Origin of the sequence: Mucilaginibacter dorajii (genome assembly GCF_024808255.1) — a bacterium.
GTDB classification, from domain to species: Bacteria; Bacteroidota; Bacteroidia; order Sphingobacteriales; family Sphingobacteriaceae; genus Mucilaginibacter; species Mucilaginibacter dorajii.
The window spans coordinates 57,672-115,342 of sequence record NZ_JANTYS010000005.1; the positions used below are offsets into that span (position 1 = coordinate 57,672).

The 57,671-nt window shown below is 40.6% G+C and carries 47 protein-coding genes and 1 other RNA gene (2 of these 48 cut by a window edge); 35 read left to right on the plus strand and 13 right to left on the minus strand.

What is annotated here, in order from left to right; translation table 11 throughout:
- Positions 1-1,078, plus strand: partial view of a pyridoxal phosphate-dependent aminotransferase gene (locus FHS10_RS08220; protein WP_259089227.1) — the 3' portion only. It extends 149 nt beyond the left edge of the window; 1,078 of the gene's 1,227 nt are visible here — the last part of the coding sequence; the start codon falls outside the window, past its left edge; it ends in the stop codon at positions 1,076-1,078.
- A 290-nt stretch (positions 1,079-1,368) separates the two neighbouring features.
- Here FHS10_RS08220 and FHS10_RS08225 read toward each other — a convergent pair whose 3' ends face one another.
- The gene (locus FHS10_RS08225; RefSeq protein ID WP_259089228.1) at positions 1,369-1,641 is read right to left on the minus strand and encodes a hypothetical protein; all 273 of its coding nucleotides are present in this window, start codon (positions 1,639-1,641) and stop codon (positions 1,369-1,371) included.
- A gap of 88 nt (positions 1,642-1,729) precedes the next feature.
- On the opposite strand from FHS10_RS08225, the gene FHS10_RS08230 reads away from it, so the two are divergent.
- From FHS10_RS08230 to FHS10_RS08250, 5 genes are all read left to right on the plus strand, one after another.
- Complete coding sequence (locus FHS10_RS08230; protein ID WP_259089229.1) at positions 1,730-2,464, plus strand: ImuA family protein; 735 nt, start codon at positions 1,730-1,732, stop codon at positions 2,462-2,464.
- Positions 2,465-2,474: 10 nt separating this feature from the next.
- Positions 2,475-3,980 (plus strand): Y-family DNA polymerase, encoded by a 1,506-nt coding sequence (locus FHS10_RS08235; protein WP_310504181.1) that lies wholly within the window; start codon positions 2,475-2,477, stop codon positions 3,978-3,980.
- A gap of 9 nt (positions 3,981-3,989) precedes the next feature.
- Complete coding sequence (locus FHS10_RS08240) at positions 3,990-7,205, plus strand: error-prone DNA polymerase (protein ID WP_259089230.1); 3,216 nt, start codon at positions 3,990-3,992, stop codon at positions 7,203-7,205.
- A gap of 578 nt (positions 7,206-7,783) precedes the next feature.
- Positions 7,784-7,933 carry a hypothetical protein gene (locus tag FHS10_RS08245; RefSeq protein WP_259089231.1) on the plus strand — a complete coding sequence of 50 codons (150 nt, stop codon included), beginning with the start codon at positions 7,784-7,786 and terminating at the stop codon, positions 7,931-7,933.
- Between the two features lie 931 nt (positions 7,934-8,864).
- Positions 8,865-9,155, plus strand: coding sequence for a hypothetical protein (locus tag FHS10_RS08250; protein WP_259089232.1), 291 nt, complete (start codon positions 8,865-8,867; stop codon positions 9,153-9,155).
- Here the strand turns inward: FHS10_RS08250 and FHS10_RS08255 are convergent.
- Positions 9,152-9,574 (minus strand): helix-turn-helix domain-containing protein, encoded by a 423-nt coding sequence (locus FHS10_RS08255; protein ID WP_259089233.1) that lies wholly within the window; start codon positions 9,572-9,574, stop codon positions 9,152-9,154. The genes FHS10_RS08250 and FHS10_RS08255 overlap by 4 nt on opposite strands.
- A gap of 89 nt (positions 9,575-9,663) precedes the next feature.
- Positions 9,664-10,191: a transcription termination/antitermination protein NusG gene (gene nusG / locus FHS10_RS08260; RefSeq protein WP_259089234.1), complete on the minus strand. Its 528-nt coding sequence runs from the start codon at positions 10,189-10,191 to the stop codon at positions 9,664-9,666.
- A gap of 607 nt (positions 10,192-10,798) precedes the next feature.
- Here nusG and FHS10_RS08265 point away from each other — a divergent pair.
- The 23 genes from FHS10_RS08265 (at position 10,799) to FHS10_RS08375 (ending at position 36,327) form a co-directional block, all read left to right on the plus strand.
- The gene (locus FHS10_RS08265; protein WP_259089235.1) at positions 10,799-11,545 is read left to right on the plus strand and encodes a polysaccharide biosynthesis/export family protein; all 747 of its coding nucleotides are present in this window, start codon (positions 10,799-10,801) and stop codon (positions 11,543-11,545) included.
- A gap of 4 nt (positions 11,546-11,549) precedes the next feature.
- Positions 11,550-13,880, plus strand: coding sequence for a GumC family protein (locus FHS10_RS08270; protein ID WP_259089236.1), 2,331 nt, complete (start codon positions 11,550-11,552; stop codon positions 13,878-13,880).
- 89 nt (positions 13,881-13,969) lie between these two features.
- Entirely contained in the window at positions 13,970-15,283 is a 1,314-nt protein-coding gene (locus FHS10_RS08275) for an MATE family efflux transporter (RefSeq protein WP_259089237.1), read from the plus strand.
- Entirely contained in the window at positions 15,267-16,256 is a 990-nt protein-coding gene (locus FHS10_RS08280; RefSeq protein ID WP_259089238.1) for a glycosyltransferase family 2 protein, read from the plus strand. The genes FHS10_RS08275 and FHS10_RS08280 overlap by 17 nt, the downstream gene beginning before the upstream one ends.
- A gap of 25 nt (positions 16,257-16,281) precedes the next feature.
- Positions 16,282-17,436: a glycosyltransferase gene (locus FHS10_RS08285; protein ID WP_259089239.1), complete on the plus strand. Its 1,155-nt coding sequence runs from the start codon at positions 16,282-16,284 to the stop codon at positions 17,434-17,436.
- Between the two features lie 46 nt (positions 17,437-17,482).
- The gene (locus FHS10_RS08290) at positions 17,483-18,598 is read left to right on the plus strand and encodes a glycosyltransferase (RefSeq protein ID WP_259089240.1); all 1,116 of its coding nucleotides are present in this window, start codon (positions 17,483-17,485) and stop codon (positions 18,596-18,598) included.
- The gene (locus tag FHS10_RS08295; RefSeq protein WP_259089241.1) at positions 18,595-19,530 is read left to right on the plus strand and encodes an NAD-dependent epimerase/dehydratase family protein; all 936 of its coding nucleotides are present in this window, start codon (positions 18,595-18,597) and stop codon (positions 19,528-19,530) included. Before FHS10_RS08290 ends, FHS10_RS08295 begins: the two co-directional genes overlap by 4 nt.
- Before the next feature lie 77 nt (positions 19,531-19,607).
- A complete protein-coding gene (locus FHS10_RS08300) occupies positions 19,608-20,756 on the plus strand; it encodes an acyltransferase family protein (protein ID WP_259089242.1) in 1,149 nt (382 codons plus the stop codon).
- 26 nt (positions 20,757-20,782) lie between these two features.
- Positions 20,783-21,889, plus strand: coding sequence for a hypothetical protein (locus FHS10_RS08305; RefSeq protein WP_259089243.1), 1,107 nt, complete (start codon positions 20,783-20,785; stop codon positions 21,887-21,889).
- Positions 21,890-21,935: 46 nt separating this feature from the next.
- Positions 21,936-23,180, plus strand: a complete 1,245-nt coding sequence (locus FHS10_RS08310; RefSeq protein WP_259089244.1) for a glycosyltransferase family 4 protein — start codon at positions 21,936-21,938, stop codon at positions 23,178-23,180.
- A gap of 25 nt (positions 23,181-23,205) precedes the next feature.
- Positions 23,206-24,597, plus strand: a complete 1,392-nt coding sequence (locus tag FHS10_RS08315) for a hypothetical protein (protein ID WP_259089245.1) — start codon at positions 23,206-23,208, stop codon at positions 24,595-24,597.
- Between the two features lie 52 nt (positions 24,598-24,649).
- Positions 24,650-25,261: a D-sedoheptulose-7-phosphate isomerase gene (locus FHS10_RS08320; protein WP_259089246.1), complete on the plus strand. Its 612-nt coding sequence runs from the start codon at positions 24,650-24,652 to the stop codon at positions 25,259-25,261.
- 2 nt (positions 25,262-25,263) lie between these two features.
- A complete protein-coding gene (locus tag FHS10_RS08325) occupies positions 25,264-26,271 on the plus strand; it encodes a bifunctional heptose 7-phosphate kinase/heptose 1-phosphate adenyltransferase (RefSeq protein ID WP_259089247.1) in 1,008 nt (335 codons plus the stop codon).
- Positions 26,272-26,297: 26 nt separating this feature from the next.
- Positions 26,298-27,410, plus strand: coding sequence for a glycosyltransferase family 9 protein (locus FHS10_RS08330; RefSeq protein ID WP_259089248.1), 1,113 nt, complete (start codon positions 26,298-26,300; stop codon positions 27,408-27,410).
- Positions 27,407-28,615: a glycosyltransferase gene (locus FHS10_RS08335; protein ID WP_259089249.1), complete on the plus strand. Its 1,209-nt coding sequence runs from the start codon at positions 27,407-27,409 to the stop codon at positions 28,613-28,615. Before FHS10_RS08330 ends, FHS10_RS08335 begins: the two co-directional genes overlap by 4 nt.
- A gap of 45 nt (positions 28,616-28,660) precedes the next feature.
- The gene (locus tag FHS10_RS08340; RefSeq protein ID WP_259089250.1) at positions 28,661-29,260 is read left to right on the plus strand and encodes an LbetaH domain-containing protein; all 600 of its coding nucleotides are present in this window, start codon (positions 28,661-28,663) and stop codon (positions 29,258-29,260) included.
- The gene (locus FHS10_RS08345; RefSeq protein ID WP_259089251.1) at positions 29,244-30,947 is read left to right on the plus strand and encodes a GMC family oxidoreductase; all 1,704 of its coding nucleotides are present in this window, start codon (positions 29,244-29,246) and stop codon (positions 30,945-30,947) included. Before FHS10_RS08340 ends, FHS10_RS08345 begins: the two co-directional genes overlap by 17 nt.
- Positions 30,948-30,949: 2 nt before the next feature.
- A complete protein-coding gene (locus FHS10_RS08350; protein WP_259089252.1) occupies positions 30,950-31,828 on the plus strand; it encodes a glycosyltransferase family 2 protein in 879 nt (292 codons plus the stop codon).
- A gap of 98 nt (positions 31,829-31,926) precedes the next feature.
- Positions 31,927-32,808, plus strand: a complete 882-nt coding sequence (locus tag FHS10_RS08355) for a class I SAM-dependent methyltransferase (RefSeq protein ID WP_259089253.1) — start codon at positions 31,927-31,929, stop codon at positions 32,806-32,808.
- 69 nt (positions 32,809-32,877) lie between these two features.
- Complete coding sequence (locus FHS10_RS08360) at positions 32,878-34,170, plus strand: WcaI family glycosyltransferase (protein ID WP_259089254.1); 1,293 nt, start codon at positions 32,878-32,880, stop codon at positions 34,168-34,170.
- 151 nt (positions 34,171-34,321) lie between these two features.
- Complete coding sequence (locus FHS10_RS08365; protein WP_259089255.1) at positions 34,322-34,540, plus strand: hypothetical protein; 219 nt, start codon at positions 34,322-34,324, stop codon at positions 34,538-34,540.
- 218 nt (positions 34,541-34,758) lie between these two features.
- The gene (gene gmd, locus FHS10_RS08370; protein WP_259089256.1) at positions 34,759-35,874 is read left to right on the plus strand and encodes a GDP-mannose 4,6-dehydratase; all 1,116 of its coding nucleotides are present in this window, start codon (positions 34,759-34,761) and stop codon (positions 35,872-35,874) included.
- A 36-nt stretch (positions 35,875-35,910) separates the two neighbouring features.
- Positions 35,911-36,327 carry a response regulator gene (locus FHS10_RS08375; RefSeq protein ID WP_259089257.1) on the plus strand — a complete coding sequence of 139 codons (417 nt, stop codon included), beginning with the start codon at positions 35,911-35,913 and terminating at the stop codon, positions 36,325-36,327.
- 263 nt (positions 36,328-36,590) lie between these two features.
- Here the strand turns inward: FHS10_RS08375 and FHS10_RS08380 are convergent, their stop codons facing one another.
- Positions 36,591-38,183, minus strand: coding sequence for a T9SS type B sorting domain-containing protein (locus FHS10_RS08380; RefSeq protein ID WP_259089258.1), 1,593 nt, complete (start codon positions 38,181-38,183; stop codon positions 36,591-36,593).
- Positions 38,184-38,887: 704 nt separating this feature from the next.
- Here FHS10_RS08380 and FHS10_RS08385 point away from each other — a divergent pair.
- Entirely contained in the window at positions 38,888-39,475 is a 588-nt protein-coding gene (locus FHS10_RS08385; RefSeq protein WP_344757812.1) for a Crp/Fnr family transcriptional regulator, read from the plus strand.
- Positions 39,476-39,550: 75 nt separating this feature from the next.
- Positions 39,551-40,879 carry a cytochrome P450 gene (locus FHS10_RS08390; protein ID WP_259089260.1) on the plus strand — a complete coding sequence of 443 codons (1,329 nt, stop codon included), beginning with the start codon at positions 39,551-39,553 and terminating at the stop codon, positions 40,877-40,879.
- 474 nt (positions 40,880-41,353) lie between these two features.
- On the opposite strand, the gene FHS10_RS08395 is transcribed toward FHS10_RS08390, so the two are convergent.
- The 6 genes from FHS10_RS08395 to ssrA form a co-directional block, all read right to left on the minus strand.
- Positions 41,354-41,824, minus strand: a complete 471-nt coding sequence (locus tag FHS10_RS08395; RefSeq protein ID WP_259089261.1) for a hypothetical protein — start codon at positions 41,822-41,824, stop codon at positions 41,354-41,356.
- Positions 41,825-41,899: 75 nt separating this feature from the next.
- Positions 41,900-42,034 (minus strand): hypothetical protein, encoded by a 135-nt coding sequence (locus tag FHS10_RS08400; RefSeq protein ID WP_259089262.1) that lies wholly within the window; start codon positions 42,032-42,034, stop codon positions 41,900-41,902.
- 611 nt (positions 42,035-42,645) lie between these two features.
- Positions 42,646-43,557, minus strand: coding sequence for a hypothetical protein (locus tag FHS10_RS08405; protein ID WP_259089263.1), 912 nt, complete (start codon positions 43,555-43,557; stop codon positions 42,646-42,648).
- A 30-nt stretch (positions 43,558-43,587) separates the two neighbouring features.
- Entirely contained in the window at positions 43,588-44,364 is a 777-nt protein-coding gene (locus tag FHS10_RS08410) for a DUF2971 domain-containing protein (protein WP_259089264.1), read from the minus strand.
- A gap of 828 nt (positions 44,365-45,192) precedes the next feature.
- The gene (locus tag FHS10_RS08415) at positions 45,193-45,873 is read right to left on the minus strand and encodes a hypothetical protein (protein ID WP_259089265.1); all 681 of its coding nucleotides are present in this window, start codon (positions 45,871-45,873) and stop codon (positions 45,193-45,195) included.
- A 233-nt stretch (positions 45,874-46,106) separates the two neighbouring features.
- Positions 46,107-46,475: a transfer-messenger RNA gene (gene ssrA / locus FHS10_RS08420) on the minus strand.
- 154 nt (positions 46,476-46,629) lie between these two features.
- Here ssrA and xth point away from each other — a divergent pair.
- A complete protein-coding gene (gene xth, locus FHS10_RS08425; protein WP_259089266.1) occupies positions 46,630-47,406 on the plus strand; it encodes an exodeoxyribonuclease III in 777 nt (258 codons plus the stop codon).
- A gap of 34 nt (positions 47,407-47,440) precedes the next feature.
- Here xth and FHS10_RS08430 read toward each other — a convergent pair whose 3' ends face one another.
- The 3 genes from FHS10_RS08430 to FHS10_RS08440 all read right to left on the minus strand — a co-directional run bounded on the left by FHS10_RS08430 (position 47,441) and on the right by FHS10_RS08440 (position 54,200).
- A complete protein-coding gene (locus FHS10_RS08430; protein ID WP_259089267.1) occupies positions 47,441-50,176 on the minus strand; it encodes a bifunctional YncE family protein/alkaline phosphatase family protein in 2,736 nt (911 codons plus the stop codon).
- Between the two features lie 78 nt (positions 50,177-50,254).
- Positions 50,255-51,460, minus strand: a complete 1,206-nt coding sequence (locus FHS10_RS08435) for a right-handed parallel beta-helix repeat-containing protein (protein WP_259089268.1) — start codon at positions 51,458-51,460, stop codon at positions 50,255-50,257.
- Between the two features lie 16 nt (positions 51,461-51,476).
- The gene (locus FHS10_RS08440; RefSeq protein WP_259089269.1) at positions 51,477-54,200 is read right to left on the minus strand and encodes a TonB-dependent receptor; all 2,724 of its coding nucleotides are present in this window, start codon (positions 54,198-54,200) and stop codon (positions 51,477-51,479) included.
- Between the two features lie 365 nt (positions 54,201-54,565).
- Here FHS10_RS08440 and FHS10_RS08445 point away from each other — a divergent pair, with 365 nt between their 5' ends.
- The 3 genes from FHS10_RS08445 to FHS10_RS08455 form a co-directional block, all read left to right on the plus strand.
- Positions 54,566-55,600, plus strand: a complete 1,035-nt coding sequence (locus FHS10_RS08445) for a sensor histidine kinase (RefSeq protein ID WP_259089270.1) — start codon at positions 54,566-54,568, stop codon at positions 55,598-55,600.
- Positions 55,597-56,301: a LytR/AlgR family response regulator transcription factor gene (locus FHS10_RS08450; RefSeq protein WP_259089271.1), complete on the plus strand. Its 705-nt coding sequence runs from the start codon at positions 55,597-55,599 to the stop codon at positions 56,299-56,301. Before FHS10_RS08445 ends, FHS10_RS08450 begins: the two co-directional genes overlap by 4 nt.
- Before the next feature lie 204 nt (positions 56,302-56,505).
- Positions 56,506-57,671, plus strand: the 5' end (the start) of a protein-coding gene (locus FHS10_RS08455; protein ID WP_259089272.1) for a TonB-dependent receptor. 1,639 nt of this gene lie beyond the right edge of the window; only the first 1,166 of its 2,805 coding nucleotides appear in the window; its start codon is at positions 56,506-56,508; its stop codon lies off the right edge, out of view.

Here is a 57,671-nt window from a genome sequence, read left to right on the forward strand (position 1 = left end):
GAATGCCATTAAAAATATTGATTTTAAAGTTTGGGCGTACACACCATCTGAAGGTACTTTAAGCTATCGCAAAAAACTTACAGAATATTATAACAAGCTGGGTTATAACATTACCCCCGATAATATTATTGTAACCACAGGCGGTTCAGAAGCTATCACCATAGCCATGATGGCAACGCTTGATGCCGGTGATGAAGTGATTATCCCCGAGCCTTTTTATGCCAATTATAACGGTTTTGCCAGCCAGAGCGATATTGTGGTAAAACCCATTTTATCTTATATAGATAACGGCTTTGCCCTGCCCCCTATCAGCGAGTTTGAAAAACTGATCACTGATAAAACCAAGGCTATTATCATTTGCAACCCCAATAACCCTACCGGGTACCTGTATTCGCAGGAAGAACTGGACGCGTTAAAAGTACTTGCTTTAAAATACGACCTATATATTTTCTCTGACGAGGCTTATCGTGAGTTTTGTTATGATGGCCGCACCTTTATTTCGCCAATGCATTTAAATGGATTGGATGATAATGTGGTAGTAATGGATACCGTAAGCAAACGCTACAGCGCTTGTGGCGCCCGTTTAGGCTGTATGATCACCAAAAACAAGCAATTGATCTCGGCTGCTTTAAAATTTGCCCAGGCCCGCTTAAGCGCTGGTATGGTTGAACAAATTGCCGGCGAAGCCGCGGTTGATACACCTGATGAATACTTTGAGGCTGTAAATAAGGAGTACACCAGTCGCCGGGATACCCTGGTAAGTGCGCTTAATAAAATAGACGGTGTTTATTGCCCTAATCCGGGTGGCGCTTTCTACGTAGTGGCCCAATTCCCGATTGATAATGCCGATAAGTTTTGCCAGTGGATGCTGGAAAGCTTTACATATAATAATCAAACCGTAATGATGGCCCCAGCAACCGGCTTTTACAGCACACCAGGCGCTGGCTTTAACGAGGTACGTATGGCTTATGTACTTAATAATGATGATCTGAAAGCGGCTATGATTTGCCTGGAAGAAGCATTAAAAGTTTACCCGGGCCGTACAGTTGGCACTGAGCAGCTTGCTGTTGGCAAATAAAACTTCAAATTTATATCAATTAAAAAGCCCTCAAATTAACAATTGAGGGCTTTTTAATTTTCAGGAACTATTTAATTAACAGGGAAATCGCTTTTAAAGATTTGCGTAGCAAAAGGTAGCTCCTATGGAGCAAAAAAGCATAAATTAATTGTTCTACAAATTGGTAGCCGCTATGCGGCATAGAATATTTAAATAAGACGAAAGAATGCCGCATAGCGGCTACCTATTGTGCCCATTGAAAGATGTTACCTTATGCGGAAATATTAAACGCGATTTCCCTGCTTTAATTATCAATACGTTTCAACATAATTGATAATAAACCGGGCCAACTGCTCCTGCTCGGCAATGCTTAACACCTCTCCGTCGTAAATCCAATAGCCTTTTGCATCAAATAAAATACGCCCCAGGTAATCCGGATCATTTTCATAAGCAATGTATAGCTCATAACTCACTACGGGGTCATTGGTCTTTAAATCGGGTATTATCCGCACAACTTCATCCGGACCGTTCTTTCGCTTGATCCAGGCCTTTGCCTCTTTGATCAGATACGTATTGTTAATCATGATAAAACAAAGGTGTAAATTATTTTGTAAGTTTTTATATAAAATACTAAAAATATTAGCATAACTTTACATTTCGAAATCAGTGATCATGCACCAAAACAGGAATGATATTATCAGCCGGCTGCAAAAGGATATTTTGCTATGGCAGGGCTTTAGTCCGCCGGTGGCGGGCAAGGCTAAAGGTATCGGCCTTGGCCCCCTGGAAGCTGCTTTTCCAAACGGGGTTTTCCCAACCGGATCCATTCATGAAATGCTTTGCCCTGCACCTGAGCAGGCCGCCGCAACAGCGGGCTTAATGGCCGGCATTTTGGCCACTTTAATGCAACAGGGAGGCGCATGCCTTTGGATAAGTACCTCCAGAAAGCTTTTTCCCCCGGCCTTAATCACTTTTAACGTGCAACCACACCAGGTTATTTTTATAGATGTACAGCAAGAGAAAGATGCCCTTTGGGCGATGGAAGAAGGCTTGAAATGTGAGGGAGTGGCGGCAGTGATAGCCGAGATCAGGGAGATTAGCTTTGCACAATCGCGCCGCTTACAGTTGGCGGTTGAAAGCAGTAAAGTAACCGGGTTTCTGTTACGTAACGATCCGCGTAAGCTGGGTACCACCACCTGTGTGGCCCGCTGGCAGGTATCGCCTTTACCAAGTCAATTGGAGGATGGGTTACCCGGAGTTGGTTTTCCGCGCTGGCAGGTAGATTTGTTACGGGTGCGTAATGGTACCCCAGGCAGCTGGCAACTGGAATGGATTGATGACAGTTTTGTTCCCGTGGCGCAAGAAGAGGCAGAAATTATGTCAGAAAATAACCGAATGACAGGATAGTGAGGTATTGATGATGAATAAGCGCTTTATTTCTTTATGGTTTCGGCATTTACTTACCGATTGGCTAACACTACGGCGACCGGAGTTGAAGGGTGTGCCTTTTATTATTACTACTCCTGTACAAAACCGTGTAGTAGTAACGGCAACCAATTTATTGGTAGAGGCACAAGGTGTAACTGTTGGCATGCCGGCTGCAGATGCCAAAGCTATTGTACCCGATTTAGTAGTTATTGATGAAATACCCGGGCAGGCTGCAAAACTGATCAAGGCGCTTGGCGAGTGGTGTATCCGTTACTCACCGCTTGTTGCTGCCGATTTACCAGATGGCCTTATCCTGGATGTTTCTGGTTGCGCGCATTTATGGGGTGGCGAACGGGCTTACCTTAAAGAAATTGTAACCCGCTTAATAAGCAAAGGTTATGATGTACGTGGCGCCATGGCCGATACCGCGGGAACTGCCTGGGCTATAGCTCGCTTTGGAAAAATAAAGCCCATTATTGGGCCCGGCATGCAAACCGATGCCCTGCTTACCCTACCCCCTGCTGCCTTGCGTTTAGAGCCGGCTATTTTAGAGCGACTGCAAAAGTTAGGTTTTTACACCATTAAAAGTTTTATGGGCATAGGCCGGTCGGTATTACGCAGGCGGTTTGGGCAGGAGTTGTTGTTAAGGATTGACCAGGCCTTAGGAAATGAAAATGAACCCTTACAGCTTCTACACCCTGTTGAACCCTATACCGAACGGCTTCCCTGCCTGGAGCCTATCCGTACGGCCACGGCTATTGAAATTGCCATTAAAACATTACTGGAAAACCTTTGCCGGCGCTTACAAAGCGAAGGCATGGGGATGCGTACAGCTATATTAAAAGGCTACCGGGTAGATGGCCGCATTATACAGGCTGCCATTGGCACCAGTAAAGCCACACACCATACCGGGCATCTGTTTAAATTATTTGAATTAAAGATTGCTACGCTTGCCCCCGGGCTGGGTATTGAACTTTTTACACTGGAAGCACCCAAGGTAGAAGAAGTTGAACCGGAGCAGGAAGCACTATGGTCGCCAGAGGGTTGTAGTCTTGAGGATAGCAGTCTTACAGAATTGCTGGATAAGCTGGCCAATAAGATTGGTGCCGGCAATATTCACCGCTACCTGCCCCAGGAGCGTTACTGGCCCGAGCAATCCATTAAGCCGGCACTTTCGGTAAAAGATAAGCCTGCAACCACCTGGCGCACAGGCAGGCCCCGCCCGTCATTATTATTAAACCGACCAGAAAAGATTGAAGTTACCTTCAGGTTGCCGGATTACCCGCCTATGTTGTTCATTTATAAAGGCGAAGTGCATCACATCAACAAAGCTGATGGCCCCGAACGGATAGAACGGGAGTGGTGGGCAGATCAAGGGCTGCACCGCGATTATTATATGATTGAAGACAACGAAGGCAGGCGTTACTGGCTGTTCCGGTTAGGGCATTATACCGATGTGGAATCGGCCTGGTATCTACATGGTTATTTTGCTTAATTATTGATTATGTATTACGCAGAGTTACAGGTTACAAGCAATTTTACCTTTATGCGGGGCGGATCGCACCCCGATGAATTGGTTTTGCGGGCTGAAGAACTGGGCTATACCAAAATAGCTATTACCGACTGTAATAGCGTAGCCGGCGTAGTACGGGCACATATGGCGGCCCGTGATAAAAATATAACCATCATCCCCGCCTGCCGGCTCGACCTGGCGGATGGCCCCGGTTTATTGGCTTATCCTACAGATATAACCGCATGGGGGCGTTTATGCGCTTTACTATCCAAAGGGAACCTCCGTACAGAGAAAGGCAAGTGCGAACTATACAAACAGGACGTATTTGACCATCAGCAGGATATCAAATTTATTGCTATCCCCCCACCAGTTCTAAATAATCGTTTTGATTTTGAGAATGATTTTAAAATCGCTTTAAAAGAATACCATGCTGTTTTTGGAGCAAACCTTTACCTGGCTGCAACCCGCTCCTATACCGGCGATGATGCCAAAAGATTTTACCGGCTGCAGCAGTTAAATGTACCTATGGTAGCCACCAATGATGTGTATTACCATGAAGCCGGCAGAAGGGAACTGCAGGATGTACAAACCTGTGTACGCGAAAAATGCACCATTCACAATGCCGGTTTCCGGCTGCATGCCAATGCCGAAAGGTACCTGAAACCAATGAATGAGCTGGAGCGTTTGTTTAGGCCCTATCCGGGTGTACTTGAACGCACACAGGAGATTGCTGATGCCTGCCAATTTTCTTTAGATACTTTAAAATACCTTGAACCGGAATGGGTTAGCCCGGATGGGCGTACAGCTGATGAGCACCTGGCACAACATACCTGGGATGGTGCAAAAAAAAGATTTGGTGAAGTACCTGAAAAAGTAAGTGAACAGATAGACTTTGAATTGGCCTTTTTTAAACGGCGGAAATTGGCACCTTACTTTTTACGGATCTATGAATACACCCAAAAAGCCGAAGAACTGGGCATTTTACACCAGGGACGCGGATCGGCGGCAAATTGTACAGTTTGTTTTTGTTTGGGTATTACCCCTGTTGATCCTACTCAATCACGGTTGCTGTTTTCCCGTTTCATGTCTGACGCGCGAGACGAATGGCCCGATGTGGATGTTGACTTTGAGCATGAACGCCGGGAAGAGATCATCCAATGGATTTACGAAACCTATGGGCGTGAGCATGCGGCCATTGTGGCTACGGTAACCCAGGAGCGACATAAAGGCGCTATCCGAGATGTAGGTAAAGCGATGGGCTTATCAGAAGATACCATCAAACGGCTTTCGGGGGTAATATGGGATTTTACAGATGAAGCTTTTGACCGGGAACGCATTATAGCACAGGGTTTAAATCCAGACGATCCGCATCTGCATAAAACCCTGGAGTTAACCGACCAAATGATAGGTTTTCCACGGCAGTTAGGCCAGCATACAGGCGGCTTTGTGATCACACAATGCAAGCTTTCTGACCTGTGCCCGGTAATGAATGCCCGGATGGAAGATCGTACCCAACTGGAATGGAATAAGGACGACCTGGAAGATCTGGGTATTTTAAAAGTGGATGTATTGGCCCTGGGAATGCTTACCTGTATCCGTAAGGCATTTGACCTGATGAGGCAGCATCACAATTACGATTTGACACTGGCAACTGTACCTGCAGAAGACCCTGTTGTGTATGATATGATTTGCCGTGCCGATACATTGGGTGTTTTCCAGATAGAAAGCCGGGCCCAAATGTCAATGCTGCCGCGTTTAAAGCCAAGATGCTTTTATGACCTGGTAATTGAAGTAGCCATTGTTCGCCCGGGGCCAATACAGGGCGATATGGTGCATCCTTATTTACGTAGACGTGATGGAAAAGAAGATGAAGAATATCCGAATGAAGAATTAAGAGATATACTTACACGTACTAAAGGCGTTCCGTTATTCCAGGAACAAGCGATGGAGATATCCATTGTAGCTGCAGGGTTTTCACATGCCGAAGCCGATCAATTACGCCGCAGTATGGCTACTTTTAAGGCTAAGGGGATGGTAAGTGATTTCAGAGATAAGCTGGTTCATGGGATGACAAAAGATGGAAAATATACTGTGGATTTTGCCAACCGCATTTTTAAACAACTGGAAGGTTTTGGCAGTTATGGTTTCCCCGAAAGCCATGCTACATCGTTTGCGCACCTTGTTTACATATCTTCATGGCTTAAATGCCACTACCCTGATGTTTTTGCTGCTGCCTTGCTTAATAGCCAGCCTATGGGCTTTTATCAGCCTGCACAAATAGTGATAGATGCTGAGCGGCATGGTGTAAATGTACTGCCGGTAGATGTAAACCACTCCTGGTGGGATAATACGCTGGAAGAAAAAGTGGGCAAATATTGCGCCTTACGCCTCGGTTTTCGCCAGGTTAAGGGCCTTAATGAAGATGATATGCAGGTTTTGATAGCCCGGCGAGGCAAAGATTATAACAGCATTAGTGAGCTAAGCGATGCTGGTGTACCACAGGCCGCAATTGAAAAGCTCACCGATGCAGATGCTTTCCGCTCCATGAACCTCGACCGGCGTGAGGCTTTATGGGAAGTGCCCGCGCTTAATGATAAACCCATCGGTTTATTTACCGGTCAGCCATCAGAAAGCGCTATAGAAACACAGGTTAGTTTACCATTTATGACTGCTGCCGAGCATGTGATACAAGATTACGCGGCAACAGGACTGTCGCTTAAGGCACATCCGGTAAGTTTTGTGAGGCAACAGCTAAACATGCTCGGGGTAACCACCACGGCCAATTTATCTAACCTAAAGGATGGCGACCAGGTAAAGGTAGCGGGCCTGGTAACCGTGCGGCAAAGGCCAGGCACTGCCAAAGGCATTCTTTTTATTACCATTGAAGACGAAACCGGTTTTAGCAACCTGGTAGCCTGGGAAAAGATATTTGATAAGTACCGCAAAGAGATCGTACAATCCCGCCTGTTAATGGTTGAAGGAAAACTACAGATTGAAGGCCAGGTAATTCATGTTATTATAAAACGATGTTTCAACCTATCAAAATTACTGCATGGCCTTACCCCTGTTGGCAACGATGATCAGCCGGTGATGACATTATCACGCAGCGACGAAACAAGCAAGCCATATCCAAACGGATCAAACAAAGGGCAAGTACAGGAAAGCAAGCTCAAAGAGGTATTTCATAAAGGCAGAAATTTTAAATAGCATTAGTATCACTTTTTCATTTTACAAACAGTCGAACAAAAAAATAAAAAAATTTAAAATGTTTTCAATTCTGAATCGTCTTCAATATTAAGGACGATGAAATAACAGATAGTTTAACAACCCTGGGGCATCAACATAAATTAATAAAGCAACAACATGAACACTCAAATATTTACAACAATTTTATCAGCAGGTGGCATTCAATCCGGCACCTGGGAAGGGATGGATGATTAGGAATCTAACATACAGGAGATGGTTTGATAAACCACTATCTCTATTAATAAACCATTTAAGATAAAAGCTGCCATGACCAGGCAGCTTTTTTAGTTTCTGAATAAGGGGAATAGAGCTAAGACCTTACCCTTCATAAGCTACCTGCTTGCTGTATGATGTGAAATCATTATCCAGATTTTCACACATTGTATCAGATTTCTAATTTATCCCCTACCGAATATATTTTGACCTATTTTTATGACTATCATTTAGTTAGCACCCAAATTTACCCTAAGATTTGATGAAATGCAGACTATGACAATAAAGACCTAAGGATTGAAATTTAAACTTAATTACAAAATAAAATGAAATCATTAACTAAATCATTCAAAGCAGTTCTTTACGGTGATGCAGACCCTGTTCAGCTTAGAAACGTATCATTGGCCATCATCATTCCTGTATTAATTATTCTTTTCATTTTTGGGTCGCATATTAAGGGTATAAATAGCATTTAACTATCAATCCACACCTAATGATTACTTACATAATGTAAGGAAAAACTTCTAACTTATTTTCTGATTTGGTCTAAGCCTTAAATGTTAACCATGTGCCTTTTTTCTAAATCGATGATCAAATAGCCAGGTCATACCAAAAAACTTATCGAACAGATTCTCGTCTACACAAAACGTACTTCTTTATCATCCTTAATGCCTTGCAGGCGGTTTTATCCTCTGCAAGGTATGCCACCTGCCAGGTCAAAACTCTTTAAGAGGAAAAAAAATGGAATCCTCCACCCGCCTCTTCTCATATTATTATACTAAACTTTAAAAATTAATGCACATTTTGCAGCCATTCTTTCAATTTCCTTCTCAATTTTTTACTTTTTTATAAATATTTAATGGCACGAATTTAGCATTGTAACGTATACCCCAATCATACAACCAATTATTTCATTCCGATAATCAATAATATAAATGTAAATAGAAATAATTATTTTTTTTCGATTGGCATTTTCATACAATAGATACAAGATGGAAATACATGGAAAAAATATCGATAAATTAAAAATATTAAAAATAATAAATAACATACTTAGTGAAATAAAAAATAAGAATCGACAATTAAATATATTTTCGCCTCCCTATCTAACAAAAAAGTTACAAATTAGCTAAATTATGTTGATTTAATACCCCACAAAAACGAGTAAATTAATACCCATAACGAGTATTAATTTACCCAATACAATCACGCGCGAATTTCACTTGCAAAACAGCGCCTAAAAAAAGTAATGATAATCACCACATTACAACTTATACGACTATTGAAATAATAGATTAAAACATGAAACCTTTACTACTCAACTACGTAGAAGACTAATTAAAAGGCCCCTGTTTAAGCTAACGATCTAACCTTTATTTATAATATTATTACAACATAGAAGCTGAAATGATAGTTGAAAGAAAAAGATTTTCTAACGATAAAGAAAAGCACATTATTAATGTTAACGGAATAGATTTCGACATTAACGCGCATGAATTTGAAGAATTTTTAATGCACTGTTCTGCTTTTATGGATATTACAAAAGAAGGTTTTGACAACATGATCGGAATCATATCCGACTCTGTTATTGATAACGACAGTCAAAATCTAACAATAGAAGAAATACGTCCTCAGCTTAAATTTTTACGCGAGATTAGCTTATACCTAAAAAGTATTTACCACAACAAACAAGCTTAACTTCCAGATTTAAAGCCAGTTCCAGACAAACGATCGTCATTAACTATTTCTTTTCCAGAGATGTATTGTTCGGTTGTTTTAATCAAGAGTTGATTGTACTTTTCTAAAATATCCAGGTATTTGTCTTTCCAGTATTCGGCGTCTATATGCTCCTGTGTTGTACCCCTGGCCGCATTAAAACTACCCAATGTAGTCATTGGTTTAAAATCCTCGGGGGTAAATAAATGAGGGAACTCCACAGAAAAATCGTGTTTTATATGTACACCTATCTGGTAAATGAGTTCAGTTTTCAGGTACTGCTGGTTAAACCAATAATATACCGACCTTCTGTTAACTTTAGCAAGTCTGGCAAGTTCGCTAATGCTATATCCCTCACGCCTGATTACCATTTCGATGATTTGTCCATGATGAATATCCATATTTAGCTATAAATAAAGTAATTAAAAAACAGGACAGTTAAATCTGCAACAAGCCTTATTGAATAAAAAATAAAGGATCATAAATGCATTTAGCTGGCAACGCTTAAAGCTACTTGATTAGCTTTTACAACAACAGCGCAGCCAAGCTGTTCGATGATCATTAGTATTTTGGTACCCATTACTTTATTCACTATACCCTCTACATTAAAAAGGGCACCATCATTTATTTTAACTTTGTCACCAATACTTAAGCTTCCAATGCTAACTACCTGAGCATCTGAGTAATTACGGGTAATTAGTTTAATCTGCTCTATCTCCTGGTCGGTAATAACAACAGGCTTGCCATTGTTTGTTATCAAGTTAATTACGCCTGGTGAACTTCTCACTTTTGTTATATCAAACAGAGAAGCCTTTACAAAAAGATATGATGAAAAAAATGGCTTTTCAACGGTTTTGACCCGATCTGCCCATTGATTGCGGCAAGTTATTAATGGACAATATGATAGAATTCCCTGCTCTTTCAGGTTCTTATCAATGCGCTTTTCAAAGTTGGAACGTGTGTAGACGACTACCCATTGCGCTGTGTTTTTTGTGATTCCCAATATTTTATCTTTCACGGTTCGGTTTTTATATTGTATCCATATAAATTATCGTACCAAATAAATCGGTTTATCCATTAATTAATTTACAAGGGCGAGATTTCAGTGTTTAAACAACCATAATTCCCTGGGGTATTTAACTCTTTACTTAAGGCATATATTTTTATAAATAATATATACATTACAATAGATCCTCAACAGCGCTCCTAATTAGACAATGTGTTTCCCCAAACACAAGAAAAAATGTAAGCAGGCATCAAAATAACCTAATCTCCTCCCCGTCCCAGGCAATGCAATCTACCTTTCTCACTTCATTCACAATCATTTCACACTTTGTTATACAAATCTTCACGCTTTGTATCAAACTCACATAATATTGCGACGATAGCAATCTTAAGCCTATTTTTATGAAAATATTTCAGCAAAACACCATTGGTGTTAGCACTATTATGAATATTTTAATTAATTAATAAAACCCAGTCACTGTAAGTGAAGTGGCGAAGCTTTATAACAAGCCCTTTATTTATCCCCTTAGTAAACACCTTAAGTGTTTAAGCAACCTATCGAGTTCTAATAAACAATAGTTGCCGTCATTGCCTTACTCTCAAAAATTCTACTTAAACATATGAAAATAAATACCCACATTACCCGGTTATTAATTTTATCAACCATTGTTCTGTTAGCAGCTTCTTGTAATTCATACAAGAACATACCTTATTTTCAGAATGTAAACCGCTCTTCTTCGGTAAATGAAAAAATTGACAACTATTCGCCGTTAACAATTCAAAAAGAAGATATCCTGGGCATTACGGTAAGTAGCCTTAATCCAGATGCATGGAAAGATGAGAGCAATAAGCCTAACGGTTACCTTGTTGATATGGACGGTAATATACAATTGCCATTAATAGGTAGCATTAAAGCAGAAGGAATAACTACAAATGTTCTTAGACAGCGAATACAAACGAAGTTGACAACATATTTGAAAGAGCCATCTGTTAATGTAAGGATAACCAATTTTAAAATATCCGTGATTGGCGATGTTGCCCGTCCGAATATTTACCAGATACAAAATGAGCGTGTTACTGTTACCGAAGCTTTAGGGCTTGCAGGCGATTTAAATATAACAGGTATTAGAAATAATGTATTGCTAATCAGAGAAATTGACGGGAACAGACAATACATTAACATCGACCTTACATCTGCCGATCTATTTAAATCGCCTTATTATTACCTCAAAAACAATGATGTAATTTATGTGCAGCCAGATAAAACCAAATCCAACTCTGGCGATAGAAGTTACCGAACCTTAAGCTTAATCCTTTCTGCCTTATCCGTAGTTACAATTGTACTTACTACTGTACTAAAAAATTAATACTATGAAAAACGAACGCCTGTTTCTATCCTCTTCTTTTGACGACAGAGAAGAGGTTCCGCAAAAAGATATTCGCGGCCTTTTTACCAAATATTTGCATAGCTGGCCGTTTTTCCTGGTCAGCCTGCTTATTACAATCGGCATAGCGTACTTTTATATTAAAAGTGCTAAACCCGTGTACGACATAAAAGCAAAACTGGCTATCAAAGACGAAAAAAAGTCGCCCGATGCAAAAGAAGTACTTGCCGAAATTGATGTTGCTACACAGCCAAAAGATATTGAAAGTGAACTTGAATTGATAAAATCGAGGCCAATGATAAGGGAGGTTGTAAATGCGTTGCAACTATCAGTGAACTACAAAGATGCCAGCGATTACAGCCATAAAGACATCTACGCAAGCACTCCAGTAATGTTTAAACTTGTACAAAGTTCAGGAAACGCTACCGAGTTATCGCTCGCAATTTTCATTGAAGACGCCAACTCTTTTGTAATAAAGACCTCAAAAGGCGATTCGCCGGTGTACAGCTTCAATACAATATTAAAAAACGGATTGGGCTCATGGAAACTTGTAAAAACAAAAAATTTTGACTCATACATTGGTAAAACCATCAACATTAATATACAAAACCCCGAAGATGTAGTTACACAGTACCAAAACTCAATTTTAGTTTCATTGAATAAAGATGCACCTATTATCGAGATGGAGTTAGAAGATGAAGTTCCGGAAAGAGGGAAGCAAATTTTAACTCAATTGATAAAAGCGTACAAAATATCGAGCATTGAGGATAAAAATAAAGTAACTCAAAGTACTTTAAAGTTTATTGACGATAGGTTATCGTCACTTACCGGAGAACTAACCAATGTAGAAAAAGATGTAGAAGGATTTAAAAGCAGCATCGGTCTTACAGATATCTCATCAAAATCAAAGTTTTATTTAGATAATGTTCAGACTAATGACTCGCGTTTAAATGACGTAAATGTACAGCTTAACGTTATTGAAGGTATTGAAAGATATGCAAACTCAAGTACTTCGTCGGGCAATGTGCCTGCTACACTCGGCATTTCTGATCCCGGCTTGATAAGCCTGGTTGATCAGTTATCAAAACTACAATTACAACGAGATAGGTTATTGGCAACAACACCAGAACAGAATCCTATTTTTGAGCCGCTAAACAGGCAGATTAAAGCAACTAAAGTAGCTCTTAAAGAAACCATTACCGGCATTAAATCATCCTTACTATCCGTTCAAAATGAGCTTCAACATAACAACTCTGGCTTTGAAGCCTCCATCAAAAATATTCCGGGGCAGGAAAGGCAGTACATCAGTATAAAACGGCAGCAAAGCATAAAAGAAAACCTGTATATCTATCTGTTGCAGAAAAAAGAAGAGGTTTCACTAAGCTATGCATCTACCTTAACCGGTATCCGTACTGTTGAAGACCCCTATTATATTGCACCAAAGTCAAAAAAACAAGTCCCTTATGTACTGGCGCTATTGCTTGGATTCGGGATACCGGCATCGTTGATATACGGAAGGGACCTCCTAAAAAACAAGGTACTGAACCGGGCCGAAATAGAGAGAGCAACCGGAGCACCTGTTATTTGCGAATTAAACCAAAACAAAGGAAAAGAACAGATTGTGGTACTTGAAAAAAACGCCTTTGCCATAGCAGAACAATTCAGATCATTACGCACGAATTTGCATTTACTGTACCAAAACAAACCAAGTGGAAGGGTAACGATGTTTACTTCAAGCGTTGCCGGTGAGGGTAAAAGCTTTATTACCGGCAATATGGGGGCAGCTCTTGCAGCAACCAACCGTAGAGTAATTATACTGGAATTGGACATGCGCAGACCAAAGATATCAGACATATTAATGCTTAAGAAAGATCACTTAGGTTTAAGCGATCATCTTGCCGGCAACGCAACATTAACAGAAGTGGTTCAATCATCTGGCGTACATGAGCATTTGAAAGTGATTGGCTCTGGTCCAGTGCCAGAAAATCCGTCTGAACTGCTGGATAGCATAAAACTGGATGTACTCATCAATAAATTAAGAGACGAGTACGATGATATATTAATTGATACGCCGCCAATTCACCTGGTAACAGATGCGTTGCTTTTGGCAAGGGTCTGCGATGTTACCTTATACGTGGTTAAGCAAGGTTATACCGATAAATCTGAGCTTATTTTCATCAAACAAATGGTTAAGGATAACAAACTTCCTAACCTAAATATAGTTTTTAACGGCATCCAACGCACCAAATACGGCTACGGGTATAATTACGACAACAGCTATTACGCCAATCCTAAATTAAGAAAACAACACGCTTAATTTATTTTAAATCATTTAGCTACAGTAAAACATGGTACTGCTCAAGCTAATCTTTCCATCATAACACCCAACACACAGGGAACACCAGTATGAAAGTTGCCGTTCAAAATCTTCCACTTCCCTCAAAATATGCAAAAATCATTGAATGGGGAAAGCTCATTACCATAACCGGATCGGCACAGTTAATTATACAAGTAATTGGTTTTTTAAGTGCAATTATTGTAATAAGATTACTACCTACCAAAGAATACGCGTTATATACCCTTGCCAATACCATGCTGGGTACGATGATCTTATTGGCTGATGGAGGTGTATCAACCGGTGTGATGTCTCAAGGTGGCAAAATATGGATGGACCGCGAAAAACTGGGTCTCGTCATCGCTACAGGTTTAGATCTTAGAAAAAAATTAGCTATTGGCAGCCTTCTCGTTGCAGTGCCAATTTTATTGTATTTGTTGTTGCATCATGGAGCCAGTTGGCTAATGGCATCATTAATTACACTGTCGCTTATACCCGCATTTTTTATGTCGTTATCGGGCACCTTGCTTGAGGTAGCGCCAAAACTAAAACAAGATATAGCGCCACTTCAAAAAATACAGGTTGGTACCAATGTTTTAAGGTTAATACTTGTAGGGCTTACCATATTTTCGTTCCCGTGGGCATACATCGCAGTGTTGGCATCTGGTTTACCCCAAATTTGGGCAAACCTGCAATTAAGAAAATCCTCTTATAAATATGCGCGTTTTGATCAACCGGCCGATCCACTTATTACCAAAGAGATATTATCTTTCGTTAAAAAGATTTTGCCGGGAGCTATTTATTACTGTGCATCCGGGCAAATAACAATTTGGCTCATATCAATATTTGGCTCAACTACGGCAGTAGCCCAGGTTGGTGCGCTCGGCCGCCTGGTAATGGTACTTGGCTTATTTAATGTACTCTTTTCAACATTAATATCTCCCCGGTTTGCCCGACTGGCAAATGATAAAAGGATTTTATTAGGTAACTATATCAAAATACAAATTGTATTATTTGCACTGATGGCGTTAATTATAACCATTGTTTGGTTGTTTCCAGCACCCATTTTGTGGATCCTCGGTCCGGCTTATGCCAATCTGAAAAACGAAATGGTATTAAATATTGCCGGTAGCTGCGTTGCATTAATTGCAGGTTCGTCTTTTTCGTTATACACACACCGTGGCTGGGCTATAAAACCAATAATCCTGATACCGTTAAGCATAGCGGCAATAGCTGTATCCGCTTCATTGATTGACATCTCTACATTACATGGTATACTGCTGCTTAATATATACGTGGCAGGATTTGAAGCTATAATGCACGTACTATTTAGTTTAATAATGATTAACAAAATTAAAGTTAAAACACATGGCATTACTGAATGAACTACCATTGGTTAGTCAAAAACGTGGCTGGCCATGGAATGAGGAGGTAGAACAAGATGTCTATGAATCAAAAAAGCATTGGCCTAAAATTTCAATAATTACGCCGAGCTATAACCAGGGTAAATTTATCGAAGAAACCATCCGATCAATCCTGTTACAAAACTACCCCAACCTTGAATATATCGTTATAGATGGTGGTAGTACAGATGACACTGTTGATATTATCAGGAAATATGAAAAATGGATAACTTTTTGGGTTAGCGAGAAAGATAAGGGCCAGGCCAACGCTATAAATAAGGGAATTGACAAAAGCACCGGGGACATCTTTAACTGGATCAACAGCGATGATTACCTTGCACCAGACGCTTTAGTTACGATAGCAAACGCTTTTAAAAAAGGATACTCGGTTGCAGGCAACGTTTATAACTTTTATGACAGTGATCCGGGTTTTAAAGATATTATTCAGAATAAAGGTCTTTCAGGCCATCAATTTTTGTCGCTAAAAAGCACATTTCATCAGCCCGGCGTTTGGTGCGATTTAAACAACATTAAAGCGGCCGGCAAGTTCCCGGAACAATCCTCTTATTATTTTGACAGGATATTTTTCACCGCTTACTTCATTCAATTTAGCCAGGTAATATACAGTAATGAGATTCTGGTACACTTCAGATATCATGAAAACTCAAAAACATTGGTAATCCGTGATAGCAAAGCCGATGAACTTATTGACTATTACAATGAACTATTGAAAAACCCTTTGTTTGAAGACTTTAAAAAGGACTTGAAATTAGCCTTGAAATACCAATTACTGCCAGAAAAACATATTAGTGACTGGGAATATGAAAATGCTCATAAAAAGATAGGCAGCAGGTTATCCAGTTATTTGGGCTTAATGCTCAAGAAACCCGAATTAATACAATCACGACACTTTTTTACAAAATTAAAAAGAAGCGTTCTACAGAATCTAACCTGATTAGCTCAAATTCTGCACCTTACCAATGAGAATCACTTTTATCTGCGCGTCTTTACAACCGGGTTGCGACGGGGTTGGCGATTACGTGCGTCGCCTTGCCTGTGAAATTATCAAACAGGGACACCAGGCAGATGCTATAGCACTGAAAGATAGCTTTATACCCGATACAAAAGAAGCCACCCAGGAATTAGACGGAATTGAGCTGCAGGTGCTTCGGTTACCTGCATCTATGACTTCAATTGAACGATACCGTAGATTGGGTATACAAATGAAAACATTTAATCCGGATCTGGTCAGCCTTCAGTATGTTGGATTTGGGTATAACAAACGCGGACTACCTTTTGACATTTTAACAGGGTTGCGCAAAGCATTAGACGAAAGGAAACTTCACATTATGCTTCACGAGCTTTGGTGCGGCATGGCGGTAAATGCAGGCTTGAAAGAACAGGTACTCGGAAAATTGCAAAAGTTTTTCATAAAAAACATGATCGGTTTGTTAAAACCAGAAATTGTATTCACCAGTATTCGCCCTTATTGGCTGCATTTAAGGCAAGTTGGCATAGAATCGATCATTGTACCCATTTTTGGAAATATCCCAATTAATGATACTGGCAATCAACATGATTGGGAAATCCTGGTAACAAGATCGAATTTATCGACCTTGGTTTTAAACCAGGATTCATGGCTTATATTGGGCTTTTTTGGAACAACTTATAATAGCCCCGGATTAGATCAGCTACTCCTGATGGCTGCAACCGCTGCACGGTCTGAAGGGCTGAAACTTGGAATTTTATTCATTGGCCATAATAGAAGACAGGATATACTTGAATTGGTTAAATCCTATCCAGATGTTTCACATTGGCAAACAGGGGCGTTATCTGCCGGCATGATCAATCGTTGTATGCAACTTGTAAACATAGGTATTGTAACAAGCGCTGTGGATGGTATAGACAAAAGCGGATCGGCGCTGGCCTGGATGGAAAGAGGAATACCTGTACTTATTCCGCCCGATGATAAGACATATAAAGCCGAAGAAATGGAAAGTAAAGGTATTTATCAAGCCATTTCACCGCAGGTTGTGCTGCATGCCAGTCACATCCACAATCAGTTAGCCCCTCAAAGTAATTTAAAAAAGGCAGCAAGAGCGTACACCAGGTATAGCTATCAACCTGTGTGTTAATAAATAACTAAACTAAGCATCAATTAGGTAATCAAAGTAAATTAAAATGACCAACCCATCCCCCAAAAGAATTTTATTAATGGGCCATACAGATGGTTTAGGAGGTGCCCAAACAGCCTATAGGGAACTATTTGATTTTATTAAACAAGCAGGTTATGAAATCAAAATCATTAACATAACAGATAGGAAAAAAGAAGAACAACCTTTTGGGGGCTCTCATTTAATTGGACAAATTGAACACAAAGTTTCCGGTGCCCTACAAAAAATCAAAAAGTACAGCTCCCTTATTACTGCCGGTATTAGCGCGAAGATTTACAACCCTGATATTTTTGTAAGCATAGGCCTCTCTAATTCATCTAACTTTATTACCACCTTTCTTCCATCAAGCTGCTTCAAAATTGCCCAGGATTTTATTGCTAATAGATCGAAGGATGAAGACATCTGGAATAGCAGTCGCAAAAACTTTAATGGTATTGCGGTTCAGGCTCCTTCTATGCTTGAGTATTGGAAAGCAACACTTTCTAACCCGTGTGGTGTAAATTGGCTACCTTGTTTCCCACAACCACCTGTAGATGGGGTATTAAGATCAAAGCAAGATAAATCCAGGGAACAAATAAGAATGGCTTATTTCGGCAGGTTGGCTGGCAACAAGGGATTACCGCTATTGTTTAAATCACTTGCCGAACTAACAGATCAAGATAATTTGATGCTCGATTTATGGGGTGAGGGTGATGAAGAAAACAACCTAAAGCAGCTTGCAAAAGAGCTAAACATTCAAGATAAAATAAACTTCAATGGTGGTTATCCTGCAAGCCGTGAAGGTGCCGAATTGATGGCCTCTTATGATTGCCTTGTATTAACATCTACAGAAATGGAAGGCCTGCCACTAATTTTATTAGAATCGATGGCTTATGGATTACCATTTATGGCCACTAATATCGGCGCGATACGTGATTGCTGTAAAAACAACCCAGATACCATATTGGTTCAGCCAACTCAAGACAATATTACGATAGGGTTATCGGTGCTTATCCATAACGTAAAAAACAATCAGTTTGATCCCTTAAGACTGAGGCAATATTACGAACAAAATTTTTCGACAGCGGTAATGGCTGCACGCTGGAAAGAATGCTTTGATAACCCTAAACTCTTTTTTTCATGAACACTGCCCCTACTTTGTTAATCACCGGAGCCTCGGGTTTTTTGGGTACCTACCTTGCAGATGAAGCTGCAAAGCAGGGCTATCAGTTGGTAGGTATTGATTTGAGGGCCCCACTCAAGCCTCATTTGTGGAGCAGGTTTACTACCTCTTCTCTTGAAAATGCCGATCTTGATCAGTTACTTAAAGGCTTTAATCTGGCAGCAGTGTGTCACCTGGCCGGCGGCGCATCTGTAGCTTTATCTGTTAATGACCCATACGGCGATTTTTCAAGTTTGCTACCCGGAACTGCCCGAATAGCACTCTACCTGCTAAAAGTCCAGCCACAAGCCCAGATATTTTTCTTTTCAAGTGCCGCTGTTTACGGCAATCCGATAAAGCTACCAATTAGTGAACAAACACCGTTGCAACCTATCTCGCCATATGGCATACACAAGGCGCTTGCCGAATCATTGCTTGCCAACTATTCAAGAGCCATGGGGCTAAAAGCTACCATATTTCGGATATTTTCTGTTTATGGACCTGGGTTAAGGAAGCAGTTAATTTATGATGTTAGTTTACGTGCAATGAGAGCTGCCGCACTTGGCGAACGAAGTATACAGCTGTTTGGTACAGGGTTAGAAAGTCGGGATTTTATGTACGTCGAGGATCTTTGTAAGGCAGTACTAACAGTTTTGGAATCATCTGCCAAATCGGGTTTTGATGTATATAATTTAGGATCTGGCACCGAAAATACCGTGGCGAACGTTGCCAATTGTATAGTAAAGCACTTAGATATTGATATTGAGATTACCTTCGATGGTAAAGTGCCCAAAGGTGATCCATTAAACTGGCGGGCAGATATCAATAAACTATCCCAACTTGGCTTTAAAACCCAATACACAATAGATGACGGACTAAAGCAAGTTGCCTATTGGGCAAAAGCATTGGCTTAATAACTACTCCATTATATAAATATTGATTGTATTTATATAAAAATAAACGTTTACCCCTGCGTTAATTTTAATTAAATATGAAATACAATCCTCAACTGGATAGTATGCGTGCTTTAGCAGCACTTGCAATAATTGCATACCATTACCTGCTTTTCCCTGCCGGATGGATAGGAGTTCAGTTCTTTTTTGTTTTATCGGGGTTTCTCATCTCGGGTATAGTTATCAAGGGAAAAAATCAATACCAGGAACAAGGTATATTATCTTTTTTTAAAGATTTTTATAAACGCCGGATACTGCGTTTGTTCCCGCTTTACTTTGGTTACTTAGGAATCCTTGGCATTATTTATCTTTTTATACGTAAACCAGAGGCTTTAAATCACGAATGGTTGTGGTTAATTACCTATACACTTAATTTTAGGTGGTTATTTGACAACTACACTTTCCACATGGTATATGGGCACCTGTGGAGTCTATCACTTGAATGGCAGTTTTATCTGATCTGGCCATTTTTTTTGTGGTACTTACCAGGAAAATACTTCATAAAAATTATGCTTTGGTTAATTCCAACTGCAATGTTATTAAGAGTGATAGCATACTTTATTTGCAGCCATGTAACCTACCTGGTAGGTTTTGACGGAACACCGGCTGCTGAAGCACTTGCGCCTTATGTTTTACCGTTTTCACACCTCGACGCTTTTGTATTTGGCGCTTTGTTGTGCGATAGGAGATTCAGAAGGTTTCTTAGTAAACCATTTGTTGTTTATACATGTATGTTGGTTACCATTGCATCGGGTTTTATCCTTGTCATATCCATTCCATCTTACCCTTTAGCATCGTTGGGATGGCCAAGTAATTTACCTTTGGCTTATCAGTGGGTATGGGGCTATTCGTTATTGAATTTAACAAGTGCTACCATCATAGCCAATCTTATAAAAAGAAAAGATGCAAAATTATTTTCTTTTACCAAATTGAAATTCCTTCAACATATAGGTAAAATTTCATACGGTGTATATGTATATCACCCAATAATCATATTTGCGACGCTTGCCTTTAGCGCAAAGATGCATCCGTTTCCAGGCAGCAAGCTTTTGGAATTATTTATAGTAACCTCGTTAACAATTGTAGCAGCACATTTTTCCTATGAATTTTGGGAAAAAAGATTTCTCAAGAAGAAAATCTCTACCAGGCAAACTGTAAAACCCGAGTCTGAGGCCATTTATAATTAGCACTTTCAAGAATTTATCATTTTTTAATGAAAAGCATTAACAGGCAGTTAATAATCATTGCCCCTACTTGCCCTCCGGGCGTCTGTGGTGTAAGTGATCACGCTTATAAAACAGCAGTTGCGTTAAACAAATTTTACCGTTCCGTAAAAATAGGGGTTGAATATTTCCCTACGCTAATTCAGGACACGCCTTTAGCGGTTACTACTGTTTACTGGCAGAAACTATTAAAACAAAATGCTAAGAGCGATATTCCGACGGATTTACTTTTAAACTTTACACCAACAAGTTATTCAAGATCGGGGTTGCCACATAACTTGTTGAGTGCTTTAAAACAGTTTAAATCTGCTTCATCATCTAATCGCATCTATGTTTTTTTTCACGAAACCTGGGATGATAGTAAGGGTTTAAAACCTCATCACCAGCTTCGTAACTATCTGATAAAATATACTGTAAAAAAACTGAGCAAACTGGCGTCTGGTATTACCGTAGTTACGAATGAACAAAAGATAAAAATAGAGTCACTAACCAACAACAAAAAGATAAGGCTAAGCCTGGTAGGTGCTAATATATTGCCGGTTAATAAAGAGCATGGATTAAACAGCATTAGAAATCCGGGCGACTGGGTTATATTCGGATTAGCACACACCAGGTTGTGGACGCTTCAGCAACACCTTCCATTAATAACAGAGCTATTCAATAACGGTATCATAAAAAAGATTTACGCGATCGGCCCTATCGGCAATCAATTTGCCGAACAAGAATTATCTCTCGCTGCAAAAAACTTAGGTCCCAACGTATTGATACAAACAGGAGTTCTTGAGCCCGACGAAGTTTCTGATATGATGTTAATGGCCGAAGCAGCATTGGTAGGCCAAACCGCAGATAGTCTTCGAAAATCAGGCACATTTGCAGCCTTATCTGCACACGCGGTTCCTGTAGTATGCGAAGCCCCATTTTCGTTAGACGAACCTCCGGGCTACGCTATATTTCGCCCGCACGAATTACTGAATAACCAAAACATTGTGTCAACCACTGAAGGAGAAAAGCGCAGGTTGCTTTTGCACCAATGGTTTTGGTTAACAAGAAGCTGGGAAGCAATTGCTCTTGACATGCAAAGTTGGATAAACAGTTAAAAATAATATCCGTGTTTTTATACGATCACCAATACACAAAGGTTTCATGAAAATAACTTTATCTCATCCAACCGGCAACCGTAACGTTCGGGCTGTAATCACTGGCCTTGATAAAGCAGAAATGCTTTCGGGTTTTAATACAACCCTGGCAGCAAATCCTGATGCCTTATGGATAAAGCTATTGCCCCAAAAGATCCGTACCGAATGGCTTCGCAGATCATACGCATTGCCAAAAGCAAAAATTCATACCCGACCATTACTCGAACTTGCCAGGATGACCGTTCCTAAGCTGGGCTATACCGATTCCGTGAAACACGAAAAGGGTTGGGCAAGTATTGACGCTATTTACCGGGATCTTGACAAGAGTACAGCAAAACAACTTGTGACAAATAAGTTCAAGTTAGATGCAGTTTACGCCTATGAAGATGGTGCCTTAGAAACTTTTAAACAGGCAAAAAAACTTGGAATAAAATGTATTTATGATTTACCAATAGCCTATTGGAAAACGGTAAAACAATTAATGACCCAGGAGGCAGATCGTTTACCCACCTGGGCAGCCACCCTTGGTGGAGGCATAAATGATTCTGACGCCAAGCTGGAGCGGAAAACAGAAGAGTTTGAACTCGCCGACGTTGTGGTTGGCCCAGGTTCATTTGTAATGGATTCTTTGCCTTGGTATTCAAATAAAAAATTAATTGTATCTCCATTTGGCTCGCCGGAGTTTGATAAAACTTTAAATGGCAACCTTTATAATTTAAAACCCACTCATAAGCCGCTTCGTGTTTTATTTGCGGGTTCAATGGGCCAGCGTAAGGGACTGGCAGATCTTTTTGCTGCGATTAAAAAATTAAACAGTAAAAATGTAGAGTTGGTGGTGATGGGTTCATTACTTGCCCCTGCAGAGTTTTACCGCAGTGAATTGACGGATTTTACCTATGAGGCAGGCAGGCCACATCAGCAAGTGCTTGAACTAATGCGTACCTGCGATGTATTCTGCCTTCCGTCAATTGTTGAAGGCCGGGCGTTGGTAATGCAAGAGGCCATGAGCCAGGGCTTACCCTTAATTATAACACCAAACACAGGCGGGGCTGATTTAATTGATGAGGGCGAAACAGGCTTCCTTATACCAACCTGCTCACCCGAAATTATTGCCGAAAAAATATCCTGGTTTTTAGATAATCGCAATATTTTATCTGAAATGGGCCAAAAAGCCAAAGAAAAAGCGGCTTGCTATACCTGGGACGCTTACGGCGATAATATAGCACAGGGCCTCACTCAATATTTAAAGTAATTAAGCTTGAGTTTAACTATTTATCATGTCAACAAGCGAAAAACCTACCATTATTAACCTGAACGCGAACAACCCTGCAAATTTAACTTATGTTGCAGAACCGGTTAAGCGAAAAGACCCTAACCTCCTGCTAAAAAGAGGGATATGGGCTTATTTCCTGCTATTGATATTTGAGGGCGCGCTTCGTAAATGGGTATTACCGGGCTTGTCTACCCCCCTGCTTGTTGTACGCGATCCCTTAGCACTCTGGTTAGTTTTAGTGGCGTGGAAACGGAACCTGCTACCTTCAAACTTATATGTTACCGGGATGATAGCAATCGGCGCTATTGGTATAGTTACCGCGTTGGCTTTTGGGCATGGCAATTTTGCGGTTGCAATTTATGGAGCCCGTATCCTAATGTTTCATTTCCCGCTAATGTTTGTAATCGGGAAAGTTTTTGACCGCAATGATGTGATAAAATTGGGCAAAGCCACTATTTGGATAACCATACCGATGGCGGTATTAATAGCCATGCAATTTTATAGCCCTCAATCGGCTTTTGTAAACAGAGGTGTAGGTGGCGATATGAAAGGTGGCGGTTTTGACGGCGCGATGGGCTTTTTCAGGCCCCCTGCTACATTTTCGTTCACAAACGGTACAGCTTTATTCTTTGGATTTTCTGCTGCTTATGTGTTTTATTTTTGGCTTACACCCAAAAGTATAAACCGCCTGGTGCTAATTGGCGCAACACTTGGGGTGTTAATAGCCATCCCCCTATCCATCAGCCGCAGTTTATTATCGCTTGTACTGGCTTGTGTTTTGTTTTCCTTAATCGCAATATCACGTAATCCAAAATATCTTGGCAAAATGGTTGTTGCCATTGTTGTGCTTATCATAACTTTTGCGGCACTAAGTCAGCTAAGCGTTTTTGCTACACCTCTTGAAGTTTTCACACACAGATTTACCAGCGCTAATGAAACCGAGGGTGGCGTTTCCGGAGTATTTGTTGATCGTTTTTTGGGAGGTATGGTGGGTGCAATCATTGAGTCGACCCAAAAGCCCTTTTTTGGTTATGGAATAGGAATGGGCACCAGTGTTGGCAGTATGCTTATAGCCGGCGATCATACCGTTTACCTGATATCAGAGGGCGAATGGGGACGTTTAATTGGCGAAATGGGTATTATCATGGGCTTTTCGGTCATTTTCATCAGGATAGCCTTTGTTTTGAATTTAGCCATGGACAGCTTTAAGAAATTATCAATTGGCGATTTTTTACCCTGGATGATTTGCAGCATTGGTATCCTGGCAATTATGCAGGGACAATGGGCACAACCTACATCACTTGGCTTTGATGTTATACTCGGCGGTATTACTCTTGCCGCACTCCGTACCCCTAATCGCAAATTATGGGCTGTAAAGGCGATTGAAAGAGCTTAAGCATATCGACCATTTAATTAACAACCCCTATTAAACACATAATTATACCCCTATGATAGTAAATAATTTTAGTGTACCAGAAACTACAGCCTCCTCCTACGCTGTAACTATCGATGAGTTGATAGATGTATTATCAAAAAGCAAACAACTTGAAGAAAATATATTAGCAGCGGGAGCAGCAATAAAACAAGCCATTCTTAATGGCGGTAAGCTAATAACCTGCGGAAACGGTGGCAGCGCAGCGGACGCATTGCACCTTAGTGAAGAATTGGTTGGCCGTTATAAAGCAGAGCGGAGAAGCCTTCCGGCCATTTGCCTTAATGCCGATGTTACCGCAATCACCTGTATAGGCAACGACTATGGCTTCGACGCTATTTACTCCAGGCAATTACAAGGGCTTGGTAAGCCAGGAGATGTATTGGTAGGTTTTAGTACCAGCGGTAATAGTGCCAATATCATTGAGGTTTTTATCCAGGCTTATAAACAAAACATAACTACCATATTTTTAGGTGGCAAAAATGGCGGCGCATTAAAAGGTACCTGCGATCATGAAATTATAATCCCAAGCAATACCACTGCGCGCATCCAGGAGATGCATACGCTGATACTACACCAATGGCTTGAAGATTTAGACATTACTGACTGGAGCACCCTAAACTTTTAATTATGAACCTATCCTATTTACTAAAAGAGCTTAGCACGGTTAAAGTACTCGTTATTGGCGATTTAATGCTTGACCATTATATATGGGGTAATGTACACCGTATATCGCCAGAGGCACCGGTGCCGGTTGTACAGGTTAATAAAGATACCTACACAGCGGGTGGCGCGGCCAATGTGGCGCTAAATCTCTCAAATTTGGGTGCGAAAACTGCTGTAATGGGGCATTGTGGTACGGATGAAGCCGGCAAACGCCTTGTAGGAATACTTGCTAATAAGAATGTTAAATACATATTGCCCGAATTACTTTTTCAGGCACCTACAATTGTCAAAACACGGGTTATTGTTCATTCCCAACAACTCTGCCGTATTGACCGCGAGGACACCCGTGAGTGTTATAACATTGACTCGGCCCCTGGTTTCGAAAAAATGTTATTCCAGGCAATGTCTGAAGTTGATGCCGTAATCGTATCTGATTATGCTAAAGGGGTTATCTCACAATCGCTGCTTGATTCTGTTTTAACGGCAGCACGCAAACTACCCAACTTATTGGTAGCTGTTGACCCTAAGCCTGCACGCCGGCTTATATTTCGCGATGTAGGCTTACTTACCCCAAACCGTTCTGAAGCGCTGGCATTGGCAGAACTGCCTGAATTAGCACCAGATGAAAAATATCCCCTGGAAAAAATATGTGAGCGCATACACGATATCTATAGCCCCGAAATATTGATTGTAACACTTGGTGCCGAAGGGATGGCTATAAGCCAAAGCGGTAAAGTAGTTGAACTTTTACCAACAGTAGCCCGGCAGGTGTTTGACGTATCTGGCGCAGGAGATACCGTAATAGCCACTTTAACAGCCGCACTGGCAAGTGGTGCCCCTGCCGCGGAAGCAGCCAGGTTAGCCAACGCGGCCGCCGGCTGTGTGGTTGCTCATGTTGGTACTGCGCCGGTAACCTACAGTGAGCTTGAAGAATGGCTGTTGAAGGCCGATATGGATTATCAAAGCATTTAACAAACAATTATATCTCATCAGCATCCATGAATATTTCAAAAAACAACAAGGTACTTATTTACCGGTTAGGCAGTCTCGGCGATACAGTGATGGCCTTGCCTTGTTTTCATGAAATAAAAAACTCGTTTCCTGATGCCGATATTACGCTGCTTACCAATAAACCGGTAATGGCTAAGGCAGCAGCAATTGAAGCTATTTTAGGTACCGGATACTTTTTTAACCGCACTATAAACTATCCGGTAGGCACCCGTAACCCAGGACAGTTACTGGATATTATCAAACAAATTCGTGCACTTAAAATCGACACCGTTATTAATATCACAGCTATTCGGTCCAAAAAGGCACTATTAAGAGATAAGCTATTTTTTAAAGCCGCGGGCGTTAGCAATTTGATTGGCTTTGATGTTCAAAATCGAGATTTATCTATCAGCGTTGATCCTACAACTGGTGTTAACGAATGGGAGGCAAAAAGGCTGGCAAGACGTATAAACGTCTTGGGCGATGTCGACCTTGATGATGAGCGTAACTGGGATTTACACCTTAACAAACAAGAACTGGCAGTAGCCCAAAACTACGCGGATCAGCTGTCCACTCAAAAGCAAATTATAGCAATATCAACAGGTACAAAAAACCAGTCAAATGATTGGGGGATCAACAACTGGCAGTTGCTTTTAGCTCAATTATCAAATAAACTTCCTGGCTGGAAATTAATGGTAATTGGCGCTCCCGATGAGGCAGCCGTTGCTGAACAATGCATCCAATCCTGGGGAAAAGAGGCAGTTAACCTTTGCGGCAAAACAACGCCCAGGGAATCGGCCGCTATATTAAAGAATGCAACCGTATTTGTAGGGCACGACAGCGGCCCAATACACCTTGCAGCGGCCGTAGGCGTACCATGTGTAGGCATCTATTCTGCCCGTAACATGCCAGGGCAGTGGTTCCCAAAAGGCAAAAACAACCAGATCCTTTACAAACTTCCGGAATGCGCGGGCTGTGGTCTGGAGGTTTGTATAATCCAACAAAAAAAATGCATCCTGTCTATCTCTGTAGATGAGGTAATCAATGCTGTAAGTTTAGCCATCAATCAGCAAATAAAATCTTCAATAATAAACCACTCATTTACATACTTACAAATATGAGAGTACTTCACGTTATAAGTAGTATGGACCCAAAAACCGGGGGCGTTTGTGAAGCGGTAAGGATTTTTGCAAATGGGCTTGAAGATTTAGGTGTTACCAATGAAGTAGTTAGTGTAGATTCTGAGCACTTTACTAACCATGACAAATACATCAGTCATCTTTTAGGGCCGGCAAAGAACGCCTGGTTTTATAGTAAAAAATTATTGCCCTGGCTTATCGATAACGTTAACAGATTTGATACCGTTGTGGTTCACGGTTTATGGCTGTATCATGGATATGCAGTAAAACAAGCTTTTTCCATGTTAAAACAATGGAACAAAAGTGAGAAGCCGCCTAAGTTATTTGTTATGCCGCATGGCATGCTAGACCCCTATTTTCAGCGGGCAAAAGGTAGGAGGCTAAAAGCCGTCAGAAACATAATATACTGGGGATTAATTGAAAAAAAACTCATTCACCTGGCAGACGAAATTTTATTTACCTGCGAAACAGAACGAATACTTGCCCGAGAGCCTTTCTGGCCATATAAACCCAAAATGGAGACTATTGTTGGCCTGGGGGTAGTTACTCCCCCAGCCTACAATACAACGATGGGCGAACTTTTTAGAAATACAATACCAGACCTTTGTAACAGCCCCTATTTGCTGTTCTTAAGCAGAATACATGAAAAAAAAGGAACAGATATGCTGATAAGCGCTTATGAAAAACTGGTTGAAGAGTATGCGGGCAGAACAGAAAAAGGTAGCATAAACACTTTACCCAAACTAATCATAGCCGGGCCCGGGCTTGATAGCGTTTATGGCCTGCAAATGCAGCAAAAGGTGTTAAAATCTAAATTTTTAGATAAGATGGTCTATTTTCCGGGAATGCTCACAGGGGCGGCAAAATGGGGAGCGTTTTATGGCTGCGAGGCATTTGTACTTCCAAGCCACCAGGAAAATTTTGGAATAGCGGTTGTAGAAGCCTTAACATGCAATAAGCCTGTGTTAATATCCAATCAGGTAAACATTTGGCGGGAGATACATGATGGAGGGGCTGCGGTAGTTGCCGAGGACACCAATGACGGCACTTATTCAATGCTCTTTAACTGGAGTTGTTTATCGCCGGCCGATAAAAAAAAAATGGCGGAACAGGCATGGGTTTGCTACGAAAAGCATTTTGAAATCAATACCGTACTAAACCGGTTTCATCAAATTTTAACCAATTAAAACTATAGCAAAACAGCTGCTTGGTTTTTCAAAAAAAGAATTATAATGTTTTCATACCATAGCAAAGACAGTACTGATGGCTATCTACGTCCGGTTTTTTCACTCACCAATAAATTAAGGAGATTGGCCTGGAACATGGCATGGCTTTTTTTATGCAGGTGGACCCCTAAACCAATGCATAAATGGCGTGTATTGGTGGTAAGGGCCTTTGGTGGTAAAATTGGCAACCAAAATGTGATATATCCCAGCTGCATCATATGGGCACCATGGCTATTAGAAACAGAAGATATAGTTACCATTGGGCCCGGGGTGGAGATTTATAATCCAGGCGGAGTTTATTTAGGCCACCATGCCATCCTCTCGCAAAATTCATATCTATGCGGTGCTACTCATGATTACAATACCGCCGATTTTACCTACATCATGAAACAGATTATCATAGCTCCTTATGCCTGGATCTGTTCAAAAGCGATTGTATTACCAGGTGTTCGCTGTATGGAGGGAAGTGTTTTGGGGGCTGCATCGGTAACATCACGTGATTTGGAACCGTGGACGGTATACGGCGGGCATCCGGCAAAATCTTTGAAAAAACGGACTAATTTTTTGGATAACCTAAAACTTGAAAATAATGAAGCCAGGTATTGAATCATCAAATTTTGATTTATGTATTATAGGCAGCGGGCCTGCCGGAATTATTACCGCGCTTGAATACGCGCGTTTAAACCCGTTTGAAAATGTATTATTGGTTGAATATGGTTTGGGCAACCTGGCGGAAAACAGTTTAGATAATTCAATAAAGATAAATAATGATATAAATCATCACCCACCTGCGGAATGCACCAATAAAGGATTAGGAGGTACCTCTGCAACCTGGGGCGGACGCTGCGTGATGTATGATGAGATAGATTTTATTGATCGCCCTATTTTAAACGGCGGTTGTACCTGGGACGGCGCAATATTTAAAGACATCAAAACTTACATTCCTATTGCGGCAAGATATTTTGAATGTGGCAACCCCAATTTTAATATAACTTCTACGTCGCAATTGACAAAAAGAACTATAGCTGAAGGCTTTAAACAAGGTGTAGTAACCGACGATACACTGGAACGCTATAGCATGCCAACGCGCTTTGGCCAACGTTACCATGCAGATATTGAATCGCAAAAAAACCTGACATTACTACAGGGATATGAAGCGCGAAGCTTTTCAGAGCCGGATAAAGATGGGAAAATCAGTTTTTTAACAATAAGGCAAGTAGGCACTGGGCAGTTAGTAAAAATTTCGGCTTGTAAATTTGTACTAACGGCCGGCGCACAGGAAAGCACCCGTATACTGTTACGCAACACGCAAATATTTAACAAATTAAAGGCAACTCCCGGTACTTTGGGTAAATATTACCAGGGTCACTTATCGGGCAAAATAGCTACAGTAAAGTTTTACGGCGACCCAGATAAAACAGATTATTCTTTTGGCCGGGATTCAGACGGGACTTATTTCAGGCGTCGGTTTCAGTTTTCAACCAACTTTTTAAAAGATAACAATTTGTTGAATACAGCAATATGGCTGGATAATCCGCTGTATTTTGACCCCAAGCACCGCAGTGGGGCTATGTCATTCATGTATATGGCCATGATAACTCCAATATTGGGCAAAAGGCTCGCTCCTCCTGCTATAGCGCATTCTATTACAAAAGGTAAGGTTTATAAGGTAGCTACCCATCTTGGCAATATCCTAAAAGATCTGCCAGGATCGTTATTAAAACCGGCAGCCATCTTTTACAAAAGATATTGTGTTAGCAGGAAGCTACCCGGTATCTTCTTATTCAGCCCCCAAAACACTTACGCGTTACATTTTCATGCCGAACAAATACCCTTTGAAGGAAATTGTATGAAGCTGGATGCCGATGGGGAAACATTAGTTATAGATTACTCACTAACAGATGCGGATGTATCATCAGTGATAACACTTCACGATGTGCTTGATAAATGGTTAAGAAATTGTGGCTGCGGAGAACTTCAGTATTGGTTTGGTAAAGAGGAATTATCATCAGCTATAAAAAGCATGTCAAAAGATGGCCTGCATCAATCCGGTACAACAAGAATTGCAGATACCCCAGAGGATGGTGTGGTTGACAAAAACCTTAAAGTATGGGGAACCGAGAACATTTACGTGTGCAGCAGCTCTGTATTCCCTACTTCCGGCCAGGCCAACCCTACTTTTCTGCTGGGCACATTTGCTGCGCGACTGGCACGTCATTTAACCACCACCAAAGTAAATGAAAATGTACTTAACAATACAAAAACCTATTCGGCCGCTGCTTTAACTACATAGAAATGATATCTGTAATTATACTTACAAAAAACGAAGAAACCGACTTGCCGGTATGCCTGAGGTCACTATCGTGGACCGACGACGTTCACATTCTGGACTCACTTAGTACAGACAGAACTTGTGAAATAGCACTACAACATGATGCCCGGGTGTGGGTTAATCCTTTTCAAAGTTTTGGTACGCAGCGCAACTATGCCCTTAAAAACATCATTGTTAAATATGATTGGATCTTGTTTTTAGATGCTGATGAGGTTGCTACTCCCGAATTTGTCAATGAAATAAAACTGGCAACAACTACCGCAAGCCAGGATGTTGCCGGCTTTTACTGCTGCTGGAAAATGATGCTTGAAGGAAAATGGCTCAAAAAATGCGATAATTTCCCCAAATGGCAACTGCGCTTATTACGTAAAGGCAGGGTAACATATACCGATTTTGGACATGGGCAAAAAGAAGACAAGGTTATGGGCCAGGTACTATATATCAAAGCGCCCTATCTTCATTTTGGATTTTCAAAAGGCTGGGCACATTGGATAGAGCGACATAACAGGTATTCAACCTTAGAGGCAATAGCCCGCTTAGATACAGCGCCGCCCATCAGAAATATTTTCAACAAACATGGCAGTACCCGTAACCCGGCGTTAAAATCCTGGATGGCTAAAGTTCCCGGCTGGCCTTTGCTAAGGTTTTTACAAGCTTATATTTTTAATCTTGGTTTTACAGAGGGTTTGCCAGGGCTCACTTATTGCATCAACATCGCATTTTATGAACATATGATCGTCATAAAAAAAAGGGAGATCCTTCTAAAGCGAAAAACCAAAAGCAGTAAAGTGAAATCCGAAGTAATAATAAACAATAAAGTTCAAGTGGAGCTTAACTCTTAAGCAATGCCTGTAAAGCTCAATATTTCAAGAGGTTAAAGCAAAGTTCCCTCCATCAAAAATAAAGCAGTCGCTATAATTCCAACCTAAACCAACACTGTATGAAAGTAGCTCAGGCACAAGCAATAAGCCCGTATGTAAAACCGGGTGAACACTTCGAGTTTAACGGAACATATTTTAGATTCCCGATTAATAAACCTTCGGAAGCGATTAAATCCAATGCCTATTATTTTAATAATCCTGAATGGGCTGAAGAGTATCTTACTTATTGCCACAGGAGTGCATCATTTAAAAGCAGATGGCTTGCCGCAACCGGCAGTTGGGATGATAAAATTGTTGTTGATATAGGATGCGGGCCCGGTAATATTTACGCCACCCTAAGCGGAAAGCCCAGGCTATTAATAGGTATTGACGTTGCATCAAAATCTTTGGAATTTGCCAAAAACCTGGGATATACAAGTGTATTAGCCGATGCTACAAACTTGCCTTTTATATCGGGATTTGCAGATATCGTTGTGTTGAACGCAGCTCTTCATCATTGCGAAAACATGGAATATGTTTTAATAGAAGCCGCCCGGTTATTGAAGCCAGGCGGACTACTTATCACAGATCACGATCCTCAATTAAGCGCATGGGACTACAAAGGCGTTGCCATGTTATTGTGGAACAGCCGAAAATTAATTTACCGGGTAGCGGGGCGCGGGTTTCATAAAACTACAAGTCAGCAATATTGGGGCCTTGCTTGTGAAATACATCACAAACCTGGTCATGGCGTATCAACCGCGTTTTTTAAACAAACCCTTGAGCCATTAGGCTTTGATGTAAAAGTATATCCACATAATCACGAGCTTGGTGAAGAGGTTTTACAAGGTAAAAAAGGTAAACCGGAATTTAAATATCTGTTAGGCAACTTGCTTTCTGGCAGGAACCCTTATGCTGATAAGAGTGCCTTATCCTTAATGTGCCTCGCTCAAAAACAATAAAAAGAAATCCATAACCAGTTTTTCAAACCGGGTTACCTCTACAATAATATCTCTAATAGAAATATAAACATGTCAGGTTCAACAAAAAAAAGTGTCCTTATAATTGGCATCAACTTCTCGCCTGAATTAACAGGAATAGGTAAATACACAGGAGAAATGGTTGACTGGTTAACAGAAAATGACTTTAACTGTAATGTAGTTACTGCGTTCCCATATTACCCATACTGGAAAACCCAAAAGCCATATAAAAACATTTTTTATACCAGGGAAACCTTGAAGAACGGGCGTTTAAACATTTACCGTTGCCCAATGTTTGTGCCGCAAAATCCTACAGGGTTAAAAAGGCTTATACATGAAGCAAGTTTTTTCCTTTCGGCGCTCATTATGGTAACCTATTTACTTTTCAAGCCAAAAAAGGACTATATTTTCTGCATCGCCCCTCCTTTTCATCTTGGTTTTTTGGGGCTGATATATCGGTTTTTTAAGGGTGGCAAAATAATTTACCATATTCAGGATCTGCAAATTGAGGCTGCCCGCGATTTGCAAATCATCAAATCGGATGTAGCGTTTAAGACCCTGTTTTCTATGGAAGCCAACATCATGAAAAGGGTAAACCACGTAAGCACCATATCTACCGGTATGCTCAAAAAGATTGCTAAAAAAACAGAAAAAGATATTTTATTTTTCCCAAATTGGGTGGACACAACTACTTATTGTCCGCTTTATGATAGTGCCGAATTGAAAATATTATGGGGCTTTCATAAAAGTGATAAGATCGTACTTTACTCGGGAAGCATAGGTGAAAAACAAGGGTTAGAAGGTATTCTTACAGTTGCCAAAAAATTGGAAACATCGCCCTTTATTAAATTTGTAATTTGCGGTACAGGCCCGTATAAAGAGAAACTTATAGCCAAAGCAAAGGAGCAAAAGTTAAATAATGTGCATTTTTTACCGCTGCAGGAGCCCCAACAGTTTAACAACTTTCTTAATATGGCTGATGTACACCTTGTTCTTCAAAAAAAGAGCGCAAGCGATTTGGTGATGCCATCAAAGCTCACCACTATATTGGCGGTTGGCGGCCTGGCACTCATCACTGCCGAACCAGGCACAAACCTTTTCGAGATTGTAAATGACAACATGATGGGAGTTGTTATTCCGTCAGAAAATTTGGGTTTATTGGAAACCGCTATTCTATCCTGCTGTAGTCGTGATAATTTAACTGTAAAACTTAATGGGCGTAATTATGCAGAAAACCATCTTAATAAAAACAGCATCCTTAGCAGGGTTTTTAGCAAGTTAGAAAACAAGCCACCGGCCGTTAATGACGATCGTTCGCCACTTGAAATCCTTGAACTTAAATAAGAGTTTGTAAGCGACTTATTAACTACATTCAAAAACATCATATTCATCACAAAAATTTAATATTACCTATAACAATTTACAGAGCGCTACGTATACAAAGGAAAAAACTGTGAAAGCATATCCACAACTTTCCTCAATTCAAGATTCTGTAATGACTTTACCTTTATCTCGCAAAATTTATGCTACGGATACAGAGCGTAACTTAACATTTTTCGGTTCGGTAAAATCCATGGATGAGCATAACGGGATTATCAATATATGCCTGTTGGACGTAGCAGTTTACGAATACTCATCATCCAATTACCTTTACAACCAGGCGGAAGTAACATTTTCAAGACCTAAAAGCGTCATGTTTATAGAAGAAGCTTAGTTCTTCGTATCTAATTCTATCCTAAAATACCAAATTCACTTCCGGCCAAAACTATAGCCACACCCCTATTGTACAAAACATAGGCTCGTGTGTGATTTGGAATATCCATCATTTTCCCTGGCTAAAGTACAAACTGTTCAGGAACTACTGTACCCGGTGTTTCTAACGGTTACTATCTGAAATTTCCGTTCTAAAATAATAACAAAAAACACGTATTTATGAAAAAGAAAGCACTTATCACCGGTATTACCGGCCAGGATGGAGCATACCTTGCCGAACTATTATTATCAAAAAACTACGAGGTTCACGGAATAAAACGAAGAAGTTCGCTTTTCAACACAGAGCGCATTGACCATTTATACCAGGACCCACATGACGAAGACAGGAACTTTGTAATGCACTATGGCGATCTTTCAGATTCCACCAACCTCATCCGCATTATTCAACAGGTTCAGCCCGATGAAATATACAATCTGGGTGCAATGTCGCACGTTAAAGTAAGTTTTGATACGCCAGAATATACTGCCAACGCCGATGGTATAGGTACATTGAGGCTATTGGAAGCTATAAGAATATTACAACTCACAAAAAAGACCAAAATATACCAGGCTTCTACCTCCGAGCTTTATGGATTGGTACAAACCGTGCCGCAATCAGAAACTACGCCCTTCTACCCCAGGTCGCCTTATGCGGTGGCCAAGCTTTATGCCTATTGGATAACAGTCAATTACAGGGAGGCATACAACATGTTTGCCTGTAACGGCATACTTTTCAATCACGAAAGTCCATTAAGGGGCGAAACCTTTGTAACCCGCAAAATAACAAGAGCTGCTGTAAAAATAGCCATGGGGCTTCAAAGCAAATTGTACCTGGGCAATCTTGATTCACGCCGTGATTGGGGACATGCCAAAGACTATGTGGAGGCTATGTGGCTTATTTTACAACAGGATAAACCCGAAGATTATGTAATAGCAACCGGTGTAACAACAACAGTAAGAGATTTTGTAAAAATGGCTTTTGCCGAATTAGGTATAGAAATAACTTTTGAAGGCGTCGGCATTAATGAAAAAGGCTATGTGACTGCCTGCAGCAACATAGATTACCTGGTTGAAATTGGAAAAGAAGTTATTTCTGTTGACCCTGCGTATTTCCGGCCTACCGAAGTTGACTTGTTAATTGGTGATCCTACAAAAGCAATAGAAAAATTAGGATGGAAGATTAAGTACGATTTAAAAATGCTGGTTAATGATATGGTAACGTCCGATGTTACCGCATTCCAAAAAGAAAAAGTACTTAAGGAAATGGGATACGAGATTAAAAACCAATTTGAATAGCAGGTTCAGGTAAAATTAAATTTTAAAAACCGCAATGTGAATCTCATAATCATCGATGACGAGCCCCTTCAGCATTTCATTATGGAAAGGATGCTTAGTCTGTATTTATCTAACTCTGTTGATCATATTACTTACAGCAGTAATGCGATTGAAATTTTAAAATTCTTAGAAACCAACAGAAATAATGCAGATGAACTTCCCGACATGATATTCCTTGATCTGAATATGCCTGTAATGAACGGGTGGGATTTTCTTGATTCATATAAAAGGCTACAGCAGAAAGTAGCCAAATCAATTACGATCTATGTGGTTTCTTCCTCTATAGATCCAGGCGATATCTTGCGTTCAAAAAAATACCTGTCAGTTAAAGATTACATCATTAAGCCAATGACAAAGCTGGCATTGAAAAAAATATTTGACGGTGATTCGCCCAATGAGATGATGCCTAATTAATCTAAACGCCACCTTGTTATAGCAATCGGAATTTAAAAGTGATGACCGATGACCTTTTGTCGCAACGATGATTATGGCGAAGGTGCATCAGCGCAATTTATTATTGCCAATACACATTTGATCAAGTTAAATTAATACCTCATTTAATTAAAATGAAAGCCTGTAATCTTGCGATTTACAGGCTTTTATTTTATGCGATAATTTAAATTAAAGATTTGACTATACTTGCCTATTGTCCAGATGACGAACCTTTTTAAGTGCTTTTACCGCAAGATAGTCACCCATCCACTCTTAGCGCCGTGTACCTGATCCTTTAAGTTAATTAAATAATAATAAGTACCAGCCGGCAGCTCTTTGCCGTTGTAAATGCCGTTCCATGGCCGCACATAGCCGATGGAGTGGTATATACTTGCTCCATAGCGATTGTAGATATCTATTGTCGCTTTTGGAAAATCAGCCAGGTTAGTAATTTCCCAGGTATCATTAACGCCATCGCCATTAGGTGTGAAGGTGTTGGGGATCATGATATCCTTTAAAACCAGAACTCTTACAGGGGCAGTCGCCTGGCAGCCTGCAGCTGATACTACAGTTAAGGTATAATCTGTTGTAAATCGGGGGCTGGCTATAGGGTCCGGGATATTTGGGTTGCTTAAACCTTCGGCAGGCGTCCATAAATAGCTTGCAATGTTGCCGTTGACTACCGGATTTAACTGAACCGAAGACGAGCGGCCATCTATCACAAATCTTTGAGAAATAGTAATGGTTGGCGTTGCATTAACATCAGCAATTATGCTATTGCTGATCAGCCTGGCAGGTACAGCGCAGGGTATATGGCTGGCAAGTGCGCATTCAATTTTATCACCACTTGCCAGATCTGTTGCTGTATAAGTTTTGCCCGCCCCAACAGGCGTACCATTTTTTAACCAGCTAAGCTCTGGCGAGTCCCCTCCATTTGAAATTGATGCACTATATGTTACGGGAATGCCCGAACAAATTTGCCCGGATGGCGATGCTGTAATATTTATTACAGGGACTACAGGTTTATTTACGATAACATCTATCCAACGGGTTGCCTGGCATTGGTACATATCTGTAACTATTACCGTGTACCTGCCGCTGGCGCGAAAAGTATTGCTGGCACTGTTAGGCGTATTTCCTCCATTCCATTGATAACTCACAGCGTTATCAACAGAGGCTGTAGCCGTTACGCTCCCGCAGCCGGTCAAATTACCTTTAACCGTAACCGTGGGTGATACATGAACATCAATTTGTTTTGATACCGATACAGAACACCCATCTGCATTTTTAGCTGTTACAATATATTGACCGTTGGTATGAAAGGTATTGGTAGCACTGTATCGATTATCGCCACCGTTCCAGATATAGCTGGTACCGCCGCTGGCAGTTACCGTTGTACTACCGCAGGAGGATGCTGTTTCTGTAATATTTACCGGGAACGCAGGCAGACTTAAGCCCCAGGTAATATTGGTATAATCCTCCGGCGTTGTTGAAGTAATGACTACATTCTTTGAATTTCCGGGAAACATAATTATCGCATATCCTTCTTCACCTGTTATGGATGTGCTATTATCATAACTCATCGCGCCGCCATCGTACAAAACAACATAGGGTAATGAAAATCCCAGCGTAACACGTTGGCCGGTTTGCCCTAAGGATGCAATAAGTAAAACCGGGTTAGTTACCGGCTGTGAAAAAGTCATATTTGTTGATCCTCCGTTACCTGCAGACCAGGTTGTTTTAGGAACGGTTTCATTTGGGATAGGTGTCGGATAATAACTAAACAGCCAATAATTGTAAATAGTTGGTGTTGACGAAAAATCAAAATTTGATGACATGGATACGTCAACAGAATTCCCGTTACCATCCGCTATAGTTCCGGTTGCCTTTGATCCTGAAAACCGGGACCATGTTGCCCAGTGAATGATGTCACACGCTGTCGCATTGTTTTCAAGTCGCTTATTTTTCAGTCGCCCGGTAGGTGGTATGTTTTTTATGGTAGAAGATAAAAAATCCTTTCGTCCAAAGGCAGTGGATTTTTCTTTATAGGGCACAGTTAACCGATCTTGAGGCCGAAAAAAACAAAATATCAGGCTTAAAAAACTACAAAGTATGAGTAGCCCGGATGTTATTTTTTCAGATTTCATTAAAGCGACATTTTTAAAAAATAGAACAATCGAATTATTGGTATATCACGCTATAAACTCCGGTCACCTCGACGTTTTAAAATAATAACATGGTTTAGGTTTGTCGATTCATTTCAGGAGATCCCAAACCGGGCTCGGGCTGGTAATCAGCAGATGGATAATTAAAAAAGCTCCTGGTTGTAATTGCTTATTGATGCCAGACAGGATAATTTTCTAACTTGCCACCTTAATACTTCCCAGCATTCAGTGATCTCTTTAGCTGTATGGTTTACTATTGGTTATTTATGAACACAAATAACTATTCGGGGTATAAAAAATGATTAATAAAATATTAACGCTTTCAAATAAAATTATCCCCTTGATGTCAATTTAAATAGCGTAGCATATATTTGGCCATGCTTAGCCAGGAAGATATTCAATTTTATATTTCTATTTTAAAGGGAGTAAATGTTATTGATATATACCGGCTTTTTAAAACAGCAAAAACAAAAAAAATACGGGCCGGAGAAATTTATATTCACGAAGGAACTGCCTCCACAAAGATGGGGCACATAAAAAAGGGCCTGATGAGGGCATACCAGCTAAAACCCAATGGCGACGAAATAACTATATTACTACGCTGGGAAAGCCAATTTATTGGTTCGTATGATACCATCATGTGGCAAAAGCCCTCCCGTTTTATTTTCCAGGCCCTGGAAGATACTACGCTTACAGAAACGGATTACAACCTGGTGCAGGAAATGGCCGACCGAAACTCTTCTATAGGCGCATACAGATCTATCTTCCAGGTAGATATGCTAAAGGAAGCAACAGACAGAATCGAATCCTTTGTGCTGCTATCGCCTAAAGAAAGATACCTTAAACTAATACATGAAAAGCCGGATATAGTTAACCGCGTTCCTGATAAGTACTTATCCACCTATTTAGGAATCACACCGGTTTCGCTTAGCCGAATCCGGAAAAGGATCGCTTCGGAGCAATAGCATTAATTAGCTTTTGTTAATTTTTTTAACGTGGCTGACTTTTAGGTTTGCAGAGTACATAAAATGCAAATCACTATGAACAGTAAGTATTGTTTCCCTGATGGAAATACCACGTTTCAAAGTCTGGCTGGATCATTCAAAGCAATAAAAGATCCGCTAAGCTATGTCTCCGGAGAAATAAAAAAGTTCGGGGGTACTTACTCCGGGTTTATGCCAGGCAAAGGACGGGTAATAGTTACCCAGGATAGCAGTTTTGTAAATTATGTGCTTCGGGAAAATCATACCAATTATCAAAAGGCTAAGTTAGATACAGATGTAGTTGCGAAGCAATTAGGAACCAGCCTGCTTTTTGTAAACGGGGATGACTGGCGAAGACAAAGGCGGCTTATACAGCCTGCCTTTCACCATAACAGTATACAACAGCTGTATGAAACGGTGATGAATACCGTGAATGCATATATAGCCAATTTTCCGCAGGGGGCGCAGGTTGATGTTTATCCGTTAATGCGTGAGCTCTCTTTTTCGGTGTTGCTCAATTCGCTATTTAATATCGATATGTCCCGTGAGATGACCGATGAATTGTGCCGGGGCTTTATAAACCTGCAGGACTTTATGGCCAAAGATGTCCTTCAGCCTTTCAGGAGATTTTTATACCCGGTAACAGGGGCGGAGAAAAATCTGGTTAAGCAATGGGATGGCATCAGGGATATGCTAAGAGGTATTATTGCACAGCGGCGGGCAGACGAAACGACACATAATGACTTGTTAGCTATGTTGCTAAATTCCCGATATGAAGACACCGGACAAGGCATGTCTGAAGAGCAACTGATTAGCGAACTACTTATCCTGCTTTTTGCAGGGCATGAAACAACCGGCAGTACACTTTCATGGTTATTATATCTTATTGCTTCAAATCATCAGGTTTGTGAAAAATTGATATGCACGATAGAAAAAACTGACATGTTGGATAGCCCGCGCGATAGCTATATAAATGCCATAATTAATGAAGGTATGCGCCTGTACCCGGCAGTCTGGATAAACGAACGGGTGGCTATAAAAGACGATCAGTTTGGCGGCTTTTCGTTTCCTGCGGCCACCAGCATTTTAACTTATATTTATGGCATGCACCGATGTGAAGCTTATTGGGAGGATGCGTCAACATTTAACCCTGAACGTTTTTTGAAGTCCGAGGGATTAATTGATAAGAATGTTAAAAATTATCTCCCCTTCGGAGCAGGGCCAAGAATGTGTGTCGGGAATAATTTTGCCATGGCCGAGATGGCGTTTGTTCTTTATACCATTTTTAAAACGTTTCATATTAGCACCACCGGCGCACCCCCTGCAGCGTGGCCATTGCTCACATTACGGCCACGTGAGGTTATTCTCAATATAAAGAAGATATAATGGAAAAGACACTTCCGGTTAATACAATATCTTAAAAAAATCAATCTAATAATGCAAGGCTCCGTTAATCATTTGAACCACAATCATGGCATGTATTCAGTAATGTTTTCAATCAAAAGTTTATAATTTCCCAAAAAAAGCATGGCACTTTTGGCATACTTTTTAGTTTACGTTACCGATTAATATGCCTTCCCCCATTTTCAACGCTTAGGTACCAAAGGCGCAAGGCGGATGAGGTGTCGAGGCCGAAGCACCGCTAAAAAACAAATTAGAATGCTTCGCTTGTATGGTCTTTACGTTTCATTTGCCGGGCGGTAACTTTGCCGGGCGCAGTAAAATAAGGTTGTTTCTCTTGTAAGCGGAGGAGGCAGGCATTTAGCCGGAAAAGTGGTAATTTCTGAAGCAAAAAGAAGGGTGGAAATTTGATTCGGAAGTTAGCCTGCTGCTAAACAATATTACATTTAACGCACCATATTACACAGCCAGCAAGGGCACTTTACCGGCTTTATTAGTAATGATATTTTCTATCTGTTGTAATTGCGCTGCGGTTAAGCTTTTCAAATTTTCCTGGCTCAGGATGGTATTGTTTATCTGGATGTAGTTGTTTTGAGCGGTAATAACGGTAGCGGCGGGCTGTTTATTAGCGGCACCTACCATGTCAAAATAGAGTTTCGCGGCCCTCATATCGCCGTCGCTGGCGTGTTTAAATACGTTAGCCAATATCTTGTGGCCCATAAATTTAAATTGCTCCATTTGGGCGGCAAATTCCGGGTGCTCCTTATATTCTTTAATATGTTTGGCAACGGTTTGGCGGCTAATGCCGGTTTCCTGGGCTATATCGTTTTTAGAGGGCATAACGCCATGCTTGCGCATATGATTGGCAATAGCGTTGCTTATCTGCATATGGTTGCGTTCCCAAATATCGTTTTTTGTGTTTCCATGCATAATGGGGTCTATTTTTTCTAAAAAGCGGTCCCGTTCCACACCTGTTGATTGCTGCAAGATTTCGGAAAGCTTTATCTATAAAAGCCGTTGTTCCTGCTCGTTAAGGTCGCCTACATCCGTTACCATAATTTTTTCCTTGGCCAGGAGCCTGTTAATTTTGTCGTCAGCTGCCCTTAGGGCTACAGTGTGCCTTGTTTTTGTGTTTGTCATGATGATTTTAATTTATAGCAAGTTAGCAAAAATTACCGACAAATACTAATATTTTTAGTATTTAAAATGTGTTAACCATGCTAAAACTCAAATAATTGATAATCAGATAATTAAGTTCAAATAAACCTGAAATATGTTAAGTTATGTTAACCCTGTTATGGTGTTAACAATCCCTGGCCTTCGGTATGCCGGCGGGCACAGTGTCATGAAGTATCCTTCGGCAGTAAGGTTGAACCCGTTGCCGGTACCGGATCATCAATTTGGGTGTTAACGTCAAACGCCTGCCCCTTGTCAGGGGCAGGCGTTTTATTCAGTGGAGCCGGAGGGATTTGTAGTGCCCTTGTACTGCGCTGATATTCAATATTTTATAATGGCTTAATTTCTTACTCACCGAAACACTCACCATTTTTTTGCGTACAGATTAATTGCAAATCATATAGTACAAATATAAGGATTATGGAATATAAAAACAGATTCCTTATAGCTAATTATTATAATGATTTGTAACACAAATTAGCTTGCAGATAAGCAGTTTATGTTACCAGAAAACTATTCTTTGTCTTCAGCTCCCGGAAACTTGCCATTGTCCTTATAGTTGCAATGATTTATTATCATTTTATGGCTTGGAAAACCCTTTCAATTGTATCCTTATTAAGGATTTTTTTAAACGTTTTCTCCCAAATTATTGGATTTTTCAAAATATATAAGCCATCCTTTTCTAATATATTTTGAATTTCGTCTATTGATACTTCATTAAATATAGTGGACGCAAATTTCTTTTCAATTTCAGCAACTTCATTTGAGTATGCTAACTTTAAAGGCGCTCTTTTTTTATCGTTAAAATCATTAATGGCTTTATTTAATTCAGGTGGGTCAATTATTTCCCCTCGTTCATTCGTGGAATAAGTCGATATCCCAAGGCTTGAAAGTTCTCTTTCAATAAAGTCTTCTTCATCATTTCCAATAACTTGAAACTGATCGGTATAAAAGTCATCAATTGCATCCAAATCAAATTGTTTAACTTTTTCTATTCCGACAGGCAAATTATACTCGATTAAGTTTTTAATTTTTAATTGATCGAAATATAATTTATAAAATTCCTTAATATCGTTATCGCGCCAGTCTATATTTGAATTAAATATTAAACCATAGTTAACAACAACCATTTCTTCATCCCAAACCATATCGTCGTCATCATCGTCATCCTCATCCTCATCAAAATAATCGTCTGACTTTTCAACAAATGTGCCTTTATAAATCTCACCAAATAATATTTTATCCTTGAACTTTTTAAGTTCTTCTAATGAAAATGGATAGTACATAGACACCAAAAATTTGAAAAACAAGCTGTTGCCTATTAGCAAGTTTAAAATTTCTTCATAATCAGTTTTAGTTTCCAATATAGATGCTGATGCGCTACTAAATCTATTTACAAGGTATGTTAAAGCACGGTCCCTTGAGGGCTTGTCTAATTTTGATAATAATTCGGTGCATTTTGTAAGTACCTCTATTTCTGTGTCCATATTTTAATATTGTGGAAGAACCAAATTAGTTTAACGACTAAATGTAGATTTTTCTACATTGAAATCAAACCCATATTTTTCAATGATTAATTCAATTTTATTCATGAAAGATGAGTCGGAATTAGGGGGGATTATTACTTTTTCTACTAAATCCTCAACGTTTACCTCGACATCCATACCCTTTGAATCATTCCAATAGTCTTCATTTTTAATAGCTTCATTATTAATTAGAAAAACTCTAAATTCCGCTTCATGCTGAAATTCCACTTTCTTATGTATCAGTGGTGTAATTGCTGCATATGAATAATGAGGAAATTCATCTTTATGAAACCAAATATCGTTCTCATAATCTAAGTATCGAACCTTACTCATTTCAATATTAGTTGTTAATAGTCCAAAACATCTTTCTATTCTTTCTTTATTGCTCTGAATAGCTACACCTTGATCGTTTCCAACATACAATTCCCACATTTTCCCAGACTCAAATCTGTTTATATGCCAACAATTGACCAGGGTACTCCGCTTCATTCCTTTGTGTAATTCATCCAAAGCAATAATGTTTTCTGAAGCTTTATCATGATTAAATGGATTGCCAAAACGCTCGCTTACTTGTCTTTGAGCTTTAAGTCTATTTTCTGTTTCTTTTTTTGGAATTGTACCTTCATTTAAGTCTGTAAATTTATCGGCCCGACAAAAGAACAGAGCTTTTTTGACAAGTATATCTTCGAATTTTTTCAAATTCATGTATCTCCAAATTATAGCGTTTTCTTCCAGAGGAATATAAAAGGGGTGTTCTTGTATAGCCATGAATTTTTAATTGTAAAAAAAAAGTCGTCCTGGCAAATGCCAGAACCAAAACTTGCCAGTAATTTAGATTTTGTTTTTTCTAAAATATGAGGTTAATCATGTATTGTTTGGGTAAATCTACAACGCTATTATTAGCTGTCAAAATCAGTTTTATGAAATTTGAGGGAATGCTACCATACTATTGACTTTTCATCGTGTGTTTGTAACCAAATTACCATTGAACACACCGCCCCTTATCAACCGTTAAGCAACCAAGAGCGCGTAACCGGGTAAAATGTCAAGGGCGGGCAAGCAAAAAACAAACACCTCTGCCCGTTTATATACCCTCCTATGTAAAGCGATTTATTTAAAAACGATTCTATTTGTATTTTGATTCAATATTTTTCATTTTTTTTATTTTGCCAGTCTCCAGTAAAGGCAATAACATTCACGGGCAGCAATTACTGCCCCTATTTAAAGATTACCCCATGTTTCTCAGCCTCCTATTTGCGGTCATCCTAAAGAGGAGCCGCCAGCATTAATTATGGGTTTATATAAAAGGTGCTGCCTACTTGACTTTGCAGACTATAATAGCCGCAGGCTAGCTCGTTGTTGGTGTTGTCACCAAACAACAGGTTCGTGATCCCCAATAATGCTTTTTAAACGTTCGCTGGCTTAGTACGCTGTATAAGAAAAAAAGCAACGTTTTAAAGCTATGAAAGCGCCGGAAACAAGTTGTTGGTGACAACACCAACAACGCGCTGGATTTTGAAGTAAAAAGAAAACACAAATTTCACTTGCAACTTAGCGTACTGCCAACTCAACATCACGTGTTAAACACACTACAATCTAAACGGCCAGTAATGGCACTTCACAAGCTTTGTTGGTAACGATATTTTCAATCTGCTGTAATTGCGCTGCGGTTAGGTTTTTCAAATTTTCCTGGCTCAGGATGGTATTGTTTATCTGGATGTAGTTGTTTTGGGCGGTAATAACAGTAGCAGCGGGCTGTTGATTAGCGGTACCTACCATATCAAAAAAAAGTTTGGCAGCCTTCATGTCGCCGTCGCTGGCCTGCTTAAAAACGTTGGCCAATATTTTGTGGCTCATAAATTTAAATTGCTCCATTTGGGCGGCAAATTCCGGGTGCTCCTTATATTCCTTAATATGCTTGGCGACAGTTTGGCGGCTAATGCCGGTTTCCTGTGCTAAATCGTTTTTTGTAGGCATAACGCCATACTGGCGCATATGATTAGCAATGGCGTTGCTTATCTGTATGTGGTTGCGTTCCCAAATATCACTTTTTGTGTTGCCATGCATAATGGGTTCTATTTTTTCTAAAAAGCGGTCCCGTTCCGTACCATTCAATTGCTCTAAAAGTTCGGAAATCTTTTGCTCAAAAAGCCGGTGTTCCTGCTGGTTAAGCTCGCCAACATCTGCTGCGGTAATTTTTTCGCTGGCCAGCAACCTGTTAATTTTTTCATTAGTTACCCTTAGGGCTACCGAGGGCCTTGTTTTAGTGTTTATCATGATGTTTTTATTTATAGCAAGTTAGCAAAAATAATTCACAATTACTAATATTTTTAGCAATTAAAAAGTGTTAACCATGGTAAAAATTAAGTTATTGATTATAAATTAATTACGTTGTTTTTAACCTAAAAAGTGTTAAGTTATGTTAACCCTATAGCGGGGTAAAAATCAGTGTATCTCCCTTTGCTATTAACGTAAAACGCCCACCCCTTATCAGGGGCAGGCGTTTTATTCAGTGGAGCCGGAGGGATTCGAACCCTCGTCCAAACATGGTATAAGGTAAGCTTTCTACATGCTTAGCTTCTGTTTAATTGTCGGGAACAGGAAGGTCAGTCGCTTACCTGTACCGTGTTCCGTAGGTGCTTTATCTCGCCCGCTTATCACACCCTAAGCAGGCCAGTTTCATTTGTCGATGCCCCGGTTGCCGATCCAATGAAACGCAGAACCGGCGGGACAAAAGCTATGCTAATTCTAAATTAGGCAGCTAAGGCGTAGTTATTTTCGCCATTTGTAAGTTTGAGCGTTCAGATTAAAGCGCTAATTCACCCAACGCGCTGCATGCTTACCTACTTATCTCCATCCTGTCAATTCCGGTCGACCCCATTTTATTGAGTTCTCAATTTGCCGGTGGGCAGTTTGCAGTTAAGGGTACAAATGTAATTAAAAAGTTGGCAGTATTCCGTTTGCAGTTTGCAATATTTAATATTGTAGGTTTTTTTATGAACACTTTAATCCGCAACCTGTTAAATTTACCGCATGAAAATAGCTACTTATAACGTTAATGGTGTAAATGGCCGCCTACCGGTATTATTGCGTTGGTTACAGGAAACCGTTCCCGATGTAGTTTGCCTGCAGGAACTGAAAGCGCCGCAGGATAAATTCCCTGAACAAGCTATTCTTGATGCAGGCTACCATGCCATATGGCATGGGCAAAAAAGCTGGAACGGGGTAGCTATCTTATCACGTGATCCCGAGATTAAAGAACTACACCGCGGCCTGCCCGGCGACCCTGATGATGAACAAAGCCGCTATATTGAAGCAACTGTTAAAGGTATTGTAATAGGTTGTTTATACCTCCCCAACGGCAACCCTGCCCCTGGCCCTAAATTCGATTATAAATTAGGATGGTTTGAACGATTGGCAGTCCACGCTGCTTCATTACTTGAAACGGGCTTACCCGTAGTACTTACCGGCGACTACAATGTAATGCCTACCGAAATTGATGTTTATAAACCCGAGCGTTGGGTAGACGATGCACTCTTTCGCCCTGAAACCCGAGCGGCCTTCAAAAAACTGGTTGATCAAGGCTGGACGGACGCCATCCGCAAGCTACACCCTACCGAAAAGATTTATACCTTTTATGATTATTTCCGCAATGCTTACGGCCGGGATGCCGGCTTGCGCATTGATCATTTTTTGCTTAGTCCGCAGTTAGATGGTCGTTTACTAAATGCCGCTGTAGATCGTAATGTGCGCGGATGGGAAAAAACCAGCGACCATTGCCCGGTTTGGATTGAATTGGCCGATAAGTAAACACCTACTTACCAGCCAATAAAATATTTACTATTTATTTGTCGTCGTCATCGTCCTTACCAGCCAGCTTGGCCGGGTAGGTTTTACTTCCCTTGGCGGCAAACCAAAGTATCCGGTTCATGACATCATCATTCCCACCGTCAACATGATCATACTCTGGCAGTGAAGATAAAGTTGCATAATGTAACGCGGCTCCTTTGAGCTTTGACAGGGGCGGACTCACATTGTCTATAGGAATTTTATTTTTAACGCTTTGATATGCGTAGTTGGAGGGTTTATCTGTAAAGCACTCAAACATAGGCAATGCGGTGGCATCAATAATATTCATCGGCGGCAAGCCCAGGATTTGTTCGATAGAACGCACCATACACGTTTGGTTATAATTTTTGCTCACCTTACCCTGCAACCTGCTATATGGGCTTATTACAAAGCCTGTTGTGCGGTATGCTGAAACGTGATCCCAGCCAGCCTGTGAATCATCTTCGGTAACAAATATTACTGTATTTTTCCAAAAACGGCTTTTTGATAATGCTTCCACAATACGACCAAGCGCCAGATCATTATCGGCCACCATCGATTCGGGCTTTGGAAAACCAGGGCGGATACCTACCGTATGATCTGCAGCCAATGACATGATCATTAATTGTGGCAATTGATCACCTGGCTTCTTTTCATAGTCATTAAGTTCTTTTATAAAGGCTGATGCACGTAATTGTTCATTGATCTTATGCTCATCAGAGCCCGGGAAGTTTTGCGATAACATTGGCCTTACACGCGATATGGTACTGGTGTTTTTAAACGCGAAAGATTTGCCAGCCTGGTAATCGTTATAAATATTACTCCAGCTTAGTTTATTATCGAAATGGACCGCGCAAGCTTCACCATATATCCTCACTGTTTTACCATGGTCGGCGGCGTTGTTCCATATAAAACCATTGCCATCATAAACCAAGGCATCTTCCTGTACGTGGGGATAGCTCCTAAACCAGGAGCGCACGCTTTTTTCCACATAATCTGTAACCATTCCCGCGTCTGTCCACTGGTGTCCCTCGGCAGAGCATTTGCCGGATGCATAATAATTGTCGAGCAACAAAAAATTACGCGCTATATTGTGTTGGTTAGGCGTAATACTATCACCATAAATACATAACGATTTTTCCCCGTTGCCTTCGGGCATATCGCCTAAAACCTGGTCGTAAGTGCGGTTTTCTTTAATAATATATAGCACGTGCTGAAATACAGATGGCTCACCAATCCGTTCGGGCATTGGCCTCGCCGGTACGTTTTTACGTGGTAGCAATTGGGCAATCTGCTGCCTGAAACTCAAATTAAGACTTTGTACCTTTTTTGTATACTCTTTTAAGGTTGATGTCAAAGGAATAGGAATAATTGAAACTGTAGCCCTTTGATGGTGCGAATTATAAGCATTTACTTTGCCGCCCCCTGGCTCATCATCTCCACCATTTTTGCCCATTTCATTACTGCCTATGCGCGATCCTTCACCTTCCAGGTTGGTTACATAAAGATTATTGCCATCAACAGCAAGCCCCCCGGGGTATGCTTCCGTAGGGATAAAGCCGGCTACCTGGCTGCTGCCGGTTCCGTTAGTTGCGTGTTTCGCGCCAAGCTTTACTACTGCTACCGCGTTATCAAGTCCGTTTGCTACATATAAGGTATTTCCATCCGCGCTAATGGCTAAAGCGTTGGGCGTATCGCCTATGTAACTCTTTTTACCAGGATTTAGCTTTACATCAATACTGCCAATATTTTGAAGCCCCGCAGCCGAAATAACAGAAACCATATCACTGTTTCCGTTAGCAACATATATAAAACTTTCATTTGAATCGCTGATAATAGCATTGGGATGCAAGCCAACCGGAATCTCTTTTATCAACTCTCCTTTTTCAAGCCCCATTACAGTAACACTCCCCAAAGCGGTAGCACCTGTTTTAGGATCAATATATGTTTTTCCGTAAGGTACACCAGCTGTTTCCCTTGTTAGGGTATCAACAGCGGTAGGCCCGGCCCAATTGGTAACAAAAGCTTTATTTTTAGCTATAACAATGCCGTAGGGCGCAACCCCGGTAGGCTTAGTCCATTCGGTTTTATTGGTGAGCAGGTTAATTTTAACTAACTGGTTATTACCATTTAAAACTACATATAGATAATTGGCACCATTCTCTTTGTTGATAGCCAAATCATTAGGTAACGCCAGGGGCGACTCTCCTTCGGGCTTAAAATTAAAGGTGTTTTTAATGGTTATTTTGGTTCCATCCCAAACTGCCCGGAAAACGTATGATTTTGAATCTTTGCCTTTGCCCGCTGCTGCACTCCAGTAAATCTGCTTTTCATTCCCATCCTGTAGTACCTTTAAGCCAGAGTAGGTACTGGTAAGACCACGATACCGGGTGTCTTGTTTATAAGTCCACCTGGTTACAACAGCCTTTGTCAAAGTATCAATTAATGTTAAGCCATACCGGTCTTCTACAGCGATGAGCTTGGTACCCGGTATCAGTTTTACATCCATGCTATGGTTTTCATCGCCAACGTCGCCAAACGATATTACTTTACCTGCCGGGTCAATTACCCGGTTATACGGCATTAACACAGGTAGTATTTTGCGGTTTAGGGTGCTATCATCATAAGCACTATGCATGTTTACCTGCTCGTTTGCTTCGGTTTTATTATTACCAATTACACTATGGCAAGCGGTAAGCGAAATGCACGAAGCTACCAGCAGCAAATATTTTATTGATGCGTTTATTTTCATTCAAACAAATATGAGCGACAAAAATAGTGTGATAACATCAATTTAAAGTTAATAAAGTCAAACTATCTAAATTATTACTCAATGTTTGTTCCCTTTACCGTCGGTAGTGTATGCACCCAAATCCTGGTTGTATTTGGCATTGCCTACACCATAAGCAGGTGATCCATTCTGAAGCCTGAAATCATTAACATTAGGAAACCCATTGGGCGCTGCCACCGTACCATCAAACTTCACAAACAAAGGATCAAAATTTCCGATTTTTGTAGAGATCAGATCTGTTGGCCGGGCACTGCCGGCAGCGCCTGCCGGATAAAAATTAGCCCTTATATTAATTTTGATAGTTGGATCTACCAAATCGGTATAGGTATCAACAGTGGCATAAAAAAGATTGTTACCATAGGTGGTGTGGGTTACATCGCCATCATTAAATAGCTCGATGCCGTGGTAGCAATTCACGTAAATATTATTAAAAATATGCCCTATCGCATTTACCCCCACTGAGGTTCCGCGGCCCGGCTCTGCAGATCCTCTCCTCCAGCCTACTGCTACAATGGTATTATTATACACCTCAATTTCTGTTTGCGGAAAAGGCACTGACGTACTTGTTTCTAATTTAACACCGCTACCCGCCTGACTAAAGATCACGTTGTAGGCTACAACGCCCGTCGCGCCCGATTTCAGGTTGATTCCTTCTCCATCGGTACTACCAGATGAACTAATGGTATTTCTTAAAATAGTTACTTTGGCGCCAAATAAACCCATCAAATCGTCCTGACCGTTGGTAAACCAGGAGTCTTCAATATCAACGGGGATAGCTCCTTTTACAACTATCGTTCTCCTGGCACTGCCGCCGGCATCCGGTCCACCTGTATTATCTATGTGTGCCCATTTGATATTTATTGCCTGGGCCGAATCGGCCTGAAACCCACCCCATGTACCAGGTTTATTTGAATCGGAATTAAAATAGATAGGCTGATCCTGGGAGCCCAATAAGTTTAAAACACCTTGAATATTAAATTGCGCATTGTTTTTCACCACAACAATAGCACCAGGTTGCGCAGATAAGGTATCCCCCTTTTTTACCGTGATATCGCCCGTTACAGTATACGTTTGCCCGGTTAATAACGTGCCTTTAACAAAACCACTAATATTACCAGGCTGAATTGGGCTTGATGTTGGTATTTTAATTTTATTAAAAGTAGTTACTTCGGCCTTCTTACATGAGGCTATACTTACAGTTAATAAAACAATAGCCGATATGATATGATTGTATTTTATTTTCATTTTGATGTATTTAAGATTATAGCGAGTACCGGAAGCCAACATTGAAACTTACATTATAAACATCCCTTGCCTGAACCAGGTTATTGATTTTAACAGTTGTTGGTGTGTTAAGCAGGTTGTTTACCTTACCTGTTAAAGTGAAGTGTTTGCTTACCTGTTTTTCTGCAGATAGCGCCAGAAAAGATTGCGGTTGCTGATAATAATCATAGCCATAATCGGGATAAACAAGCGATAATGTGCGGCTGGTATAGGTATAGGCCAGCTGTGCAAAAGCCTTGTGTTTATCATCTTTATATAACAGTGATAAGTTAGCCACATCACCGGTTTGCCCTTGCAACGGCCTGCTTTGGTTTTTAAGTACCGGCTTTCCATTCACAGTTCCCGCTTCGGGAACATCTTTTGCGGAACTAATATTTGAATAGGTATAAGTATAATTACCAGAAAAACCTATGTTACCGAAATACCGGCTATACACAATTTCAGCACCGGCTACTTTAGCTGTTCCAAAGTTTTGAGGTGTGGTTTGCAGCTGCCCGCCCGATGTAGAAATTAAAGCAAACTCTATAGGGTTCTTGATCTCCTTATAGAAACCACCTACAAAAAACTGCTCTTCATTTTTAGGATATAACTCATAGCGTAAATCGTAATTATCAGCCTCGGTATGTTGCAAATATGGATTTCCTGTTACGTCGGAACTTTGGCCAAACGTAGCCGTTGGCACAAGCTCATAGAGCGCTGGTCTTGCAATCGACTTAAAATACGCGGCTCTTAGGTTTGAGTTATCCGTTAATTTGTATTTAAACTGCAAGCTTGGCAATACGTCGGTATACGTTTTTTTAGCACTGCTAAGTATATTAAGTACCACAGGGTGTGTATCATACTCCTGTTTGGTTCCCTCCACCCGCACGCCACCAACAATATCCAGGTTATTTATATTAAGCTTAAATTCGCCATAGCCCGATGTAATATCTTCTGAAGCCGTATAATTGGCCGCATCACTTGTTGAAGAGCCTGTTACGTTATACACCACCCATTGAGAGCTGTAGATGTCTGTAAACTGTGCTTTTACCCCATTTGCTTCTGCCGCGGGACGCAACGTATACTCATTTTGCTTATTATATCTGGTACTGTGCCTGTATAAACCGCCAATTTTTAATTCAAGCGAACTTTTATCGCCCAATCCTGTCTTATAGCCAACATTGGCATAAGCGCTTAAATCTTTATTGCCGTTTTTCGACCAAATTCTTGAAATAGCATCGAAATAATTAGGTGTACTGGTAAAATCCGGATTAATTAAATGGTTTAGCGTTAAATCAGCTCTATCGGGAGAGTTGGCGGTTGAATTTGAATATAAACCAGCCCAATCAAACTGAAAGTGATCTGACAAGATATGCTTGCCATCCAACTTTAAGTTTTCTACATATTGCTTTTGAATATTTGAACGGTTATCGTTAAAAACCGTACCAGTGCCGGGCCCTATCCTGCCACCATTACCGCCAATTATAGATGTATCTATACTTAATCGTGTTTGAGCAATGTAAGTATACAAGAATACGTTACTTAAGCCTATTGTATTTTTGTCATCAATTTTATAATCTAAATGAGCCGAAAGTCCATTATTGAGCTGTTGGGTTGAGTAGGTACGATTAGCTACATCAGACAGCACCGGTTTATAATTGCCCCCCGCCTGCGTATTAGGAATAGCGGCGTTAAATTGCGAATTAGTACCATAATATTGATTCTGATAACTATCGGCAATGATAAACCCAAGCTTATTATGAAAAAACCGGCGCCCGTAAGTGAAACTTGCCAAGGCGGTAGGTGGTGCAGTTTTCTTGGTAAAATCAAGATTAGCCCGTGTAAAGTAACCTGGGGGCGCTACATAAGCCGGGCCAAACCTCTCGGAAGGGCTTTTACTTAAAACCGCGTTTTGGTTAAAATTATCATACTTTCTGTTAAAAAAAATCGCGCTGTAACCAACGGAAGCATTAGCCTTAAAATACTCGGCTTCGGGTGCATCTTTAAAAATTAAATTTACAGTACCTCCTATGGCGTCGCCTTCCATTTCGGGAGTAAGGGTTTTACTCACTTCAATCCTATCCAAAAGATCAGATGGAACGACACTTAAGGAAATAAACCTTGAAACCGGATCCGGACTGGTTACTTTAGCTCCGTTAATAAGCGTATTATTATAACGGGGCTCCAAACCCCGTATAATAGCATAAGCCTCGTCTGAGCCACTATTGCGCTGCAAGGTTACGGCCGAAACCCGTGTAAGCGCTGTAGCAGCGTTAATATCCGGAGAGCGCTCCATTGCCCTTGCCGACAATACATTAGTAATGTTGCTGGCATTTTTCTCTGACTTTCTTGACGAGGATTCATTGCTTTGGTTAAGCTTTGAATAAATGTTTACAGTTTTTAACTGTTCATCGCTTTCGTTCATCGCAATATCAATAACCATTGTCTGATTATCTGATACAGTTACTTTTTTTTCAAACTCGCCAAAGCCTATATACTTTACTTTAACTTTGTACTCGCCGGCAGCAAGTTTGTTTATTTCAAAATTGCCAAAGGCATCGGTAGTTGCGCCTTTATGCATTCCGTCTAAATGCACATAAGCGCCGGGCAAAGGTTCCTTACTTATCTTATCTGTTACTTTTCCTTTAATTATTGCCGTTTGAGCCCAGGTAACTGACGTACACAATGTAAAAAGTAAAATCAAGTAGTATTTGTTGATCATGCTGAATTTTTTTTGGCAAATCACCACCTCAATTTGGGAGGATTTCTGAATTAACCCCCCAAATTAAATTGGTTAACTTATTGATAATGACAAATTAACAATAGCCATTATTGAACCCTGTTGTATTACATTGAAGCAACATTGAGTTAATTAAATCCAACATAATTGTGCGTTGAGTGCCAATTCCAATTTCAACCCTGTCCTTATGGAGTGATTGATTTTTATACTCCATCTATATTAAAATTGATCTTCATAGTCAAAAGTCAATCAACAGCTAAATACACAGTACTGGATTTCGTCGGCACAATTAACCTGCTCGTCTATTCTATGATGAAGGTACTTTAAATGGCTTTACTTTAGCTGACATGTTTAACCGCATCAAACCGGCGCTTATTATCGAAATCTTTATCCATCTGCTGTTTTGGGCACTCATTATCTATACCCCTATAATTTCCCGGCCTGATATACGTGGACTGTCGCAACGTTTTTTTTCGCCAGAGCGAATCGTCACTTTTAACCTGGTGCTGGCTGCAGAGTTTTACCTCAATGCTTTTTTGCTAATCCCACGGATATTGAAAAAAAATATCGGACTATATTTTTTAACCCTGGTTGGCTCATTTGTGGTTTTTAACTTTGTACTTTGGTATATGCACCGGCAATTTCCGCTGCCCGAACTAAAGGGTTTTGCCGGGCAGATACTACCTCAAGGGCCACATTTTACGTTGTTTCCGCTACTTTCAATCACCGCTGGAAGTTTTGCCTACCACTACCTGGCCGATCAGTTTAAGGCCATGAACAAAAAGAAAGATATCGCCAATGCGTCCCTTCTTTCGGAGCTTGCCTTTTTAAGGTCTCAAATTAGTCCGCATTTTATTTTTAACGTGATTAACAGTGCCGTAGCGTTATCCAGGGTAAATTCTGCCGCTGTTGAACCTACGCTTATACAACTTTCAAAACTATTACGTTACATGCTATATGTTACCGATGCAGAAAAGGTAACATTGGAAAAAAAGGAAGATTACCTGCGCAGCTATATCCACCTGCAGCAACTGCGCTTTGGTAACGAAGTAAAAATTTACTTTAAATCGGAGATTAAAGCGCCCGATAAAACCGTTGAACCAATGCTGCTGATCCCATTTGTTGAAAATGCCTTCAAACACGGTACGGGCAATATTGCCTATCCAGATATTGCGGTAACCCTTTTTGCAGACGAGCAAAACCTTCGTTTCACTGTGCAAAACGTTTACAACCCTACAGGAGGTGAGAAAGATAACGACAGCGGTATAGGATTAGCTAACGTAAAAAGACGGCTTGAACTACTTTATCCTGGCAAACATAATTTATACATCAATAAAACCGAGCAAACCTATATAGTGATGCTACAACTTGAACTCAAATGATGCGATGCCTTATTATTGATGACGAGCCATTGGCGCTTGATCTGTTAGAAGATAACCTTAAACATGTACATAACATACAGGTAGCCGGGCGATGCCGTAATGCGGGTGAGGCCATACTTGCCATGCAGAAAGAACCTATCGATCTCCTATTCTGCGACATATACATGCCCGGCATCAATGGCCTACAGCTTGTTAAAAGCCTTACGCAACGCCCTATGGTAATATTTGTTACCGCTTATGAAAAATTCGCGGTAGAGGGCTTTGAGCTTGATGTGATAGATTACCTGGTAAAACCTGTGCCTTTAGATCGCTTTTTAAAAGCATGTCATAAGGCACTCGACTTGTTTGAACTCCGCAGAAGCTATGTACCACAGCCTGTAGTAAAAAACTACTTTTTTTTGCATGCTGACTATAACCTCATTAAAATAAGTTTTGACCAGGTAGAGTATATTGAGGGGTTGAAGGACTATATCAAAATCCATTTTACCAATCTGCAAAAACCAATCCTATCGCGCATCAGTCTTAAAGCAGTTGAACTTCAGTTACCTGCCGATCAGTTTTTCAGAGTGCACAAGTCATTTTTAGTAAACCTGCAGCACGTATCCCAACTACGCCGGGCACGTATCAAAATGATCAATACCGAAGTGCCGCTTAGTGATAGCTATCGGGATGTTATTAACCGGATGATTGGGAAAGAGTAATTTCGAAGCCAAGAAGTCCGAAAGTCAGCAAAGTCCGAAAGTTAAAATTTGTAAAAAAAGGATCTTTTGGACTTCCGGACTAAATTCTTCCAGACTCTTTACCGCACATTAACGGCGTTCATCGACACAACATCCGTAGCCGTCGATTTAATTTTATGGGGATAGGGATATGATGCAACTTCGGCAACAGATAACACGCCCCTGATGAAGAGACTTTTCCCATTAATTACCGTACTGTTTATTTTGTACCACCCCAGCGCTCATGCGCAAAAAACACAACAAAAACTCAAAGACATTATTGTAAACCATTTTTTTTCGTGTACGCTTGATCAAATGCTTGATACCCTGGCCACCAACTACCAGGTACGCATTGTGTTTGATAAAGAGCAATTGAGCAGCATGGATGTGGTTGAACATTTTTTTGAAGAACCGCTTAAAGCTGTAATTGCCAAAACCTGTAGCGACAACGATTTAAAATACTGGATAGAATCTACTGGTACCATTTACATCCTCAAAAACCCAGATGACCTTGCCCGGTTAAAAAAGCTCAACAACTTGCGTTTGCAGGCCTCTAACGCCAAAGTAAAGCGAAAGAAAACCGACGACGATGTAGACGAGGCCAAACTTGTACCTAAACACTTTATGTTTAGTATTAACGGCAGGGTGATTGACCAACTAACCGGAGAGTCGCTGCCTTCGGCTTCAGTAAGGATCAGGAACTCCGATCTATCAACCATTACCAATGCCGAGGGCTACTTTACGTTTTTAAGAGTACCATCTGATACCTGTATTGTTGATGTATCGTACGCCGGGTACCAGCAGGATTTTTTCAGGCTTAACAGCGAAAAGATTAATACCACGCTCATTTGCGGTATGTATTCGTCCTTAAATACACTTAATGAGGTTAGCATTACCGGCAAAAAAAGCGGGGTAATGAATACCGATAGCAGGCAGGTTGGCGTATTACAGCTTTCGCCGGCCAATTTAGATAAACTGCCAACCATGGGCGATAAAGATATCCTAAGGGCTTTCCAGTTAATGCCCGGCGTAAGCGGCACCAATGAATCCTCATCAGGTGCTTATGTACGCGGCGGTACGCCCGATCAAAACCTGGTAGTGCTTGATGGCTTTACCATTTACCAGGTTGATCACCTTTACGGCTTCTTTAGCGCTTTTAACGCCAGCGCCATCAAAGACGTACAGATGTATAAAGGCGGCTTTACTTCCAAATATGGCGGTCGTTTATCAAGTGTAACCGAAATAAATGGCAAAGAGGGAAATAAAAACGAAACCAATGCAGGTGTTGATCTGAGTTTGCTCAGTGCCAGCGGATATCTGGAAACGCCGTTATCCGATAAATCAACCTTGTT

What these genes read in the sequence shown, in the direction of transcription:
- FHS10_RS08345 (WP_259089251.1), top strand. Translation starts at nt 29,244, where the DNA reads ATGAAGCCAGGTATTGAATCATCAAATTTTGATTTATGTATTATAGGC.
- FHS10_RS08250 (WP_259089232.1), top strand. Translation starts at nt 8,865, where the DNA reads ATGATAGTTGAAAGAAAAAGATTTTCTAACGATAAAGAAAAGCACATT.
- FHS10_RS08265 (WP_259089235.1), top strand. Translation starts at nt 10,799, where the DNA reads ATGAAAATAAATACCCACATTACCCGGTTATTAATTTTATCAACCATT.
- FHS10_RS08255 (WP_259089233.1), bottom strand. Translation starts at nt 9,574, where the DNA reads ATGGATATTCATCATGGACAAATCATCGAAATGGTAATCAGGCGTGAG.
- FHS10_RS08445 (WP_259089270.1), top strand. Translation starts at nt 54,566, where the DNA reads ATGTTTAACCGCATCAAACCGGCGCTTATTATCGAAATCTTTATCCAT.
- FHS10_RS08270 (WP_259089236.1), top strand. Translation starts at nt 11,550, where the DNA reads ATGAAAAACGAACGCCTGTTTCTATCCTCTTCTTTTGACGACAGAGAA.
- FHS10_RS08315 (WP_259089245.1), top strand. Translation starts at nt 23,206, where the DNA reads ATGTCAACAAGCGAAAAACCTACCATTATTAACCTGAACGCGAACAAC.
- FHS10_RS08295 (WP_259089241.1), top strand. Translation starts at nt 18,595, where the DNA reads ATGAACACTGCCCCTACTTTGTTAATCACCGGAGCCTCGGGTTTTTTG.
- FHS10_RS08350 (WP_259089252.1), top strand. Translation starts at nt 30,950, where the DNA reads ATGATATCTGTAATTATACTTACAAAAAACGAAGAAACCGACTTGCCG.
- FHS10_RS08310 (WP_259089244.1), top strand. Translation starts at nt 21,936, where the DNA reads ATGAAAATAACTTTATCTCATCCAACCGGCAACCGTAACGTTCGGGCT.
- FHS10_RS08385 (WP_344757812.1), top strand. Translation starts at nt 38,888, where the DNA reads ATGCTTAGCCAGGAAGATATTCAATTTTATATTTCTATTTTAAAGGGA.
- FHS10_RS08305 (WP_259089243.1), top strand. Translation starts at nt 20,783, where the DNA reads ATGAAAAGCATTAACAGGCAGTTAATAATCATTGCCCCTACTTGCCCT.
- FHS10_RS08325 (WP_259089247.1), top strand. Translation starts at nt 25,264, where the DNA reads ATGAACCTATCCTATTTACTAAAAGAGCTTAGCACGGTTAAAGTACTC.
- FHS10_RS08330 (WP_259089248.1), top strand. Translation starts at nt 26,298, where the DNA reads ATGAATATTTCAAAAAACAACAAGGTACTTATTTACCGGTTAGGCAGT.
- FHS10_RS08440 (WP_259089269.1), bottom strand. Translation starts at nt 54,200, where the DNA reads ATGATCAACAAATACTACTTGATTTTACTTTTTACATTGTGTACGTCA.
- FHS10_RS08340 (WP_259089250.1), top strand. Translation starts at nt 28,661, where the DNA reads ATGTTTTCATACCATAGCAAAGACAGTACTGATGGCTATCTACGTCCG.
- FHS10_RS08290 (WP_259089240.1), top strand. Translation starts at nt 17,483, where the DNA reads ATGACCAACCCATCCCCCAAAAGAATTTTATTAATGGGCCATACAGAT.
- FHS10_RS08320 (WP_259089246.1), top strand. Translation starts at nt 24,650, where the DNA reads ATGATAGTAAATAATTTTAGTGTACCAGAAACTACAGCCTCCTCCTAC.
- FHS10_RS08415 (WP_259089265.1), bottom strand. Translation starts at nt 45,873, where the DNA reads ATGATAAACACTAAAACAAGGCCCTCGGTAGCCCTAAGGGTAACTAAT.
- FHS10_RS08365 (WP_259089255.1), top strand. Translation starts at nt 34,322, where the DNA reads ATGACTTTACCTTTATCTCGCAAAATTTATGCTACGGATACAGAGCGT.
- FHS10_RS08225 (WP_259089228.1), bottom strand. Translation starts at nt 1,641, where the DNA reads ATGATTAACAATACGTATCTGATCAAAGAGGCAAAGGCCTGGATCAAG.
- FHS10_RS08405 (WP_259089263.1), bottom strand. Translation starts at nt 43,557, where the DNA reads ATGGACACAGAAATAGAGGTACTTACAAAATGCACCGAATTATTATCA.
- FHS10_RS08355 (WP_259089253.1), top strand. Translation starts at nt 31,927, where the DNA reads ATGAAAGTAGCTCAGGCACAAGCAATAAGCCCGTATGTAAAACCGGGT.
- FHS10_RS08380 (WP_259089258.1), bottom strand. Translation starts at nt 38,183, where the DNA reads ATGTCATCAAATTTTGATTTTTCGTCAACACCAACTATTTACAATTAT.
- FHS10_RS08430 (WP_259089267.1), bottom strand. Translation starts at nt 50,176, where the DNA reads ATGAAAATAAACGCATCAATAAAATATTTGCTGCTGGTAGCTTCGTGC.
- FHS10_RS08450 (WP_259089271.1), top strand. Translation starts at nt 55,597, where the DNA reads ATGATGCGATGCCTTATTATTGATGACGAGCCATTGGCGCTTGATCTG.
- FHS10_RS08285 (WP_259089239.1), top strand. Translation starts at nt 16,282, where the DNA reads ATGAGAATCACTTTTATCTGCGCGTCTTTACAACCGGGTTGCGACGGG.
- FHS10_RS08400 (WP_259089262.1), bottom strand. Translation starts at nt 42,034, where the DNA reads ATGACAAACACAAAAACAAGGCACACTGTAGCCCTAAGGGCAGCTGAC.
- FHS10_RS08300 (WP_259089242.1), top strand. Translation starts at nt 19,608, where the DNA reads ATGAAATACAATCCTCAACTGGATAGTATGCGTGCTTTAGCAGCACTT.
- xth (WP_259089266.1), top strand. Translation starts at nt 46,630, where the DNA reads ATGAAAATAGCTACTTATAACGTTAATGGTGTAAATGGCCGCCTACCG.
- FHS10_RS08360 (WP_259089254.1), top strand. Translation starts at nt 32,878, where the DNA reads ATGTCAGGTTCAACAAAAAAAAGTGTCCTTATAATTGGCATCAACTTC.
- FHS10_RS08395 (WP_259089261.1), bottom strand. Translation starts at nt 41,824, where the DNA reads ATGCATGGAAACACAAAAAACGATATTTGGGAACGCAACCATATGCAG.
- FHS10_RS08435 (WP_259089268.1), bottom strand. Translation starts at nt 51,460, where the DNA reads ATGAAAATAAAATACAATCATATCATATCGGCTATTGTTTTATTAACT.
- FHS10_RS08235 (WP_310504181.1), top strand. Translation starts at nt 2,475, where the DNA reads ATGATGAATAAGCGCTTTATTTCTTTATGGTTTCGGCATTTACTTACC.
- FHS10_RS08240 (WP_259089230.1), top strand. Translation starts at nt 3,990, where the DNA reads ATGTATTACGCAGAGTTACAGGTTACAAGCAATTTTACCTTTATGCGG.
- FHS10_RS08335 (WP_259089249.1), top strand. Translation starts at nt 27,407, where the DNA reads ATGAGAGTACTTCACGTTATAAGTAGTATGGACCCAAAAACCGGGGGC.
- FHS10_RS08280 (WP_259089238.1), top strand. Translation starts at nt 15,267, where the DNA reads ATGGCATTACTGAATGAACTACCATTGGTTAGTCAAAAACGTGGCTGG.
- FHS10_RS08245 (WP_259089231.1), top strand. Translation starts at nt 7,784, where the DNA reads ATGAAATCATTAACTAAATCATTCAAAGCAGTTCTTTACGGTGATGCA.
- FHS10_RS08275 (WP_259089237.1), top strand. Translation starts at nt 13,970, where the DNA reads ATGAAAGTTGCCGTTCAAAATCTTCCACTTCCCTCAAAATATGCAAAA.
- FHS10_RS08410 (WP_259089264.1), bottom strand. Translation starts at nt 44,364, where the DNA reads ATGGCTATACAAGAACACCCCTTTTATATTCCTCTGGAAGAAAACGCT.
- FHS10_RS08390 (WP_259089260.1), top strand. Translation starts at nt 39,551, where the DNA reads ATGAACAGTAAGTATTGTTTCCCTGATGGAAATACCACGTTTCAAAGT.
- FHS10_RS08230 (WP_259089229.1), top strand. Translation starts at nt 1,730, where the DNA reads ATGCACCAAAACAGGAATGATATTATCAGCCGGCTGCAAAAGGATATT.
- gmd (WP_259089256.1), top strand. Translation starts at nt 34,759, where the DNA reads ATGAAAAAGAAAGCACTTATCACCGGTATTACCGGCCAGGATGGAGCA.